Below are 56830 nucleotides of genomic sequence, written 5' to 3'. Positions count from 1 at the left end.
CGGATCGGCACGCCTTTCTGGACCGGATGTTCTGCGGCACCGTCACCCGGCGCGAGGGCCGGGTGGGGCTGGGGTATTTGTTGAACCATCACGGCATGGTCAAGGCCGAGGCGACCGTTGCCAACCTGCCGGCCAGCGATCGGGGGTCCGCCCGTCTGTGGTATGGCTCGGCCGCCGCCAGTGAATTTCACGACATGGATTGGCTGGCCCAGCATGTTCGGGCTAGCGAGGACGTTCAGCTGCGCAGCCTGACCAGCGATCAGACCATTCTGGTGCTAGCTGGCCCGAAAGCCCGCGATGTACTGTCTGCCTGCGCACGTGGCGATTGGTCCGCTTCGGCGTTTCCGTGGCTCAGCGTGCGGGAATGTTTTGTCGGAATCGCCCCGGCGATGGTTATGGGTATCAGTTTCTCGGGCGAGCTAGCTTATGAAATACATGTGCCCAACGCCTCGCTTTATGCAGCCTATCTGGCCTTGCGTCAGGCTGGGGGCGCGTACGGGTTGAAACTGTTCGGCGCGCGGGCAGTGGAATCCATGCGCATGGAGAAGAGCTTTCTACATTGGAAGGCCGATCTGATCACCGAATTTGATCCGTTTGAGACGGGGCTGGATCGCTTTGTGAAGCTGAACAAGGGTGAATTTATCGGGCGCGACGCATTACTGAAACGGCAGGCAGAGGGCGCGCGCAAAAAACTGGTTGCTCTGCAGGTCCACGCAACACAACAGCCTGCGCATCCCGGCGCGTCATTGATGCAAGGTGAGCGTGTTGTGGGCACAATTACCTCGGGCGATTGGGGGCACCGCACCGGGCTCAATCTGGCACATGGGTTTGTCAATCCCGAACTGTCCGATATCGGGGCTGAAATGGAGCTGGATTCCTGCGGTCATCGCGTGCGCGCTACGGTCATACCGCCGTCACCCTACGATCCGGGATTCGAGCGGATGCGAGGGTAATTCAGCCCGTCAGTCGACTTCACCATTGCCGCCAGCGCAAAACTTTGCTTGGGTTCGTTTCGAAGAAATCGAAACAATGGGTGTTCGCGGTGTCGAAATCTCTGAGCCTTCGTTGGCTGGAAGTCTTCCGGCTGGTAGCCAAATCAGGGTCGATCCAACAGGTCGCATCCGAGACGGGGCTGTCGATCAGCACCGTCTCGAACCACCTGCGTAGCCTTGAGGGCGCGCTGGGCGTCGATCTGGTCGATCACGGGCGTCGCCCAATGGGTCTGACCCCTGCGGGTGAGGTTTTTGCGCGATATGTTCGCGATGGGCTGACTGTGCTGAAACGGGGCGAGGCTGAAATCCGGTCCGGCAACTGGCAGCATGCAACAGACCTGCGGCTGGCCCTGATCGACGATTTCGACAATCAGATCGCGCCGGATTTATTCCGCTTTCTGGCTCAGGCCCTGCCGCGGTGCAGTTTCCGCCATTATACGCGCCCTAGTCACGAGATCATCGCCAACCTGCAAGAGCATAAACTGGACGCTGGCGTCGCCACGCGGCCTTCGGAACGGACGGAAGGGCTGATCGAATACCCGCTGATGCGCGATCCGTTTATTGTGATCCTGCCCATTGGATATCAGGGTACACCCGAAGATCTGCTGACGCCTGATGCAGAGTTGCCTCTGCTGCGCTATTCACGCGACCTTATGATCGGCAAACAGATCGAGATTCAGCTGACCCGCAGCAAATACAACCTGCCCAACCGGTTCGAATTGGAATGCAATCACTCGATCATCGGGCTGGTTGCCGAGGGTAGCGGCTGGGCAATTACGACCGCCGCCTGTTTCCATCGCGCTCAGAGGTTCCACGATAGTCTCAGGGCGATCCCGTTTCCGGGGCGGAACTTTGTGCGCACCGTGTCGCTGTTCACAACCGAGGTGTATCCCGAAACAACCTCGAAACTGATCCAAAAGGTAATGGCGACGCTGATACGGCAGCATTTCACCGACCCCATGAGTGCGAGCCATGCCTGGCTAAAAGACGATTTCCGCACCATGGAGGCCGAAGCCGCCTAGCTGTCAGCAGGCGGCCCGAGGGATTGGCCCTCTACGATATGTGTGGCCAGCCGCTTACCGCTGCCACCTGCCTGGTTTTCAAGCATTCCGATCAGCTCTGATGCGGCCCTGCGGCCCATTTCCCGGTGCGGGACGTGTACGGTTGTCAGGCGGGGCGTGACAATCCGGGCCAGCTCGATATCGTCAAATCCGGTGATGGAGACGTCCCCGGGCACACTCAATCCCATTTCCTGCGCCCGATGCAGGGCGCCCACGGCCAAAACATCGTTGCCGCACAGGATCGCGGTAGGCGGCATATCCTGCGCCATCAAGCCCGAGAAGGCCGCGGCCCCGTTTTCAATCTCATAAGGGGTTTCGATGATAGTCAGGTCTGACAAGGTCAGATCATTCTGTCTGACCGCATCCTGTACACCTTCGATCCGCAGGCGGGCGCGATCATTGCCTGCGCTGATGCCTGAAATCACGCCGATCCTTCTGTGGCCCAAACTGATCACACGGTTTGCCAGTTCGGCCATTGCCGCACGGTTGTCAAAGCCGATACAGGGAAGCTGCCCATCGGGCAGGTATGACCAAGCGACCAAAGTTGGAATTTTCCATCGCTCAAGGTTTTCGTAAATCTGCGGTTTGCGGTCATGTCCGATCAACAGCAAGCCGTCCGCGCCACGCGCGACCAGCGTTCGGATCTGCTCTTCCTCGATCTCCGGTTTGTAGGCCGAACTTGAGACCAGCAGCGTATATCCGTGCTGGTGCAATTCTTCCTGAAACGCCTGCAGGCCACGGGCGAAGATGGCGTTCTCCATCGTCGGAATAATCGCACCAATCGTCGAGGACCGCTTGGCTGCCATCACGCGCGCAGCAAAGTTTGGCACGTATCCCAGCGCGTCTACAGCTGACTGAACGCGCTGGCGCGTCGCCTTGACCACCTGATCTGGGTTGTTGAGGCAACGTGATACGGTTGCGGTCGAAACGCCAGCCAGTTTGGCCACATCATCCAATGTTGGCGCCGATCCAAGTTTCGACATTTTCAAATCCGCCATTCACTTTTGCCAATAAGTCTAAACTTAACCGGGTCGCAAGGAAAGCTGTTATGTAAGCGCTTGCATTTTTTATGTAAGCGCTTACAAATGAGATCGGGCCGATTCCAAAGGGAGTCCTGAGAAATGTTTCTGACCGCATCCATCATCGTGTTCGTCATCTATTTTGCGAACGTTGCCATGGGGGCATTTGCGGGCAGCGCGTTTCTTGGGGACGTAGGAGAGATGTTGGTCCTGTTCGCGGCGTCGATCCTGTTCGTTGTCGCAATTCTGAAAAGGGAAGCTGACCGCGACGCAGAAAGCGACGGCTGACTTTTTTGCTTGGGAGGGCAATTAATGAACAACGACAAAAAAGAACTGGCCTCGGCAGAGCGCCGCAATTTCCTGAAGCTCAGCGCTAGCGGTGCATTCACTGCTGCACTCGTGGCCGGAGCAGGCGGCGTGCTGTGGTCATCCGAAGCGGCAGCGCAAACCGCAAAAGAGGAAAAAGAGCGTGAAAACGCTGCGGATCATGTGATGACGATCGCCACGGCCTATGTGCTGGGCGCGTCGCGCAGCTATCCGATCATGCAGCTGGATCTGAAGGAAAACATCCAGAATGCCACCAACGGCAAAGTTTATGTGAAACTGGCGCCGGGTGGTCAGTTGGGTGCAGGCGGTTCGCTGGTGCAGAAAGTGCAAGGTGGCACCATTCAGGCCGCGCAACATTCGCTGTCGAACTTTGCGCCTTTCGCGTCCACCGTTGACCTGATTAACATGCCGTATCTGTGCGGCTCGAACCAGCGTTTCACCAACCTGGTGCATTCCGAAACTTGGAAGAATGAGGTCCATCCCAAGGTCGAGGCCGCCGGGTTCAAGGCGCTGTTCTATGTGGTGATCGACCCGCGTGTCGTTGCGGTGCGTCAGGGCGGGAACCCCATTGTCACACCAGCAGATATGAGCGGCGTGAAGTTCCGCGTGCCGGGCTCAAAAATGCTGCAACAATACTACCGGATGGTTGGCGCGAACCCGACGCCGGTGGCCTGGGGTGAAACACCTTCGGCAATCAAACAAGGCGTGGCCGATGCGCTCGATCCGTCGGTCGGCGCGCTTTATGTCTTTGGGTTTAAAGACATTCTCAGCAACGTGACCTTCACGCAGGCGGTGCCGGACAGTCAGGTTTATTCCTGTAACCTGGAATGGTTCAACTCGATGCCTGCGGATGTGCAGGAAGGCATCATGTGGGGGGCGGAAATGACCAGCCACCAGAACCTGTCCAAAGTACCCTCGGCCCGCGCCTTTGCCATGGCTGAACTGAACAAGGCCGGTGTGCAATTCCAGTCGCTGACAGATGATCAGTTGGCCGAGTGGAAAGATGTCGGTGGCTATCAGCGGTCGGAATGGGATCCGTTCAAGACCGAGTTGGCCGGATCAATGGACAATTTTGAAAAGCTGGTCGAAGCGGCCGGAACGCAGGGCAAATACTACGTCCACGACGCGTAATACCAAGCCGACGGGCGCAGCCAACGTGCCCGCTATCATCCTTAGCAGTCAGGCCGAAACCGGCCCGTAACAGAAGGCCAACGCCTGACTGCTCTTTTGTCGAGGGATACGATGACCGTTCTTCAAAACATAGACCGCAACGCCGAACGCTGGCTGCTGCTGGTGTTCTACGTGATGCTGGTGATTACGATGGCCATCGAGGTTCTGCGACGAGAGATTTTCGCGTTTTCCTCGATCTGGGGTGAGGAAATCGTTCGCTATTCCTTCATTTATCTTGCGTGGATCGGGGCTGCGGCTGCGGTCCGGGAACGCGCCCATATCCGCATCGACGTAATCATGCATTACTTGCCGCAACGACCCAAAGCGCTGTTGTATATATTCGGCGACCTGGTGATGTTCGTCGTGGCGATCATTGCACTTTACTGGTCGTTCGAGGCGGTCCACGTTTCGGCCAAGTTCGGCTCGGTGACGGACGGGCTGCGAGTGTCCAAGGTGTGGTTCCTGATGGCGGTGCCCACCGGATTCGCGCTGATGATCTGGCGTCTGATCCAATCCTTCCTGCGTGATTTGAAATCCCTTCGTGACGGCACGCCCGTTTTCGAAGGCGACAAGCTGTTTGACTGAGGAGAAACAGGATGCTCTGGAATTCCCTCAATCAAACCGTTGAGCTGGGCTGGGATTTTTATCTGCCTGTAATCATGTTCGTGGGCCTGATCGCGCTTGCGGTTCCGGTATGGGCCGCGATTGGTACGGCTGCGATTGTCATGCTGATTATGTCGGGCGACCTGCCGCTCAGCCTTGTTGGCGAAAGCCTGTTCACCGGCATCGACGCTTTTGCGCTGACCGCCGTGCCGCTGTTTATCCTGACCGGCGACGTGCTGGTGCGCACTGGGCTATCGCGCAAGTTTCTGGATGTAGCCGAGGCGCTGACCTGTTTCGCCAAGGGCGGTTTCGGATCCGCCACCGTTTTGGTCTGCGGCATGTTCGCGGCCATTTCCGGCTCGGACGCGGCGGGGGCTGCCGCAGTGGGCCGCATGACCATCAACCGGCTGGTCGAAAGTGGTTATCCGCGCCCCTATGCCTGCGCGCTGGTGGCCGCCGGTGCCTGTACTGGTATCCTGATCCCGCCGTCCATCGCCTATATCATCATCGGTCTTGTGTTGGGTATTTCCGCCTCGACCCTGTTCTTGGCGGCGTTGATCCCCGGTCTGGCCATTCTGGTGTCGATCCTAGTCACCAACATCATCATGAATCGCCTCTATGCCTATGAGGGCGGTGGCATGATGACCATGGGCGAATGGCTGGCCAATCTAGGCAAAGCGCTGAAATCCGGCTGGTACGCCTTTATCGTGCCAGGCATTATCTTTTACGGTATCTTCTCGGGGCGTCTGACTCCGACCGAGGCCGGCGCCACCGCCGTTGTTGTCACTATCATCATGGGCTTTATCCTGCGTACGCTGACGCTGGCCGATTTCCCCTCAATGCTGGTCAGTTCCGCCAAGGTGAACGGCGTTATCCTGCCCATCATCGCTTTCTCTGCCCCCTTAGCCGAGGCGCTGGCGATCATGGGTGTGCCGCAGGGTTTCGTGGCCTCGATCACATCGTTGACCGATGACCCCTATCTGTTGATCCTGCTGATGATCGGCATCCTGATCGCCGCTGGCTGCGTCATGGAAACGACACCGAATATCGTCATCCTTGCCCCCATCCTCAAGCCGTTGGCGGACAATATCGGCATGAACGAAATTCAGTTCTGTATCATGATGATCACCGCGTTGGGTGTGGGTTTCATTACCCCGCCTCTGGGCCTGAACCTGTTTGTCGTATCTGGCATTACAGGCGAGTCCATTCTGAAGATTGCCGCACGTGCTGTGCCTTTCGTATTAACGATGCTGATCGTGGTTTTGCTGATCGCGTATGTCCCGGCGGTGTCGACCACTTTGCTACCTGAAATCTACCAATAGGACTTGCTGACTATGCCTCGTGACTATCTGAAAAAGGCGACGCTGACCCCTGAATCTCATGCGTCCGAAGTGCATGAAACGGTCAAGACCATCCTTGCCGATATCGAGGCAGGTGGCGACGCCAAGGCCATGGAATATGCCGCCAAGTTCGACAAATTCGACGGCAATGTCCTAATGACTCAGGACGAGATTGACGCCGCTATCGCGCTGGTGCCGGAAAAACTGAAAGCTGACATCCGATTTGCTCATGACAACGTGCGCCGCTTTGCGGAAACGCAAAAGGCAACCGTGTCCGATGTTCAGATGGAGATCGTTCCGGGTTTCGTCGCTGGTCAAAAGGCAATCCCGGTGGATGCGGCAGGATGCTATGTGCCTGGTGGTCGTTACAGCCATATCGCAAGCGCGATCATGACGGTTACGACGGCCAAGGTTGCCGGGTGCCGCCATATCACGGCCTGTTCCCCTCCACGCCCTGGTGCAGGGGTGGCCCCGGCGATAGTTTATGCGGCGCATATCTGTGGTGCTGACAGCATTCTGGCCATGGGCGGCGTGCAGGGTGTGGCCGCGATGACCTATGGCCTGTTCGGATTGCCGCGCGCCAATATCCTTGTTGGCCCTGGCAATCAGTTTGTCGCCGAAGCGAAACGTATCCTTTACGGCAAGGTCGGCATCGACATGATCGCAGGGCCTACTGACAGCCTGATCCTTGCCGACAGTTCATCCGATGCGCATGTGGTTGCGACCGATTTGGTCTCTCAGGCTGAACACGGCTACAACTCTCCGGTTTGGCTGGTCACTGATGATCGTGCCCTGGCCGAAAAAGTGATGGAGTTGGTGCCAACGCTTATTGAAGACTTGCCGGAACTGAACCGCGAAAACGCCTCAGCCGCGTGGCGTGACTATGCCGAGGTGATCGTTTGTTCGGATCGTGAAGAAATGGCGGCCTGTTCTGACGAATACGCGCCCGAGCATTTGACCGTTCAGGCCGAAGATCTGGATTGGTGGCTGAATCGGCTGACCTGCTATGGCTCGTTGTTTCTGGGTGAGGAAACGACGGTTTCTTACGGCGATAAGGCGACCGGAACCAACCATGTGCTGCCGACATCGGGTGCCGCCAGTTATACCGGCGGTCTGAGTGTTCACAAGTACATGAAAATCGTCACCTGGCAGAGGGCCACGCGCGAAGGTTCAAAGCCCATTGCTGTGGCAACTGCCCGGATTTCCCGCCTGGAAGGGATGGAGGGGCACGCCCGGGCGGCAGATGTTCGTCTGGCCAAGTATTTTCCTGATGAACAGTTTGACCTGACGTCAGATGGATGACCCCCGATCTCTCTTTGATCTGACGGGGCAGGTGGCCTGCGTGACCGGGGCCAGTTCGGGGCTTGGTCGCCGGGTGGCGGTTGTTCTGGCTGCTGCCGGTGCTCAGGTGGTTGGCGTGGCCCGCCGGGCCGAGGCACTGTCAGATTTGAAACGCGAAATCGGTGAGCGTGCCGAAACCGTGGTTGCCGATGTGGCCGATCGGTCGGTGACAGGGGCGTTGGTGGAACAGATAGGCTCGAAATTCGGATCGCCGGACATTGTTATTCACGCGGCCGGGGTAAACACGCGTGAAGCAGCGGATGATGTCACCGCTGAAGGTTGGGATGCCACGCTCGCGCTGAACCTCAGCGCGCCGTTTTTCCTGAGCCAGGCGATGGTGCCTGCCATGAAGAAACGCGGTTGGGGACGGATTGTGAATTTCGCCTCGCTGCAAACCACACGGGCTTTTCCGGGGGGTATTGCTTATGGTGCAACCAAGGCCGGGATCGGGCAACTAACGCGCGCCATGGCCGAGGCTTGGTCGCCGCACGGGATCACCGCCAACGCCATCGGGCCGGGGTTCTTCCCGACCGAACTGACCCAAGCCGTGTTCGATGATCCCGAACGTGCCGCTCGCAACGCGGCTCAGACTTGTACCCAGCGCAACGGGCGGGTTGAGGATATCGACGGGCCGATCCTGTTTTTGTGCTCGAAAGCCTCGGATTACGTCACCGGGCAGGTGCTGATGGTTGACGGAGGGTTTACGGCGAAATGAAAGCTCTAGTCTATGAAGGTGTAGAACAAGTGGCCTTTCGGGATGTCCCGGATGCTGCGCCGCGGGAAGCCGAACATCTTATCCGGATCGAGGCCGCTGGCATCTGCGGATCGGACATGCACGCCTATCTGGGCCACGATGCACGCCGCCCGGCACCCTTGATCCTTGGGCACGAGGCCGCAGGCACGATTGTAGGCGGCCCACGCGATGGCGCGCGCGTCACCATCAACCCGCTGGTGAGTTGTAGCAAGTGCAGCGCGTGCAAGTCGGGGCGCGAGAACCTGTGCGCCGACCGTCAGATCATTTCAATGCCACCGCGTGAAGGGGCCTTTGCCCAATATGTCGCCATGCCCGCCAGCAATCTGGTCGAAGTACCGGCACATGTGAGCTTTGCAATGGCTGCGCTGGCCGAGCCTCTGGCGGTCAGTTGGCACGCGGTCCGGCTGGGCCTAGAGGCGCTGCATCCCACGATGGATCGCAAAGCGTTGGTGATTGGCGGCGGCGCCATCGGTGTGGCCGCAGCGCTGGCATTGTCTGCGATGGATGTTGATGATGTGGTTATCGTCGAACCCAGCGACGGACGGCGCGCATATTTGCAGAGCACTGGTGCGTTCAACGTGGTCAAAGAGACGATGCAAGACTTCCCCCTTGTGATCGACGCGGTCGGCTTTGCTGCCACTAGGTCCATGGCCTCAACGATGGTTCAGCCGGGCGGGGTAATTGCCCATGTCGGGTTGGGCGAAGACGCCGGTGGGCTGGATATACGCCGCATGACCTTGCAGGAAATCACTTTTATCGGCACCTATACATATACGGCCGAGGATTTCCGGCAAACCGCGCAGGCCATTTTTGATGGCCGATTGGGTGGTTTGGATTGGGTTGAAGAACGGGCCCTGTCTGAAGGCGCCGAGGCGTTTCGTGACTTGCGCAATGGGGTCGTTGCGGCACCGAAAATCATCCTCATGCCGTGGGCATAGGCCCGGAAGAAACGGAGGGATTCATGTACAAGAAAATTCTGGTTCCAATGGCGTTGGATCACGATATTTCGCAACACACGCTAGAGGTCGCCCGCGCGCTGACCGCCGAGGGTGGCGAGATCGTCGCGCTGCACGTCTATGAGATGCCACAGGGTTCGGTCAGTGCCTATCTGGACAAAGAGATGGTCGCGGAAGGCTTTCGGGCCGCTGCCAGAGTATTGAAAGAAAAGACTGAGGATCTTGAGGGCATCCAGCCCGAGATCGTCAAGGGCCACACCGCCCGGAGCATCATTGACTACGCCAACAGCAATAATTTTGACTGCATCGTCATCGGTTCGCACAAGCCGGGCCTCAGCGACTATTTTCTGGGATCGACCGCGTCGCGCGTCGTCCGTCATGCCGGATGTGCGGTGCATGTGCATCGTGGCATCTGAACCATCAATCGCGCCCCGGGCGCCCCAAACAGGACTGACAGACCGGAAATGAACATAGACAAGAAGATCACTGACGATCTGGTGGCGAACGATATTTCGTTTGTAACCACCGTCCCGTGTAAGCAGCTTGCTGGCGTGATCGAGGAGATCGACGCGCGGGAAGAGATTTTCCACATCCCGTCAAACAAGGAAGACGAAGGGATGGGCCTTTGCGCAGGCGCGTGGATGGGCGGTAAGCGCCCGGCCATCATCATGCAGAACACGGCGATTGGAGTGACCATCAACACGCTGGCAACGCTGATCCAGTATTATCGCATGCCGCTGCCTATGCTAATATCGTATCGTGGAGAGCTGCGCGAGCCCGTGGCCTGCCAGGTCGAGATGGCTGTGCACACCAAAGCCTTGCTGGCGCAGATGAACATCCCGACCTACCACTTTCACCATCAGGCGGATGTCGAGGAACTGGATGCAATCCTGAAATACACCTTCATGTGCAACAAGCCGGTCGCAATCCTGACCGATGCCAATTTCTGGGGAGGCTACGGCGACCAATGATCCGTTCTGAGATTCTGAAAGAAATCGCCCCGATCCTGCGTGATCAACTGGTTGTCTGCAACATCGGTATCCCCAGCCAGGAACTGCACGCAATCGATGATCAGCCGACCAATTTTTATATGCTGGGCACGATGGGGCTGGCCTCATCCATCGGTCTTGGGCTGTCGCTGTCGCAGCCGAAGCCGGTGATCGTGATTGACGGGGATGGTTCGATCCTGACCAATCTCGGCACGCTGCCGACCATCGCCAACAACGTGGCCGATAACTATATCCTGCTGATCGTCGATAATGGCTCTTATGGCTCGACCGGGGATCAACCGACCTATGCGGGGCAGAAAACCTCGCTGGCGAAAATGGCCGAGGCTGCCGGGTGCGAACGTGTGATCGAATGCCAGGCCGAAGAGACAGGCCGTGTGCTGCAAGAGGCGCTGGATGCCAAACAGATGACCATCATTGTAAGCAAATGCGAAAGCGGGAATGCCAAGATGCCTGTCATCACAATGGATCCGGTAGTCATCCGTGACCGCTTTATGAAGGCCGTTCAGGCTTGATCCCAAGCAACGCGATCCACAGCGCAGAAGACGCTCGCCGCATTTCGCGGCGGCGTCTGCCGTGGATGGTATTCGACTACATTGACGGCGCGGCGGGGCTTGGAACCGGCGCTGCTCGCAACCGTGCCGCCCTGGACGCTATGACAATACGCCCGCGGGTGTTGCGGGACGTCAGCGAACGGTCTCTGGCGACCGAAGTCTTCGGCCAGCCCACACAACGCCCCTTCGGCATCGCGCCAATGGGCATGTGTAACCTGTCCGCACCCGGGGCTGATCTGATGCTGGCCCGCTTGGCTGCGCAGTATTCGGTGCCGTTGGGCGTGTCTACCGTGGCGTCGACGTCGATGGAGGAGATCATAGTCGAAGCCGAAGGCAACGCCTGGTTCCAGCTTTATTTCAGCGGCGACGGCTCGGGCACGTTCAAGCTGGTCGATCGCGCCCGCGCTGCAGGTTACGAGACGCTGGTGCTGACCGTGGATGTTCCCGAGGTCGGGCGGCGCCCGCGCGAGCTGCGCCATGGGTTCAAGATGCCCTTTCGGATCGGCCCACGCCAATTCGTGGACTTTGCCCTGCATCCGAAGTGGTCCCTTTCAACCCTGATGGCAGGTAAACCTCAGATGGCGAACTTTCTGACTGAGGGTTACGAGTTTGACCGCACCGAAAGCCGCGCAAAGGCAACATGGGAGACGCTGGCCCGTCTGCGCGATCAATGGGAGGGCAAGCTGGTCGTCAAAGGTGTGCTAGACCCCGAGGATGCGCTGGCCGTGAAAGCAGCGGGCGCTGATGCCCTTCAGGTCTCAAGCCATGGCGCGCGGCAGCTGGACAGCGCCCCGGCGGCGATTGAAGCGCTGCGACAGATACGCACCACCGTGGGCGACGAATACCCGTTGTTCTATGACAGCGGGTTGCAGTCCGGTGAGGACGCCATAAAGGCCATATCCGCGGGTGCGAATTATGTGTTCTTTGGCCGCATCCTGCAATTTGCCATGGCCGCCGCAGGCGAGGCGGGCCTGCAGCAGCTTTGGGATGTGTTGAGCGAAGAATTCAGCATTACCATGGCCCAAATCGGAGTGACATCCGTTGGTAAACTGAAGGATTGACCGCTCGGATCACCTTTCGCGTTCCAATAGCTGTCCGTACCCGGGGATGGGTTCATCGATATTCAACAGTTGCAACGCCTGAAACAGCATCGCCTGGTTCGAGCTGATCACCGGTTTCCCAACCACATCTTCCAGCCGGGCTATGACCTCGACGCTGCGCATGTCGGTGCAGGACAGAACCAGCGCGTCGGCCTCGGGGTGATCAGCCCCGCGGCCCAGTTCGAATACGGCATCCGGCTCTAACGCCCCCTGGCCTTCATTGCCAAGCGGTTCAGACACTTCCGAGCGTTGGATCGAGTCCACCCCCAGCTTGCCCAGAAAAGCAATCGCCATGTCGTTGATCGCCGGAACATAGGGCGAGGCGAAACCGATACGCTTGGCCCCCAAGGTGGACAACGCATGCACCAACGCCCCCGCTGCGGTCACCGTCTTGGCCCCGCTATCGGCGCTGATGCGGTTGGCCAGATCTCGGTCGAACTCGGGGCCATGAGTCAGCGTGGCCGAGGTGCATCCGTAAAAGACAACGTCCGGCTTGGTTCCCATCAACAGGCGCAAAGGCTCATCCAAGTCGGCGGCCCCTAGATCGTGCATCTGGGATTCGTCGGGGATTTCGTCCTCGTCATACCCACCCAATCTGGCTACGTGCAGTGAAACGCCTGCCGGGGACATCAGGGCCAGGTCAGGCTCAAAATTGGTGTTGGTGAAGGGCACCAGCAGGCCGAACCGGGCCCGCCCTCTGGAAGCTGTCATATCTGTCCCTCCTGTTTCCATTGCGTCAGGATTTCTATCGCTTTGACCAGCGCCGCCTGCGGACCGACGGTCATGCGCAGGGTATGAGGCAGGCCCGCGCCGCCTTGCGGGCGCAGGAACACGCCCTCGGACCGCAACCTTTGATCCGCGCTTGCTGCGGCTTCGGTGCTGCCCATGTTGAGCAGCACAAAGTTGGTGAAACTGGGATAAGGCGCGAACCCGGCCTGTTTCAACTGGGCCGTTGCCTGATCCCGCAAGCTTGCGGTGATCGCGCAGGTTTCGCGCATATAGGCATCGTCCCGCACGGCTGCCGCTGCAGCGATTTGGGCGCTGGCCGGGACGTTGTTCGGGTTCATCACTTTACGCAACTCTCTGGCGATGGCAGATGGAAACAGACCCCACCCGACGCGAAACCCCGCCATGCCGTATGCTTTTGAAAACGTGCGTAAAACGACCGTATTGCCGCCCTGAACCAGATCGAAAAACCGCTCGCCCAGGTGATCAGAAAATTCGCCATACGCTTCATCGATCACCAACAGGATGTCAGGCCGCAGGCCCTGACGCAGGCGGACAAGTTCGGCTTTCGGAATGCGCGTGCCGGTCGGGTTGCCGGGGTTTGCGACAAAGACGATCCCGGTATCCGGTTGGACCGCGGCAAGCATGGCGTCGACACTGACGACGGCATCTACTTCGGCGGCAGGGTCGAACCGCGCGTTTGTCACCTGCGCCGCCGTTTGAAAGAACGGATAGGCATGGGCGGGCGCCAGTACCGCCCGGTCTGGCCCTGCGAACACGCGCGCCAGGCATCCGATCAGGTCGAGCGATCCGTTGCCGCACAAAATACCATCGGGATCTATTCCGTGCAGTTCGGCCAGTGCGTGCCGCAGGTCCGTCCAGTCCGGATCGGGATAGAGCATCGCGCTGCCCAACGCCTGCGCCGCCGCCTCGGTCGCCTTGGGGCTGGGCGGGCGCAGGCTTTCATTTTGCGACAGCGAGATCAGGGTTTTGCCCTCGGGCGCGTCAAGGTTGGCCAGCGCATAGGGGGACATGCACGCAATATGCGGGTGCGGTTGGGTCATGTTTGCCTCCGATACTGGGTTTGGGCCATCGCCTCGCTGACAAGGCCCGCGCGGACGTCGCTTTGCACCGCCTCCTCCGGGCGTTCCTCGGGCAGGCCAAAGCCACCCCCACCCGGAGTTTCAAAGATCAGCGTTTCACCGGCCTTGATCCGAACCTCACCTTTGCCCGGCAGTTGGCGGTTTTCCGGCATCACGGTGATGCGACCGGACGCGCCGTCCAACCCACCTTCTCGGCCGTTGGCTGGGTTCTTGATCCGCTCGACCGACAGGAACAGCATCAAATCCTGATCCTTGGACGCGCTGAGTTCGATATGCTGCCCCAGACCGCCGCGCAGACGCCCGGCGCCACCGGAATCGGACCGCAGTTCACGACGGTGAAAAAGCACAGGGGCAACCGCCTCGGTGGTTTCGACCTGACTGCCCCAAACGCCGCTGGGAAAGGCCGTGGCCGACAGACCGTCCAGCCCGGGGCGTGCGCCAGTGCCGCCATTGAACACCAATTCCAACGCAAACTGGTCATCGCCCCGATCGGTCGCTTCAGGCGCGTGGCGCAGGGGCAGATCGTACATGCATGATGCCCCCTCGGCCGGAACCTTTTCAGGCAGGGCCTGCGACAAGCAGCCATAGACCAGGTCGGGGGTCATCTGCCCCAACGTATGCCGCATCGCCACCGGTGCCGGAGGTTGCGCGTTCAGGATACAACCCTCGGGGCCCGTCACCCGAAACGGATCGAGCGAACCCGCATTGTTCGGGATATCCGCCCCGATGATGCAACGCAGGGCAAAGACGGTATAGGCGGTTGCATAGTTCAGTGGCACGTTGATCCCTTTACCCACACAGGCCGCTGTGCCGTCGAAGTCCAGCAACAGGTGATCATCGGCGATGGTCAGCGCTGCGTGCAGTTCGATCTCTTCGTCGTAACCATCTACTTTCAGCACGTGTTGCCATGTGCCCTTGGGCAGGCCGGCGATGGCCTCTAACGTGCCGCGGCGTGACGTTTCGATGATGTAATCGGACAGCGCGCTCAGGTCGGTGATGCCAAATTCCTGCATCATCTGAACCAGCCTTGTTGACCCGGCCTCGCAACAGGCGATCAGGGCATAAATGTCGCCCTCGTTGGCTATGGGCTCGCGAGAGTTGGCTTTGACGATCTCAAGCACCAGCGCGTTGACCTCGCCTTGGCTGACCAGTTTGCAGGGGGGGATCAGCAGCCCTTCGTCATAGATATCCGACCCTTCCGGCCCCATGCCCAACCCGCCGAGATCGACCAGATGCGAGGTGCAGGCTGTATAGCCGATAACAGTGTCGCCGAAGAACACGGGCATCATCAGCAAAAAGTCGTTCAGGTGACCCGAGGCAATCCAAGGATCGTTGGTCATATAGATGTCGCCGGGTTTCATATCGGTCTGGGCAAATCTGGCGCGCAGGGTTTTGACCGCCTCGGCCATGGTGTTGATATGTCCGGGCGTGCCGGTGACAGCTTGTGCCAGCATCCGGCCCTGCATGTCGAATATCCCGGCCGAGATATCGCCGCATTCGCGCACAATGGGGCTGAAGGCCGCGCGGATCAGCGCCTGACCCTGTTCCTCGACCACGGCCAGAAGTCGGTTCCACATCACTTGCAGGCGTGTATTTGATTGGATCATCCCTGTGCCTCCTCTTGCCGCGTCAACCAGATATTGCCCTGGCCATCCACGGTTGCGCTGAAATCTGCGCTAACAAATGTGGTCGTTTGTGCCTCGACAATCAGCGCCGGACCGCTGAGCGCGGCTCCGGACGTCAGGTCGGTGCGGTTGTAGACGTCTGCAGAGCGCCATTCTCCGTTGATGTCGCACAGGATCTGGCGCTGTTCGGTGGTTTCAGCCTGTTGATGGACCGGGTTATCGGGATAAGGTTCATGCGCAGGTGCGGGCGATGAAACAGACAGCCCCCAGTTCAGAATCTCGATGGTCATGCCGGGCACGATCCGGCTGAATTGTCGGCTGTATTCCGTCTCAAACGCTTGCCTCAGCGCGTCGAGGTCCGAGGCGGCCATAGCCCGATCCGGCAGGCGGATTTCGATCTCATGCCCTTGCCCGTGATATCGCATATAGGCGATCCGGCGTTGCAGCAATTTGCCGTCGGGCGCACCGGCGCGGACAACCTGTTCCGCTTCGGCCTGCATACTGTCGAAGAACTGGTTCAACCCGTCGATATCCAGACTGTCCAACCGGGCATAGCGTGACCGGATGACCTCGTACGAAACCGGCGCGAACAGAAACCCAACAGCCGAGCCGACGCCGGGATCACGTGGGATCAGAACGCGCCGCATCTGGGCGCGACGGGCCACACGGGTGGCGTGCAGTGGACCGTTGCCGCCAAACGCGATCATAAGCCGATTGCCAAGGTCCTTGCCGGATTCGACCGCGTGCATACGACCTGCGCTGGCCATGCTTTCGTCGACAATCTCACTGACCGCAAAGGCGGCCTGATCGGGGCTCAAACCCAACGGCTCGCCGACATCCTCCGCCATCGCCTGTTGTGCTGCGCTCTGATCGATCTGCAGACGTCCTTCGGCAAAATGCCCAGGCTCGATCAGACCCAGCGTCAGATCAGAATCGGTGACCGTGGGATTTTCCCCGCCCTTTCCAAAGGCTGCCGGGCCGGGGTCTGATCCCGCGCTATGGGGGCCGACCTGAATACGGCCCAGACGGTCGACGCTGGCGATGGAACCGCCCCCAGCGCCGATTTCGATCATCTCGATCACAGGTATCCGAACCGGCATGCCTGAGCCTTTGATAAAGCGTTCGGCCCGCGAGATTTCGAATTTGCGCGCGGTCTGAGGGCGGTATTCGTCGATCAGGCACAGCTTGGCCGTGGTGCCGCCCATGTCAAAGGACAGCACGTCCGCCTCTCCAGTGGCCTCGGCGATGCGGGCGGCGAGAACGGCGCCACCGGCGGGGCCGGATTCGACCAGACGGATCGGTAGCCGGGCAGCGGTGTCGAGCGTGGTCATGCCGCCGCCTGCCGTCATCATCAGGATCGGGCAGGTTAACCCCATCTGCCGAAAGCGCGCCTCAAAATCCTGCAAATATCCGGCCATGAGCGGCTGCACGTAGGCATTGGCAATGGTGGTACACAGCCGGTCGAACTCGCGCGCTTCGGGGCTGACCTCGTGGCTGAGAGAGATGACCAAATCGGGCATATGCAGCGCCAGCAGATCGCGCAGGGCCAGTTCATGTGCAGGGTTGGCATAGGCGTGCAGCAGGCAGATGGCGACGGCCTCGACCTCAAGCGCCGTCAGTTCGTCCACCAAAGGCGCGATGGCCGCCGCGTCCAACGGTTCCAGTTCCTGCCCGTTGACGTCCATGCGCCCACCGATGGTCAGCGAATGGGTGCGTGGCACGATCAGGTCGGGTTTGACCAGATCAATCGCATATTGGCTGTAGCGTCGCTCATAAGCGATTTCGAGGATATCCCGGAACCCACGCGTGGTGATGGTGGCGGTCGCGGCCCCGCGCCGTTCGATCAACGCATTGGTGGCGAGCGTGGTGCCATGAATGAAACCGGTTACCCGATGCCAATCGGCACCAGCGGCTTCAAGCACATGCGTGGCACCCGCAACGGCACCAAGGGCAGGGCGATGTGGAGTGGTGGGAGTTTTGGTGGTTGCCACCACCTGCGATGCGCTGTTCAGCAGGACGGTATCAGTAAACGTACCGCCGATATCGATTGCCATGCGCAATCCATCTGGTTGGATCATTTGGGTATCAGCCTGAAAAGGTGGAACAAACCCGAAGCCGGGTCAGATGATAACGGTCTGTCCCCGCGGGTTAGACGACCAGATCGCACCCGGTGTCGCGACGCATCATCGGTTGTCGAAGGGTGGCTGTCACAGCTTCGGTTCCTTATCCTCTGATGCCTAGAACATTGAGTGAGGAATGCCCCATCCGTCAACAAATCTTTCGGCCCCCATGAATTTGGTTCCATTCCAGTATTGTGATATGACGTCGGGTAAGGTGCATCTTATTCACAAGTATTCCTAAATTTCATCTCAGGGGGGGAAGTTATGAAATTCAGCCATACTACACGTAGTGTTCTGATCGGTGCGGGCCTGATACTGGCAGGTCTGTCGCCCGCATTGTCGCAGGACCGCGAGGAAAGCCAGGGCATGGTGCTGCTGCGCGGGCTGCCGACGCTGGATACGAGTCACAGTATCGCAATCATTGAGCTGGACCCGGAGTCGGATCGGTTCGGAGAAATCCTCAGCGAAGTAGAACAGCCTGAGATGGAGCATCCCTTGCACCATCTGTATTACAGCCCGAATGGCAGGCTCTATGCCACGGGGCTTGATCCCTCGTGCAGCCTGGCCGAGGTCGGGTTGGCCCGCGATGCAGGCGGTGCGCCGGTGATTTCGGGCTTTACCTGTCTGGATACGCAGGGACAGATGGTGGGTGAAGACATCATGTGGGCCAATTCGAACGGTCAGGAATACATGTTCGTGACCTTCATGGGCGGAACCGGCGGCGATGATGGCGGTTCGGTGGGCGTTTTTGATCCACAGACGAATGAGGTCGTAAAAGTGATCGAAGCCCGCAAAAGCCAGGTGGGCGAAGGCGCGCCCTATATCATGTATCCGCATGGTATCTCGGCTTTTGAGGACCGCATGGTCGTGACCTCGACCGTGCATCCGGATCTGGCCACCGGTGTTGGCAACATGCTGACGATCATTGATCTGAACGCGCTGGAGCCCATTGAAAACATCTTGGTTGAGAAAGAAAAGCCGCTGGACTTTCCGTCCTCTCCGGTCGAGGTGCTGTTTGCCCGCCCGGGCATCCATCCAGATATCGAACCGGCCATTCTGGCCAATACAATGTTCGGGTTCGAGACGTGGAAAGTACCTTATGACGCCAGTTCCAAGAGTTTTGGTGAGGCCGAAGTGATCTATAGCGGTGTTGCCAATGAAACGGCTGTACCTCTGGAATTCTACGGCACCGAGGATGAGCTGTTCATCTCGCATGCCCTGCCGGGTGTGGTGAAACGCTATGAATTGGCCGCGTTGCCCGAGCTGGTGCCCAGCGGGCCGGATATCGTCGCCGATCCGGGGGCGCATCATATGATCTTTTTCACCTCGGCTTCGGGGCGCGATTTGATTGCCGTTCAGAACAATCTGCTGAATCTGGGCAACGGGGCTGAAGATGATCCGACCGATGTGGATTTCATCGCCGATCTGGCCAGCCATACGATCTCGGTTCATGATCTGGAGACCGGAGAGCGTCTGGCCACGATTGATTTCAAAGAGCGTTACAACAAGGGGGTGGATAACCTCGAAGGGCTGTTTGGCTCGGGGTTTGTTCACCACCACTAACGTCCGTTGGAGGGGCGGAATGCGTTGGGTTGTGTTGATCCTGGCCGCCGCAGGGATTGCGGTGGCTGGTTGGATGGCTTGGGATCGGATGCGCGGCCCGACGGCAACGCCCATTGCCGATTTCTCAGCCCCTTTTGTGTTCGGGCGGTTTGCCGTTCCGCCCGACAACCCGCTGACGCAAGAGGCGTTCACGTTGGGCCGGCACCTGTTCTATGACCCCATCCTGTCGGGCAACAATGAGGTGTCCTGCGCAACCTGTCACGTGCAGGAATTGGCGTTTACCGATGGGCTGGCAAAGTCGCCGACATTGTCCGGGGGTGAGCTGGACTTTAGTTCGATGAGCCTCGCCAATTTGCTTTGGGGGCAGGAGAGGTTTTTCTGGAACGGCCGTGCGACCTCGTTGGAAGAGCAGGCATTGATGCCGATCCAACATCCGGATGAGATGGGGCAGGATATCGATGCGCTGATGGAGGAGCTTCAGGCCTCAGGGTCTTATCGCAAGATGTTTCGTCAGGCCTATGGTGCGGTAACGCCCGAAAATACAGCCAAGGCGCTGGCGACTTTCATGCGGCTTTTGATCTCGTCAAACTCGAAATACGATCAATACCTACGGGGTGAGGTCCGGCTGACCGCGCAGGAAGAACATGGGCGCAAGCTGTTCATGGCGCATCCCGATACCAAGGTGTCCCTGAGGGGCGGCAATTGCATCGATTGCCACAGTCAGTTCCTGACCTCGGGCTTTCGCGATGCGCTGGACGGGTTTTCCAACAACGGGCTGGATCCGGATGAGACCTTGCCCGACGGTCTGATGGCGGTGACGGGCAACCCGGCGCATAAGGGGTTTTTCAAGGTTCCGACCCTGCGCAACATCGCCGTCACAGCTCCCTACATGCATGACGGTCGGTTCGACACGCTGGAGGATGTAATGGACCATTACAACGATGGTATCGTGGTCAGCGATACACTCAGCCCGTTGATCCTTGAGGCCGACAACGCGCCCGAGGCGGGGCAGGAAACGGTGGGCCTGCGCATGACGCCCGATGAAATCCAGGCCATCATCGCCTTCCTGCACACTCTGACGGATGAGGCGTTTATGACCAACCCGCAGTTTTCCAACCCGTTCGAGGGAGGGTCGTGATGCGTCCGATCATTGTAATTTCAGCCTTGGTGGTCCTGATCGCGGGGTGGTTCGTGCTGAACCCGGGGCAAAACAAAGCCACGCCGATCACGCTGACATTCCACGCCCAGATGGGGGATGAGCCTCTGATCTATGATCAATTCATCTATGAAAATCCGGGCGGGCAGGGTCAGTTCAGGGTTCGCGACTTCAGGTTCTACCTCAGCAACCTGTCTTTCGGGCACGGGGATGAGACCTATGCCGAACCCGAAAGTTATCATTTGCTGCGCTTTGACAATGCGGACAGCGCGCATTCGATCACCTTGCCTGCCGTGCCATTGCCATCGATTGAAACTGTGCGGTTTTTGATCGGTGTCGACCCGGCTGCGAACAGTTCGATTGAGGTGCGCGGGGATCTGGACCCCAACAGTCAGATGGCCTGGAATTGGGAGGTCGGGTACAAATTTGTCGTGTTCGAAGGGGCGCTGCAAGTGGGTGGGGACGTGTCCCCCCTGGTCTATCACGTGGGGTTTTCCGAGAACGCGCGCGAGGTCGAATTTTTAGTTCCGGCGGAGGTTTTGGCAGACGGAAAGCAAGAGGTTCATCTGACCGTCGATCTGGCGAAACTATTCGACAATGCGGCACAGATCGACATGCAGGCGCTGCCCTCGGTCAAGTTCAACCGCGCTGATGCCGAGGTGCTGGCCAACAACTATGCCAACATGATCGCGCCGAGTTTCTGAGGGTGTTCAATCCAACTAAGGGTGGTGTTTCAGGAACATCGGGCCGCCGCGCCAGCGTGGAAAGCCATAACCGTTGACCATGACCACGTCGATATCCTCGGGGCGCCGCGCTATGCCTTCCGTCAAAAGGGCCTGCGCCTCGGTCTGCATAGTGGTCAGAATGCGCTGGACGATCTCGGTGTCGGATATCGGAGTGCGCGCGATCTTTTTGCGCGCGGATTCCGCGAGAACAAGGTTTTCCACCCATTGCGATGGGGTCGCTTTGTCGTCCGCGTAATCGTACCAACCTTGGCTAGCCTTGCGCCCGAAACGTCCCGCCTCACACAGCTTGTCGGCAATGTGAACATAGCGCTGGGCGGGGTCGCGGGTCGCGGCTTGGCTTTTGCGCTTGGCCCATCTGATGTCGAGGCCCGCAAGGTCCTGCATCTCAAACACGCCCATGGGAAAACCAAAATCGCGCATCGCCTGATCAACGTCCCATGGGAGGGCACCGTCTTCGAGCATGTATTCGCATTCACGTCGATAGGCAGACATGATGCGGTTGCCGATAAATCCGTCACATACTCCGGCGGGTACGGCGATCTTTCCAAGCCTGCGGGCCAGCGCAAAGCCAGTGGCCGCAACGGATGAGGCGGCATTGTCTGGGATGATGACCTCAACCAGTTTCATGATGTGGGCGGGTGAGAAAAAGTGCAGGCCGATCACACGTTCGGGGTGTCTGGTTTGGGCGGCCATGGCGCTGATATTCAGATAAGACGTGTTGCTGGCTAGAATGGCGTCGCGCCGGATATGCTTATCAAGCTCCTGAAAGACCTGCGTTTTCAGCTCCATGTCCTCGAATACAGCCTCGATGATCAGATCGGTTTCGGTCAGAGCTTCGAATGTGGTCGTGGTTGATAAAGCGGCGGTCAGAGCCTCCTGCTTGTCTTGGTCAATCAGGCCGCGCTTTCTGCTGTTGTCTAGGATGGCTGCGATGCGACCTTGCCCGGCTGCACGGGTAGCTTCGTCCCGTTCAGCCAAGGTCACTGACAGCCCTGCCAGCAGGCAGGCGGCGGCGATCCCGGCCCCCATGGTGCCCCCACCAATCACGCCGATGCTTGTGAGCGGATGGGGTTCCATGTCCTTCAGTTCGGACAGTTTCGACCCTGATCTTTCAGCAAAGAAGATGTATCGCAAGGCCGCGCTTTGCGGGTCGGATTTCAGGGCCAAAAACGTCTCACGCTCTTGACACAGAGCTTGATCCGCGGGCAGATCGAGCGCGGCTTGCACGGCCCTTGCTGCTGCGGCAGGCGCATGTGCGCCGCGCGCTTTTGTGATGATGCCGGTCTTTGCTGCTTCCCAAGCTGTTGGGTCCATAACTGGTTTGGCGTTCCGGTGCCGCAATGCAGTTCTAGGCCGAGCGTTTGCGGCCGACCGGGCCAGCGCACTGGCACAGGCCATCAGGTCACCGTCGGCGATATCGTCAATCAGACCTAGGTTCAGCGCCGTCGTAGCAGAGATCGGCTTACCGCTGGTCACCATGTTCAGCGCCTCAAGCGGGTCGATCAGGCGCGGTAGTCGAACGGTGCCGCCCGCGCCAGGGATCAGGCCCAGCGTTACCTCGGGCAGGCCAAACCAGGTGCTGCGCAGCGCCACGCGGTGACTGCACCCAAGCGCGATCTCAAGTCCACCGCCAAGGACAGAACCGTGCAGTGCCGCGACCCAGGGCTTTATTGTGTCTTCAATCGCCTGGATGACGTCCGGCAGGTGGGGCTCCATTGGCGGCTTGTCAAACTCGCGTACATCCGCACCAGCAGTGAATGTCCGACCTTCAGCGCACAGTATGACGGCCTTGGCAGAGGTGTTCGCTTCGGTCTCAGCAATGGCTGCCAACAGCCCCGCGCGCACTGCCTGACTGGCCGCGTTCACAGGCGGGTTGTCGATCGTCACAACCGCCAAATCGTCCTTTGTTTCGACACGCACCACCATCCGGCCACCCGACGTTTTGGAGAATAATTGAAAGCGTAACTTCTCGCAAAAAAACTTCAAGCATAAAATATTTTAACTTGAAGGGATCAGCGACTCGGTCTAGCGTTTCAGGTATTCAGACGGATGAGGGGAAGTTTAGCGATGCGCATTGCTTGCCTTGGCGGCGGACCGGCGGGTCTTTATTTCGGGATTTCGATGAAGCTTCGAAATCCGGCGGCCGAGATTGAGGTGATCGAGCGCAACCGACCCGATGACACCTTTGGCTGGGGCGTCGTTCTGTCCGATGAAACGTTGGACAATCTGGCGGTCAACGATCCGATCAGCGCTGAGAGAATTCGGGAACAGTTTGCCTATTGGGACGATGTGGCGCTGGTTCACAAAGGCCAGCGCACTGTGTCTGGCGGGCATGGGTTCTGCGGCATCGGGCGCAAGCAGCTGTTGCTGATCCTGCAGGCCCGCGCCCGCGAATTGGATGTGAAGATGCGGTTCGAAACCGAGGCTGCATCCGCCTTGGACTATATGGCCAACTATGACGTCGTCATTGCGTCGGACGGGCTGAATTCGAAAACCCGCGCCGAGTTTTCAGATGTGTTCAAACCGGATATCGACCAGCGCCTGTGTCAGTTTGTGTGGCTGGGAACGCACCAGAAATTCGACGACGCCTTTACCTTTATCTTCGAGAAGACCGATAAGGGCTGGGTTTGGGCCCATGCCTATCAATTCGATCCAGACACCGCGACTTTCATTGTCGAATGCACACAAGAGACATTCGATGCCTATGGCTTTGACAAGATGAGCCAGCAGGACTCGATTGCCGTTTGCCAAGACATCTTCAAGGATCATCTGGGCGGGCATGCTCTGATGACTAATGCCAACCATATCCGTGGCTCAGCCTGGCTGCGGTTTCCGCGCGTGCTGTGTGAGAAATGGAGCCACGACAACGTCGTTTTGCTGGGGGATGCTGCGGCTACGGCGCATTTCTCGATCGGGTCGGGAACCAAATTGGCGTTGGAAAGCGCGATTGCGCTGGCCGAGTATATCCACAGCGAAGATACGCTTGAGGCTGCCTTTGCCCGTTATGAAGACGAACGGCGGCTCGAAGTACTGCGACTGCAATCGGCGGCGCGGAACTCGGTTGAGTGGTTCGAGGATGTTGAACGCTATCTGGATCTGGATTCCGTGCAGCTGAACTATTCCATGCTGACCCGGTCGCAACGGATCAGCCATGAAAACCTGCGCGAACGCGATGCTGGGTGGCTGGGCCGGGCCGAGGCCTGGTTCATGGCGCAAGCCGGGGTCGGGATCAACGCTCCCGCCCGCGCGCCCATGTTTGCGCCATTCCGTCTGCGTGGGATGGAGTTGAAGAACCGGATCGTGGTCTCACCCATGGCACAGTACAAGGCCGTGGATGGCTGCCCAACCGACTGGCATCTGATCCACTATGGCGAGCGCGCCAAGGGCGGGGCAGGGCTGGTCTATACCGAGATGACTTGTGTAAGTGCCGATGGTCGCATCTCGCCAGGTTGTCCCGGTCTGTATGCGCCCGAGCATGAGGCGGCATGGCGCCGCCTGACCGATTTTGTCCACACCGAGACCGACGCCAAGATTTGCTGCCAGATCGGTCATGCCGGGCGCAAAGGATCGACGCGCATCGGGTGGGAGGGCATGGATCAGCCGTTGGAGGAAGGCAACTGGCCCCTGATCTCCGCCTCGGCCATTGCGTGGTCAGACGACAACGCCATACCCAAAGCGATGGATCGGTGGGATATGGATCGCGTCATGGCTGAGTTCGCAGCAGCCGTCCAAATGGCTGATCGCGCCGGGTTCGACATGATAGAACTGCACGCGGCTCATGGGTATCTGATCTCGTCCTTCATCTCTCCGCTTTCAAACACACGAGACGACGACTATGGCGGCAGCCTGAAAAACCGCATGCGTTACCCGCTTGAGGTGTTCGCGGCCATGCGCGCGGTCTGGCCCGAGGCCAAGCCGATGGCAGTGCGTATATCGGCCAGTGACTGGGCGGGTGAAAACGGCATCACACCGGAAGAGGCCGTTGAGATCGCGGCGATGTTCGATGCGGCGGGGGCGGATATCGTGGATGTGTCCGCAGGCCAGACCTCGACACAGGCGCAGCCGGTTTATGGGCGGATGTTCCAGACCCCATTCTCGGACCGTATCCGCAATGAACGTGGCATCAAGACAATGGCAGTTGGCAATATCTACGAGGCCGACCATGTCAATTCGATCTTGATGGCCGGGCGCGCTGATCTGGTCTGTCTGGCCAGACCGCATCTGAACGACCCCTATTGGACCCTGCACGCAGCCACGGCGCTGGGCGACCGGCAGGAGATCTGGCCAAAACCCTATGAGGCTGGGCGCGATCAGGCCTGGCGTCTGGCCGACCGCGACGCGGAAATGGCAGGTAAGGTATGAGTCATGTGGTCATATCAGGCGGTGGCACCGGGGTCGGTGCAGCGATTGCGAAGACGTTTGCAGAGGATGGCGTGGCGATCACTCTTTTGGGTCGGACCGAGGCCACCTTGCAGCAGCAGAGGCTACCTTTCGAAGTCTGCGATGTGACCGACACGGTGCAAGTACAGGCCGCTTTCGAGTCCGCCCGCGCCCAACGCGGCCCGGTCACGGCGGTCATCGCCAATGCAGGCGCGGCGCATTCGGTGCCGTTTGCCAAAATGACGGCGGATGACCTGCGCGGCATGACCGAGGTCAACTTGATCGGTGTGTTCAACGTCTGGCAGGCCGGGCTGGCAGACATGCAGACGGCGGGCGCCGGGCGTCTGGTCGCCATCGCCTCGACAGCGGGATTGAAAGGCTATCCTTACGTCTCTGGTTATTGCGCCGCGAAACACGGGGTTATCGGCCTTACCCGCGCGCTGGCAGTTGAACTGGCCCCGACCGGGATCACCGTCAACGCCGTGTGCCCCGGTTTTGTAGACACGCCGATGCTGGAACGTTCGATCGAAACCATCGTCGAAAAAACGGGGATGAGCGCAGAGGACGCCGCCGCCTCGCTTCACCGGGGCAACCCCCAACGCCGGTTTATCGAAACGGATGAGGTCGCCAGCGCAGTGAAATGGCTGTGCTCGGACGCTGCGAAATCCGTGAACGGACACACGCTCAGCCTTTCGGGAGGTGAAATATGACCCCGACCCTTGCACACCCCCCGCTTGAGGATGCCTCGAAAGAACGGCTACGTCTGTGGTTGCGTCTGTTGAAAACCACCCGAGGTATCGAGGCCAAACTGCGTGAGAATTTCCGGGCCGAGTTCGACACGACCTTGCCCCGGTTCGACGTGATGGCAGCGCTCTCGCGCTTTGAGGGCGGCCTGAAAATGAGCGAGATTTCGGGCGTGCTGCGCGTCTCCAATGGCAACGTGACCGGGATCGTGGACCGGCTGGCTGACGATGGTCTGCTGGTGCGGGTGCCGGTGCCCGGAGACCGCCGCGCCCATCGCGTGTGTATGACCCAAAAGGGCCGCGCGGAATTCGCCCGCCAGGCCGCTGCGCATGAGGCATGGATCGCCGATATGCTGGGCCAATTCTCGGCCGAGGATGCAAGGACGCTCACCACCGAATTCAGCCTGCCGGAGGAGCCTAATGATCCGTGACGTCAAACATTTCCAGTGTGAGGTGCAGGACCGCGTTGCCACGGTCAGCTTGGACCGGCCTGAGCGGAAAAACCCGCTGACCTTCGACAGCTATGCCGAGCTGCGCGACTGGTTTCGCGATCTGGTCTATGTCGATGATGTGGACGCCGTGGTCTTTGCGTCGAATGGTGGCAATTTTAGCTCAGGTGGCGATGTGCATGACATCATCGGCCCGCTGACCCGCATGAATATGAAAGAGTTGTTGGCCTTTACCCGCATGACCGGCGATCTGGTCAAGGCGATGGTGAATTGCGGTAAGCCGGTGATTGCGGCGGTGGACGGTATCTGCGTTGGGGCTGGAGCAATCATCGCCATGGCATCCGATCTGCGTATCGCCACACCACAGGCGAAATGCGCCTTTCTGTTCACACGGGTTGGGCTGGCTGGTTGTGACATGGGAGCCTGTGCCATCTTGCCCCGTATCATCGGGCAGGGGCGGGCGGCAGAGCTGCTCTATACCGGGCGGTCTATGAGCGCCGAGGAGGGGCTTGGCTGGGGGTTCTACAACAGCGTGGTCGAGGCGGATCAGCTTGAGGGCGCGGCGCAGAACATGGCCCGGCGTATCTCTGCGGGACCGAATTTCGCGCATATGATGACCAAAACCATGTTGGCGCAGGAATGGTCCATGTCGATCGAACAGGCCATCGAAGCCGAGGCACAAGCGCAGGCCATCTGCATGCAGTCCGGCGATTTTGAGCGTGCCTACAACGCCTTTGTCGCCAAAGAAAAACCAGAGTTCGAGGGGGATTGATGGCAGATCGCAGCTTCCTGTCATGGCCATTTTTCGAGCCACGCCACCGCAGCTGGGCCGCGCGAGTCGAAGAGGTCGTGCAGGAGCTAAAGGTCGACCACGCGGACACGGATGCCGCCTGCCGCGCGCTGGTGCGCGACTTGGGTGCGGCGGGGCTGCTGCAGCCAACTGCGGATGAAGACGGCCAGTTGGATGTGCGGACTTTGTGTCTGACCCGGGAAATCCTTGCCCGGTATGATGGGTTAGCCGATTTTTCCTTTGCCATGCAGGGCCTTGGCACCGGTGCGATTTCCCTGTTCGGCTCACCCCAGCAAAAGGCCGAATGGTTGCCAAAAACGCGCAGCGGGCAGGCGATTTCAGCCTTTGCGCTGACCGAGCCACAGTCAGGATCGGATGTGGCGAATTCTACTATGACCGCAATACGAGATGGCGATCACTATGTTCTGAACGGCGAAAAGACTTGGATATCGAACGGGGGCCTTGCCGATGTCTACACACTGTTCGCCCGCTCGGGCGAGGCGCCGGGTGCTAAGGGATTGTCTGCCTTTGTGGTAACACCCGACTTGCCGGGGTTTGAGGTTGCCGAACAGCTGCACACCATCGCTCCGCATCCGCTGGCGACACTGCGGTTTTCTGATACGCGTATCCCAGCGTCGGCGATGATCGGCGCGCCCGGTGCCGGGTTCAAGATCGCCATGTCAGTGCTGGATGTGTTCCGCTCGACCGTGGCGGCAGCGGCCTTGGGGTTCGCCCGGTGCGCGTTGGATGAGGCGTTGACGCGGGTCAGTACCCGGCATGTGCAAGGCGCCCCGCTGTTCGATCTGCAGATGGTGCAAGGTCACATCGCCGATATGGCGCTGGACGTCGATGCGGCGGCGCTGCTGGTCTACCGCGCCGCCTGGACCAAAGACAGTGGGGCACCACGGATCACACGTGAGGCCGCAATGGCCAAGCTTTTTGCCACCGACCACGCGCAGCAGGTCATCGACAAGGCGGTACAGCTGTTCGGCGGTGATGGTGTCCGATCGGGCATGCCGGTCGAGGCGCTGTACCGTGAAATCCGGGCGTTGCGCATCTACGAGGGTGCCTCGGACGTTCAGAAAGTGGTCATCGCCCGTCAGGCAATGGCCGCGCATAGGGAGGGGAAGTGATGTTGGGACCGTCCGCACATATCGATACGTTCAGCCGCGATAGCTTGCCGTCCGAGGAGCAGTGGCCAGATTTTCTGTTGGACGGGTTCGACTATCCCGACCTTCTGAATGCTGCGTATGAGCTGACTGATGCGATGGTGGACAAGGGGTTTGGCGACAACATCGCCCTGATCGGAAATGGGCGGCAGCGGACCTATAAAGAGCTGACCGACTGGACCAACCGTCTGGCGCACGTGCTGGTCGAAGATCTGGGGGTACAGCCCGGTAACCGGGTGTTGATCCGGTCGGCAAATAACCCGGCCATGGTGGCCTGCTGGCTGGCCGCGACCAAAGCTGGGGCCGTAGTCGTCAACACCATGCCCATGCTGCGGGCGGGAGAGTTGACCAAACATGTGGACAAGGCCGAGATCCAGTTCGCCCTCTGCGATACGCGTTTGATGGAGGAAATGGAAACCTGCGCACAGGATAGCCGGTCCCTAGAGCGCGTCGTGGGGTTCGACGGCACCTCAAACCACGATGCCGAACTTGATCGTCTGGCGCTGGAAAAACCGGTTCAGTTCGAATGCGTGCAAACGGGTCGCGATGACGTTGCCCTTCTGGGATTCACCTCAGGTTCGACCGGAGAGCCCAAGGCCACGATGCACTTTCACCGCGATCTGATGATCATCGCCGATGGTTATGCGCGCGAGGTTCTGAACGTGCAGCCTGAGGACGTCTTTGTCGGGTCCCCTCCATTGGCATTCACTTTCGGGCTGGGTGGACTGGCGGTGTTTCCACTGCGATTTGGGGCAACGGCGACCTTGCTGGAACAAGCCTCTCCCTCCGGTATGATCGAGATCATCGAGAAGTATAAAGCCACCGTCTGTTTCACAGCTCCAACCGCCTATCGGGTCATGTTGCAAGCGATGGAGGACGGGGCCGATCTGTCCAGCCTGCGCGCTGCCGTTTCGGCGGGCGAGACGTTGCCCAAACCCGTCTATGACGACTGGATTGCACGTACAGGCAAGCCGATGCTCGATGGCATCGGGGCCACGGAATTGCTGCATATCTTCATCTCAAACCGGTTCGACGATCACCGGCCCGCTTGCACCGGAAGGTCGGTCAAAGGGTACGAAGCGAAGGTTTTGAACCGCGACGGGACCGAGGCCAAAACGGGCGACATTGGCCGATTGGCGGTGCGAGGCCCGACCGGCTGCCGATATCTGAATGATGATCGTCAAAAGGATTATGTTCACGACGGCTGGAACATCACCGGCGACAGTTTCTATCAGGACGAAGGCGGCTATTTCCATTTCGCGGCACGCAATGACGATATGATCGTCTCGGCCGGTTACAACATCGCAGGCCCCGAGGTCGAAGCCGCGCTGCTGGCGCATGAGGCTGTTCTGGAATGCGCCGTGATCGGTGCCCCAGACCCGGATCGGGGCGAAATTGTCGAGGCGCATGTCGTGCTGACCGAAGGTGCTGTGGCAGAGGATAGCCTGCGCGAGGCGCTGCAAACTCATGTTAAATCCGTCATCGCGCCCTACAAATACCCACGCTCGATCCGGTTCTGCGACGCGTTGCCAAAGACCGCGACGGGAAAAATTCAGCGCTTCAGGTTGAAATCCCCCTCGACGAACGGGGCGTGATCGGTGTGAATAGCGGCATAACAAAAAAGAACGCCCTGTCAGGGGCATAGGCTGAACGCGGGGAAGATTGGCAAAAGGCGCGTTCGAAAGACCAACGAAGGGAGATGAAGATGAAAAAGTTTCTAGCGGCCGCTGCGGTTTCCGCGCTGTGCGCCACCGGTGCGGTGGCCGAGGTTAAGGTCGGGATGATCACTACGCTGTCTGGTGGCGGGGCCGGGTTGGGCATCGATGTGCGGGACGGGTTCATGCTGGCCATCGCGCAATCGGGCCGCGACGATATTGAGGTTGTAATCGAAGACGACCAGCGCAAGCCCGACATCGCCGTGCAGTTGTCGGACAAGATGATCCAATCCGAACGGGTCGATGTGATGACCGGTATCATCTGGTCCAACCTTGCCATGGCGGTTGTGCCTGCGGCGGTGAACCAGAACGTATTCTATCTGTCGCCCAATGCGGGCCCGTCTCCCTTGGCCGGGAAAGGTTGCCATCAGAACTATTTCAACGTCGCCTGGCAGAACGACAACCTGCACGAGGCTGCGGGGGCCTATGCCAACGGTGCGGGCTACAAGAACAGCTTTATCTTGGCCCCAAACTATCCGGCTGGTGTGGATGCTCTGACAGGCTACAAACGGTTCTTCGAAGGCGATCTGGCCGGTGAAATTTATACCGAACTGGGACAGACCGACTATGCCGCCGAGATTGCTCAGATCCGGGCCAGCGATGCGGATAGCGTGTTCTTCTTCCTGCCAGGCGGTATGGGGATTTCCTTCCTCAAGCAATATGCCGACAGTGGGATCGACCTGCCCGTGGTCGGTCCGGCCTTCAGCTTTGATCAGGGCATCCTGCAGGCAGTTGGTGATGCGGCGATGGGGGTGGTGAACACCTCGCAGTGGAACAAGGATATCGACAACCCGACCAATGCGGCGTTTGTGGAAAGCTTTCAGGCGGAATACGGACGTCTGCCTTCGCTCTACGCAAGCCAAGGGTTTGACACCGCCAATCTGCTGCTGTCGGCGCTGGACAAGGCCGACCCGTCAGATGCCGATGCTTTCCGTGAGGCGCTGCGAGCGGCCGAGTTCGACAGCACCCGCGGCGAATTCAGCTTTGGCCCAAACCATCACCCGGTTCAGACCATCTATGCGCGTGAAGTGATCAAGGAAGGTGACGTATTCACCAACAAGATCCTCGGCGTTGCGCTGGAAAACCACTCTGACGCTTATGCGGCCGAGTGCAAAATGTAACTGACCCTCTGCCTGCCCCCGATTGCGGGGCGGGCAGACCACCGGAGTTCCCATGTCCTCGATCCTGATTATCGAGCAGATCCTTAACGGGCTGCAGTTCGGTGTGATGCTGTTCCTGATGGCGGCTGGTCTAACGCTGATTTTCGGCGTGATGGGCCTGATCAATCTGGCGCACGGGTCTCTTTACATGGTGGGGGCTTTTGCGGCGGCGGCTGTGGCGGGCGCAACTGGGTCTTTCCTGCTGGCGCTGGTTGCCGCCCTGGCCGCCGCAGCGCTGGCCGGAGCGATTGTCGAGATGGTGGTGATCCGGCGATTGTATAACGCGCCGCATCTGGATCAGGTGCTGGCCACCTTTGCGCTGATCCTGATCTTTTCTGAAGGAACACGCTGGGTCTTTGGCTCTTTTCCGTTGTTTCTGGACATTCCCGACGCGCTGTCCGGACCTGTCACTTTGCCGGGCGGGATCGAATACCCGCTGTATCGTCTGACCCTGATTGGCATCGGGCTAGCCGTGGCTGTGGGTCTTTGGGCGCTGATTGAACGCACCCGTCTAGGCATTCAAATACGAGCGGGAGAGAATGATCGTGAGATGATCGCGGCACTGGGCGTCGATATCTCGAAACTCTACACGCTGGTTTTTGCGTTGGGCGCGGCGCTGGCCGGATTGGCTGGCGCTTTGGTCGGGGCGATTCAATCGGTTCAGGTCGGGATGGGAGAACCGGTGCTGATCCTGGCCTTTGTGGTCATTGTCATCGGCGGGATCGGTTCAGTTCGTGGTGCCTTTATCGGCGCGCTGCTGGTCGGGCTGACCGACACGCTGGGCGGGGTGTTCCTGCCCGAATTGTTCAAGCTGTTCATGGACAATGGCGCGGCACAGAAAAGCGGCTCAGCGCTGGCCTCTATGGGGATTTACGTGCTGATGGGGCTGGTGCTGATCTGGCGACCCACCGGGTTGTTCGGAGCACGCACATGAGGTTGAATGAAAAATACCTCAATGCCGCGATGATCTTGGGCCTGCTGGTGTTGCCGCTTTGGGCCGTTGTGGCTGATCAACCCTTTACGATCACATTGGTGACGCGGGCGGTGATCCTTGCGCTGGCGGCTGTGGGGTTGAACATCATCCTTGGGATCGGCGGCATGGTCAGCTTTGGTCATGCAGTGTTCTTTGGGATCGGAGGGTACGCGATGGGCATCCTTGCCTATCACGCGCAGACCTACACGGCGCTTGATCTGGGACTATTCACCACCGATGGCACCAAAGCTATGCCGGTGATCTGGCTGGTGGCGATGATCCTTTCAGGGATTGTCGCGTTCTTTATCGGGCTGCTGTCGCTGCGCACGTCCGGGGTGTATTTCATCATGATCACGCTCGCCTTTGGGCAGATGTTTTTCTACTTCGCGATCTCCTGGGCGCAGTACGGGGGTGAGGATGGGCTGTCGATCTATGTCCGCAACGACTTTCCTGGTCTGAACACACTAGCACCGATCCAGTTCTATGGCATCTGTTTCACGCTGCTTTGTGTGGTGCTATTTCTGTTCGCCCGCCTTCAGGGCTCACCCTTCGGATTGGCGCTGAACGCGGCGCGTCAGACGCCCACTCGGGTTGAGACCGTGGGCCTGAACCCGATGCGGTTGAAGCTGTTGGCCTTTGTCCTTTCGGGGGCAATCACCGGGTTGGCAGGCGCGCTGTTTGCAGACCTGAACCGCTTTGTCTCCCCCACGATGTTCAGTTGGCAATTGTCGGGTGAATTGATCGTGCTGATCATCATCGGAGGGGTGGGGCGCTTGATGGGGCCGGTCATCGGGGCCTGCGTCTTTGTCGCGTTGGAACATTTTTTGGGCGAGCTAACTGACTTCTGGCACGTCTACCTGGGCGTGGTCCTGCTGTGCATTGTGTTGTTCGGGCGTGGGGGGCTGATCGGTCTGCTGACCGGGAAAGAGGGGGCACATGTCTGATCCCGTCCTTTCCACGCTGAACCTGAACAAAAGCTTTGGCGCACTCAAGGCCACGGACGACGTGTCGATTGACCTGATACCCGGCGAAATCCATGCGATCATCGGCCCAAACGGGGCGGGCAAATCGACGCTGATCCAACAGATTTGCGGTGGGTTGCAGCCAGATTCCGGACGGGTCCAGCTGAATGGTCAAGATGTCTCGGGGCATAGCACGCAGGCGCGGGCGCGGGCCGGGCTGGGGCGCACCTTTCAGATTTCCCAATTGTGCATGGAAGACACCGTTCTGGAAAACGCCGTGCTGGGCGCGATGGGCGCCGAACATATGGCTTGGCGGTTTTGGCGACCTGCCCTGAAACGGCCCGCGCTACGCGAGCGGGCCGAGGCAGCGTTGGAGCGCGTGGGCCTCAGCGATGACCGCGATACGCGCTGTGCCAACCTCAGCCATGGTCAGCGGCGGCAATTGGAGGTTGCAGTTGCTTTGACCTTGTCCCCAAAAGCCTTTGTGATGGACGAGCCAATGGCCGGGCTTGGTGCCGGAGGGTCGAAACGACTGACGGGTTTTCTTGACGGGCTGAGGCAGGAAGCGCCCATTTTGCTGGTCGAGCATGACATGGACGCGGTTTTTGCGTTGGCCGACCGGATCAGCGTGCTGGTCTATGGCAAGGTCATCGCCACGGGCACGGCGGAAGAAATCCGCACCAGCCGCGAGGTGCGCGAAGCCTATCTGGGGGACGAGGCATGAGTCTGCTGCGGATAGAAAACCTCAGCGCCTCTTACGGTGTCAGTCAGGCCCTGTTTGGTGTGAATCTTGAGATTGCGCAGGGTGAGGTCACTGCCCTGATGGGGCGAAACGGGATGGGTAAGACCACCACGGTAAAGGCCATTTGCCGGATGATCCGGTCAGACGGCACGCTGACGCTGGACGGTCAGGACCTGCATGCGCTGCCCAGTCACAAGGTCGCGCGTAAAGGCGTGGGGCTGGTGCCCGAAGGGCGCCGCTGTTTTGCCGACCTGACTGTGCGTGAAAACTTGATTGCGGCGGCACGTCCAGGGGATTGGACCCTGCGTGGTGTGACCGAGTTGTTTCCCCGGTTGGGTGAACGGCAGGGGCAACGGGCGGTTTCCCTTTCGGGAGGAGAGCAGCAGATGCTGGCGATAGGCCGCGCGCTGATGACTAACCCCCGACTGCTGATCCTGGATGAGGCCACCGAGGGGCTTGCCCCGATCGTCCGGCAGGAAATCTGGGCAGCGCTGCACCGCCTGCGGCAAGAGACCAACGTGGCGATCCTGCTGATCGACAAATCTTTGAAGGAGTTGGCGGCTGTGTCTGACAAAGCGGTCATTCTGGAGCGGGGCCGCACCGTCTGGACCGGTGCCATCACTGACCTGACCCCTGAAATTTCCGAAAAATATGTGGGGGTCTGATGGCGTTTGAGTTTCATCAAAAAGTCTTGTTCAAACATTGCGACCCTGCCGGGATCGTGTTCTTTCCGCGTTACTTCGAGATGATCAATGATTGCGTCGAGGCGTTCTTTGATCAGGGTTTGAACGCGCCGTTCCACGATCTGCATCGCGCAGGTGCTGTACCAACTGTTCAGATCCAGACCCAGTTTCCCGCACCCAGCCGCCATGGAGACCAATTGGTTTTCCAACTTGAAATCACACAGATCGGTAACAGCTCGGCGGGGTACACGATGACCGCCCGTTGTGGGGATGAGGTGCGGCTGACAACTTTGGCGACATTGGTCCACGTCAACGCCGATGGCCGCCCCGAGGCGTGGCCAGATACCATCCGCAGCAAGCTGGAAACATTCAGAAAGGACGCGACATGAGCCACAAGATCATTCAGCCCGACGGCTGGCTTCCGGCCAAAGGCTATGCGAACGGCGTTCTGACTAAGGACGGAACCTTGCATATTGGCGGCCAGATCGGATGGGACGCGAACAAGGAATTTGTCAACGGCGGCTTTATTGGCCAGATGAAACAGGCCCTGCAAAATATCGTGGACATTGTCGAAGCCGCAGGTGGTGAGGTAGCCGACGTGACCCGCTTGACCTGGTTTGTCATCGACAAAAGCGAATACCTGGCAAAACAGGCCGAAGTCGGCGCAGCCTATCGTGAGGTGTTTGGCAGACACTTCCCCGCCATGTCGATGATCATCGTTGCCGGTTTGGTCGAAGACGAAGCCATGGTTGAGATTGAGGCCACAGCGCATCTGTCGTAACCCCGGTTGTTAAAGATTGCGCACTCAGAACCGGTAAGTAGCACCTATCAGCGGGCCGGATTGATCGAATTCGTAATCATTGCCGTCAATATCGTGGTCGAAAGATATGTAACGGTATCCACCCCGCAGCATCCACCTGTCGTTGATGATGTAGTCTGCAGTCAGCAGAACCGACCAGGTCTGGCTGCCGCTGCGAAATCCTCCGTAATCCACATAAGCGGTGCTGGTCCATGAATCGGATAGCGTAAACCGTGCCCGGACCCCAACTACCGGGTCGACCCAACTTTCGTCGGCAGTAGAGGTAAAGGCGGGACCTCCCACAGGTGTCAGCGAGAAATCAGTGTCGGTACTGTACCACCTGAAGCCGCCGGCAAGGTCCACCTTGACGGTTGGATCATTGCGCACTCGGTAACCCAGTAAGGCCGTCAGGAACTGTGTCTTGACCGAAGTTTCAAGGTCGCCGCCGCCAGGCCCGGTATCGCCAAAAGACAAGTTGGTATAGTTATAGTCGGCCAGCACGCTCCATTGCCCGTTTGTTGCCGCCAGCGCGCCCATGAACGCAAAGTCGAGGTTTTCCAGCGCGTCTGTAAAGCTAAGTGTCGCGTCAAGCGTACCCCTAGGGGTTTCAATGCTGGTCTCGGTCTCGGGCATGAACAGATAGATAGTGGCCTCGTAAGACCAATCGGACTGCTGCGCCGAGGTGGGTGCTGCCACGGATGTCAGTAAGGCCGCTGCGACGGTGCCGAGCCTTGTTTTTTTGGATTGTACCATTCTGTCCCTCACTATTTCTGTCTTAAATTATGTGTTTCCGAAATGGGTCCTATGCCGCTACGTCCTTAGAGTCCGTTGCGCCCGAGCCGACGCGATTTATGTCAGTGTCCGGGAAAAACTCGGACCAGACGTGCCAGAATACTCCGGCCCGCAGAGTTTCTACCCGTTGCAACTGACCCTGGTCCGACACACCCCAGAAATCGCAATGTGAAACGGGCTGACCACTGTCATTATACCACACGCCCAAGCTTTCGTATTTCGGGTCCAAACTGACTACGACATCGCGGCCACCGACGGTGGCGTTGACGATCCAGTTGTTGTCGGTGACGAAATCATCCGTCCAGCAGGCGGCATCCTTGCCGATTGTGATCCCCCAGACATAGGTCTTGTTGGGCAGCCGGTCATCGGAACGATCCATATTGTCCATTACGGGTGCTTCTTCCTGATGCTGGCGGCCGATGCCCCAGCCAAAGGTGATCTCGGTCACCATGTCCAGCAGCCGCAGCAGAGGATTGGACGAGGGTTTGTTCAGAAAGACTTCGCCGTCGGGAAAGGCCTTTTGGAATCCTCGGAACGTCATCCGGTAGGTCGGCCAGGGCTTCATCTGCGCCTCGGGGCGCAGGGGGCAGGCGAGCCCATCTGCGTTCGGGTCGCGATCGGCTTCGCGGAAGCCATAGATATGCTGGATCGGTTCGCCGGATTCATTGTCGCGCAGGATCAGGTTGTTGCCGTGCTGGGCCAACACCTCAAGGTCCAGCCGCTTGCCCTCGATCCGTGGGGTGTATCCCTGGCCGAGGTTGGCCATTGCACAATAGGTCATCACCACATCTTCACCGCCCAACCCATCGACGTCACCGGCCAGATGAGGCCGCATGATCTGTGCATCCGGGTGCGCGCGGGCATGGCCGTTGTGATCCATCACGATGACCGGCGCGGTTGGGCCGACATATTTGCAGGCCTCGCTGATCGGAAAGAAGGCCGCGTCGTTCAACTGGTTACGTAGGCCCAGATGCACCCAGACAAAAGGGAAGCCGTAAAAGAACAGCACCAGCAACGCAGACAAAGCCCACAACCAGAACGACCCGCCACCCAAAAAGAGAAAGGTCAGCGTGGAGACGGCAAATGCGCTCAACCCGATACCGATCAGGCGGTATTCATGCCGGATGAACCGCACCATATTCTCGCGCTTCACCTTCAACAGCATTTGCGAGATGTCGCCCAGATCGCGGAAATAGACAAAGCCAATGCAAAGCGACACCACTATGCCAAGTGCGAAGATTATGTTTCCAGCCATCGCCTTACCTGCTGTCAGTTGAAAAGGTCGCCCGCGGAAATACTGCGGGCAGTCTAAGCTTATTGTTGTGACGATTGGCGTTTGACCAGGAACGCTTCAACCGCTTGCTGTGTCTCGGGGCGGATGTTGTCGATGCCCTCGTACGGAACACCCGTGGCCGGAGGAGTATCCGGGAACTTTTCCTTTCGCGCATTGTGGCGCCCGAGAATCCGAACGAACTCCTGTCCACCCCAGGCACCAACTTCGGTCGACACCGAATACTCCTCACGCGTGTCGCGATAGAGATCAAAGAACTTGGCAACAATCGGGCTTTCACCAGGCCCCGGTAGCTTGAGCTTGAGCTGATCCTTGACGATGGCTTCGGGCTTGGCGACCGAGTAGATGATCACGTGATCCCGGCGCGCTTTGGATTCATCGGCAAATAGAAGTGCGGCCGACTGGTCCACACCATCGACAAGCCGGTCGCGAGGGATGAACTCTTCCGCACCAGCAAACCGCGCAAACGTTGTGTACATGTCAGAGACATGAACAATGCTGTTCAACAATGCGTCTTCTTCAATCATTCCCGGCCAGCGAATAAAGGCATCAACACGAACACCACCTTCTGTCGTGTCAGCTTTTCCACCGCGGAAGATCATTGGGGTGAACCCTGATTGCGGAGAATACTTGGTGAAATGGCCATTGTCGCCCATTACGACAATGATGGTGTTCTCGGTTAACCCAAGCTCGTCCACTTTGGCGAATAGGTCACCAAGCCATTGATCCAGCAACTGCATTTTGTCGACATACAACCCGCCGTTGGCGCTTTCGGGTCCGTCACGACCAGCACGCGTGTTATCCAGGGGAATCATTGGCCAATATTGGAGAAAGAAAGGTTCTTCATCGCCGGCCAAACGCTCAAGTTCAGATAGGGTTTTGTCCTGAAAGGCTTGGTTCATCTCGTCGTATTTGGCGGCATTCCAACGTTCGCCTGTTTCCATGCGGATTTCGCGGATCGGACCGTCGGCCTCGCCTTCGATTACTGTCATCATCGCGGATGCATCAGGTCTGAACCAATTGTCCAAAGTATATTTGTCGTCATAATCGCGGATCGCGACAGATACCTGTTCCTTTATGGCATCATCGTTGAAAATGGTTAGTTGTCCTTGCTGGTGTACGGCCATTTGGGCGTAGTCAAAGCCTTGGTTCATGGCCCAGCTTTCTGCGATGTCCCCCATGTGCCATTTTCCCACATGGCTTGTGGCATAGCCCGCCTGTTTCAAAACTTCCGGTAGGGTGACCTCATCGCCGGGCAAGCCAAACCCTGCTATATCCACTGCGGTGTCGCCCATCCCCATCCTTACCGGCAAACGCCCAGTCATCTGTGCCACACGGGTCGGCGTGCATGATGGCTCGGTGTACATACGCACCATTCGCATCGCTTGATCCGAGAAATCGTTGATGTTTGGCGTCTCATAGCCCCGCACTGCGTTCAATTCGGGGATGCCCATGTCGCCAAAGCCCAAATCATCGATCAACACGCTGATGATGTTCGGAGGATTGCCACCGTTGCCGTCCCTAAACGCGGCCAATGCTTCGTTTACAGCAGCATCATCCTGTGCCCATTGGTCGGCGTGCTGGGCCTGCAGAACGTAAAATTCGGCGTCGTGCTGAATGGGGTTTTCCTGCGCCAATGCCGATGTGGCCACAAGACCTGATGATAAGGTGATTAACCATCCCAGTTTCATTCCGTACTCCCCTTGTATGCAAGATGTTCTCTTGGCCTATGGCTGCCGAGGTATTCTCACATTGAAACATTATGATGTTTATTTCTAAAATTCTACGGTTTACCTCATTGCCAGCTCATGAAGGTTTCGCGCGCCAGTTCCGATTCCGGACGCAGGTTTTCGATCCCTTCATAGGGCAGGCCAGTGCCAATCTCAGAATGCGGGTATTTGGCGATCATTTTCTGATGGCGTTTGACCATGTCCTGAAACGAGGCCCCGGCCCAAAGGGAATACCCCACCAGCGGGTGTTCTTCGCGCGGGTCGCGATAGATGTTGTAGGTCGGTGCGCCAGCGCCGGGTTGTCCGGGGGCGGGCAGGTGCATCTTGAACTCTTGCTTGACCACAGACCGGAGGACCGGCCCCTCGTAAACATAGACATAATCGCGCCGTCCGTGGCCTTCGCCGTTCAGCAAAAGGGCGGTCTGGTCGATGCCGTCAATTACGCGGTCGCGCGGTATATAGTCAGTCGCCCCCGCGATCCGGGCCATTGTGGTGTAGATATCAGAGACGTGAAAGATATCGCCCGCCGCACTATTGGCTTCGATCACATTGGGCCAGCGGATAAAGGCATCGGTGCGTACGCCGCCCTCAAGATGCTGGGTCTTGCCGCCGCGATAGATCAGTTGGTTCAGGCCTGAGGTGCCCTCGTAGTGATACATCAGGCCATTGTCGGCCATCAGGACGACGATTGTGTTGTCGGCTTCGCCGGTTTCTTCCAGCGCGGCCAGCAGATCACCGATCCAGCTGTCCAGCAATTGTAGCTTGTCCGCGTGAAAGCCCCCGTTGCGTGAAATCGCTTGATCGGGATAGACGAAATTCAGCGGGTATAGCGGCCAGTATTGCAGGAAGAATGGCGCATCTTCAGCCGCAACGCGCTGAAGTTGTTCCAGAGCTTGCTGCTGATAGCGCAGGTTCATGTCTTCGTATTTCACCTGCGTCCAAACCTCGCCCGCCGCCATGTCGACTTCGCGGGCCACGCCCCCCGCCTCGGCCTCGACACCTGTGACCAGACCGTAGGGTTTGAACCGCGCGTCCAGAAGGAACTGATTGTTCTGTCCTTCGGGTACATAGCCGAGCATGGCATTGGACCGCATCGCCTCGGGGGTCATGAGGCTCAGCTGTACTTGTTGGTGCAGGGGGAAGGCGGCCCAGTCGAACCCCTGATTGTGGGGGTAGGATTGTTCGATATCGCCCTGATGCCATTTGCCGACATGGGCGGTGTTATAGCCCGCTTGTTTCAGGATTTCAGGGAGAGTGACTTCTGAGGCCGGAAGACCCTCGCCCACCAGCGCCACCTTGACCTCTTCCACCCCGGCTCGCACCGGATGGCGGCCCGTTAGCATTGCCGTGCGTGTGGGTGTGCAGGAGGGTTCTGTATACATTCGCATCAGCGACAGACCCTCGGTTGCCAGCTGGTTGATGTTCGGTGTCTCGATCCCCATGACGTAGTTCATCTTGCGGTCGCCCATCTGACCAAAGCTCACGTCATCAATCAGGATGTAAAGGAAATTGGGTGGTTGGCCGCCATTCGCATCGCGGATTTCGGCAAGCTTGGCGTCAATTTCAACATCCTGTGCGTCCCAGGCCGTGCCGAACTGCGCGCGCAGGTATTCGAACTCACCATCGTGAATGATTGGGGTGTCCTGAGCAATGGCCGGGCTGGCGGTCAGGATCAGCAGGGGCAGAAGGGTACAGAGTTTCATAGTCAACCTTTCACTCATTTGTGCGGTCAGGGGCGTGCAGCCGTTTTTCAATACTGCTTCGCAGGTCCGAGACACTTTCGGCCAGATCCGCGAGGTAACGGGTCTGCGTTCCACCTGCGGATCGCGGGGCAAGCGCCAACTCGCGGAGTACCTCGTGGTAATCGGCGCAGATTTGGTCAAACTCCTTGTCCCGCGCGCGCAATGCCTGCAATTGATGTGCCGCGCCGGGAAACTGTGCTGCAAAGAAGTCATCATCTGTCATTGTAACGGCATCCGCTGGATTCGCCATTCAAACATGCCTGTCCAAGAATATGTCTTGTACGTATTAAACCGCATGCTACCGTAGCAGCATGCCGCCAAGTCCTTACCTTGAAAGGATAGTTCTTGACTGCCGCAACCGACGATACCACGCAGAGGGATGCAGGATCGTTCCCAAAGGAACAGATCCAGTCGGCGCTTGATCGGGTTCTTGCGTCGAAGGATTTCAAGGGTTCGGCGCGGATGCAGTCCTTTCTGACCTATGTCGTGACCGAGGCGCTTGCCGGACGCACGGATGAAATCCGCGCCAAGACGATTGCCATGGATGTCTACGGTTACAGCACCGATGACCTGTCCCGGCGTGAGGGGGTGGTGCGTGTCGACGCGGGTCGCGTTCGGCGCAAACTTAAGGCGTATTACGGGGGGCAAGGCGCGTCGGACCCGGTGGTCATCACCTTGCCCGTCGGCAGCTACGCGCCAGAGTTTCAGTCGGGTGCGGCCGAGGTTGGAGGTAAGCGCAACCTGCTGCTGGTCGGAGCGATGACTGGAGCGGTTCTGCTGGGCCTTGGCGGTTATGTGGCAACCACGCATCTGAGCGGCCGCAATGGGCCACCGATCACCGGCGATCAATCCACGATCTACGATGTTTCTCCGACACGGGTCGAGGCGATGAACCTGTGTAGCGCTGGTCAGGACCTGATTTTTCCGGTTGTGGATTTACAACGACTCCGCCCGGCTCTGATGGTGTTTGAAACGGCTATACAGCGAGACCCGCTGTATTACTGCGGCTATGCAGGGGCTGCGCAGGTGGAAACCATGCTTGCCATTTTGCAGTTCTACGATCCTGTCGCAGAGGAGTTGCTTGCAGCCGCCGATAAGAACAGCGCCCATGCACTTGAACTGGCCCCGGATGCGCCCTGGGCTTTGTCTGCCAGAGCATGGTCTGAGTTCGCTGCTGGCAATTTCGATCAGGCCGTCAGTCTGACTCACAGGGCAACCAAGCTGGCCCCCAATGATCCACATATTGCGGAATTTGACGCCCTGATATCGCTTTATACTTCTGACTTTGAACGCGTACTTTCACAGGCACAGCATTATCAGGCGCTGGCTGAAGATGGTGGTGGGTCGGTGGCCGGAAACGCGCTGGGTGCGGCGCAGTTTCACACCGGCGACTATGCGGGCTCAATCCGAACCTATGAGAATACGATCGCGCGCGGCGGCCCATTCGGGCCAATTTCAACTGCCTATCTGATGGCCGCGCATTGGAGAAACGGTGATCGGGGTGAGGCACGCAGACTGGCCGAATTATACGCCAGGACCTGGCCAAACTTTCCGTTGGGGGCGTTGAAAACCAGGGTATTTGCCGATCCAGGTCCTGTACGGGATTTGACTTCGGCAATGCGCGCCGCCGGGTGGGGTAGTGCAGACCCCACAACCGCCGAGTAAAACCTGACGGTTGTGGGGGGGTCAGGGCCGCTTAGGCGGCGACTTGCTCCATCGGCAGTTTGCGGGGATAGGGATCGCCTTGCTTGTACGATCCTGCCGCGGTGAACAGCACATCGGTGGACGAGTTCAGACCGGTTTCCGCCGAGTCCTGAAGAACACCGATAATGAACCCGATGCTGACCACCTGCATGGCCGTTGCGTTGTCGATACCGAACAGGCTGGCGGCCATTGGGATCAGCAACAGGGACCCGCCCGCGACGCCCGACGCGCCGGTGGCTGCAACCGAAGCGATAATGCTTAGGAACAGAGCCGAGAAGAAATCGACCTGAATTCCCATGGTGTGCACGGTCGCCAGTGTCATCACCGTGATGGTGATGGCGGCACCGGCCATGTTAATTGTGGCGCCGATGGGGATGGTGACCGAATAGGTCTCTTCATCCAGATTCATGCGGCGGCACAGCTCCATGTTGACCGGAATATTGGCGGCCGAGCTGCGCATGAAGAACGCGGTGATCCCGGATTCCTTCAAGCAGGTGAAGACCAGCGGATAGGGGTTCTTACGAATGCGCAGGAACACGATTAGCGGGTTCACAACCAGCGCCATAAACGCCATGCAGCCAATCAGCAGCAACAGCAGCTGGCCGTAGCTGGCAACCGTTTCAAAGCCGGTTTCAGCAATGGTCGAGGCCACGATGCCAAAGATACCAATGGGTGCAACCCGGATGATGGCAGCCACGATCTTGGTGATCGCGCCATCCAGATCAGACATCAGGGTCTTGGTCGAGTCGCTGGCGTGGCGGAAAACCAGCCCAAGGCCGATGGCCCAGGCGAGAATGCCGATATAGTTGGCCTGCGCCAGCGCGTTCACCGGATTGTCCACGATCTTCAGCAGGATGTTCTTGACCACCTCTGCCAGCCCGTCCGGGGCGTCCAAAAGCTCGGGCGTGCCAGTCAGGTGCAAAGAGACGGGGAACAGGAAACTGGCGCCCACTGCAACCAGTGCAGCGGCAAACGTGCCGAGAATGTATAACATCACCACCGGCCCCATGCGGGCCTGGCTGTCTTTCTTGTGGTTGGTGATTGCGGCGCAGACAAGGATCAGCACCAGAACGGGGGCGACGGCTTTTAGCGCGTCGACAAAGAAATCACCCAGCAGACCGACGGCTGAACCAGCAGCGGGCCAGAGGGTGGCGAGAAGGGCACCGGCTACCAGACCGATGATGATTTGCGTAACCAGGCTACCGCGTAGAATAAAATTCATCGGGACCATCCAGTTTGATTGGGGGCCTGACAGGGGAATTGTCGCTGTTCAAGCACGGTTAATTTATAAGATTGCGGCTATATGGGTCTTTTGGATCCAATTTAAACATCTGGACTTAAGAAATAGGTCCAGATTGAAAATTTCCTTATTGAGCCGCCGTCTCGCACGGCCTGACTGTGGGTGTTTCCGTGGACACGCGCTGCAGGCTCCAGGTGCAGGTTTGAACAGTTAGACCTGGCAGGTTTGGCACCTGATCCGAAGCCCAAACACTGGTCACCGAAAAACTGAATGGCGTGTTTGCAGCAGCGGGAAAAAACCGCGCAAGTTCTTTCGACGGGAAAGTGCCGCCGCAGGCTTCGAAATAGCCGCTGACCAAGGTGCCCTCGGGGTTCAGAACAACTGATCCGGTATAAAGCGAGTATTCAGCCCCAAGCTCTTGTTTGTCCGTGTATCGCAGGTCGATGGATATGCGGTCTCCGTCCTGAACGATCCCGGCGCTCATGGGGTCGGACCAGCTTGAGGGCACGCCACCCGTGGTGCTGTCACAGGCATAGCGCCCTTCGTATTGGCCGGTCAGTGAAAAGCCTTCTGCATATGCTGCACAAGGGATGGCCACAAAAATGGCAAAGGCTGTTTTTCTTAAAATGGGGTTCGAGGTCACAATAGCTCTCCTCTCAGATGCGGACAGAGATTGCGACGTCACAAAATATCCGAGTGCTTATCAATCACCTGGCCAAAATGATGCTGCCACAGGTCCACGCCCAGCTTACCGCTGCGATCAAGCGAAGACCCAACAACCGTATCGGCAATTATGGTCGGTTGCAGGCCCGCGTCAAATAGGGCGAACCCTGCGGCAAGAACGCAGGTGTCGGCCTGGATGCCACAGACCAGCACACGGTCGACTTTCCAGCTTTGAAATTGTGCGATGACTTCCGGGGGCGGGCTGTAGCCGTATTTCAGGACAATATGATCTGCCTGAACAAGGCTTTCGTCGACAGAACGTGGCTTCCACCCAATTTGCTGAAAAAAGGGAACTTTTTCCTCGTCATGGCGTTCAACGGTAGCGACCGAGGGGAATTTGGTCGCCAACAGACGGCTGCGTTCGACCAGCCAATCAGGCGGGTCAAAGCTGGGTTGGACGTCGACAACCAATACGGCCTGTTTCAATCAATGCCTCCGATGCTGGCTAAACCGCTTGATGAACCTCGATGATATTGCCCTCGGGGTCGTAGAAGAACAGTTGGTGCCACTCTTTCGCGAATGCGGTGCCATAGTCCGAATACGGAATGCCGTTGTCGTCGAGCAGCTTTTTGAACGCCTCGATATCATCGGTGCGAAACGCGATGTGGCCGCGTTCGACAGGGTTGATAGTCTCACCATGTTTGAACGCGACGTCGAGGTTCTTTTCGGCCAGATGCATCTGCATGGCCCCGTCGGTGGCAAAGCGGATCTTGCCGCTATAGCCCTTGTCGTCGGTCTCATCGGGCCGAGGGAAATTCTCGATCGGGATATCGGCCAACCCCAGAACCTGAGTGTAGAAACGGTGCAACCGCTCAACATCGTCCGAGACAAAGTTGATGTGATGGAATTCAAGTTTCATGAAGGCCCGGCCTTTTAATTGGTGGTTGGCGTCAGAAAATCCCAAGAACCAGCGACAGGCAAGCCCTGTATCAAAGGGATTGATATAGCAGGGAAATGCGTACGCCGTGACAGTCAGAAAACCGTTGCACCGTTTGGGGGATGCAGGGATAGTGAAGGGATCACAAACTACCGGGGATCCTTGATGAACCCTACCAAGCTGTTTGTTTGCGCATTGATCCCCCTGTTTCTGCCGGGCCCGGCAGCGGCCCAGTCCGACGCGCCGCCGCCAAGTGTGACCGTCGCGCCGGTGACGTTGGAGGATTTGCAGAAAAAGACCCAGTTTGTTGGCCGGGTCGTGGCGGATCAAAGCGTCGATCTGCAGGCCCGTGTCGAAGGGTTTCTGGAAGAAGTCAATTTTATCGAAGGCGGGACAGTCGCCAAAGGGGATGTACTTTTTCGCATCGAAAAGAAGAAATACGCGGCCAGTGTGGACAGCGCACAGGCGGCGCTGAAAAGCGCGCTGGCCAGCGCGCAGACCGACAAGGCGGCGCTGGATCGTCAGCAGGCTCTGTTCGACAAGGGAGATGTCCCACAGGCTGTTTTGGACACGGCATTGGCAACCTATGCCGCAGGGCAGGCTGCGGTGGATGAGGCGAGGGCCGATCTGAAAATCGCGCAGATTGATTTGGATTACACGGAAATCCTCAGTCCCATTGATGGGCGCATCGGGTTGTCAGCGGTGGATGCGGGCAATTTGGTAAGCTCCGATACCGGGGTTTTGGCAACGGTTAACAGCGTTGATCCGATGCTAGTGAGTTTTTACATCAGCGAGCCGGTCTTGCTGCAAGAACGCCGCAAAGGGCGCATCACGCCGGGCAACATCAAACTGACCACAAGCATCAAACTGGCGGATGGGGAAACCTATGCCTCCACGGGCAAAGTCATATTCGTGGGCGACAGCGTCAGCCAGAACACCGACACGATTGAGCTACGCGCCAGTTTCGCCAACCCTGACGGCGTGCTGATCCCCGGTCAATTCGTGACCGTGGGTTTGGCCGGTTCAGAGGAGCCCAAAGTGCTGACCGTTCCGCGCAACGCTGTGCAGTTCGACAAGCAGGGTTATTTTGTGTTTTCGGTCGACAGTGACGGCAAAACCCACCGGCAGAATATCGAGATCGGCACTCAGACAGCGACCCGCACTCAGGTGGTATCCGGGCTGAGCGAAGGCGACCGTGTGGTGGTACAGGGACTTCAGAAGATACATGACGGGCTGGTCGTGAAAGCAGTAGACAGTCAGGGTTAGGGGCCGGTTTGATCGCACGCTACTTCATCGACAGGCCGCATTTTGCAGCCGTGATTGCGATCCTGATGGTTCTGTTCGGCGCGGTCTGTGTGCGCCTGATCCCGATTACCGAATACCCGCATATCACGCCGCCGCAGATCTATGTGGATACGTCTTACCCGGGGGCGGACGCGCAGGTCATTCTTGAATCCGTCGCCACTCCCATCGAAGAGCGTGTGAACGGCATTCCGGGCATGTTATCGCTGTCGTCCAAAAGCTCGAATGACGGCACCTATATGCTGAACGTGTCCTTTGAGCTAGGCACTGACCCCGACGTGGCGGCTGTTGAGGTGCAAAACCGCGTGGCGCTGGCCAGTTCCGAACTGCCCTCGGCCGTATTGCAGCAAGGGGTCGAGGTTACCAAGCGGTCAGGCAACATGATTGTGGTGATCAACCTGACCTCGCCCGATGGATCGCGGGATGAGCTGTTTCTCAGCAATTTCGGTGCTGATTTCCTGCACGACCCGTTGCAGCGATTGCCGGGGGTAGGGACGGTGTCGCAATTCGGTCAGCTGGAATACAGCATGCGGGTCTGGATCAATCCGGTGCGTATGGCCGCGTTGAATATCACCGCGTCCGAGGTTGCCGACGCCATCGAGGATCAGAACGTCATCGCCGCCGCCGGACAGGTCGGGGCTCCGCCATTTGCCGAGGGACGAACCGATTTCCAGTTTAAGCTGCGGGCTGATGGGCTGCTGCGAGATGCCGAGGAATTTGGGCGGATCATTGTCGCCTCGAACCCCGACGGGTCAGTCACGCGGCTTGAGGACATCGCTCGGATCGAGCTGGGCGCGGCCACATATTCCGGGTCGACCAAGCTGAACGGCAAGGACTCGGCCACTATCGCCGTCTATCAGGAAAGCGCCGCCAACGCGCTTGAGATTTCAGACTCGCTGCGCGCCTTGATGAAGGATCTGTCGGCGAAATTTCCCAAGGGCGTGTCGTATGAGATCACCTATGACGTTACTGACGCGGTGCGTGTTTCGATCCGCGATATCATGACGACGCTGGCCCTGACGGCGGGGCTGGTGATTGCGGTGACCTTTCTGTTTCTGGCCAGCCTGCGTGCAACCATCGTACCGGCCATCGCCATCCCGGTGTCGCTGCTGGGTGCTGTGGCGCTGATTTATGCCATCGGGTTCAGCGCCAACATGATCACGCTGTTCGCTTTGGTTCTGGCCATTACCCTAGTGGTGGATGACGCGATCATCATCATCGAGAACGCCGAACGTATCCTACGGGATGAGGGGTTGGACCCGCGTGCGGCGACCCTGAAGGCGATGTCTCAGGTCAACCGGCCGATCGTGGCGACGACCTTTGTTCTGGCGGCCGTGTTCGTGCCGGTGTGCTTCTTTCCCGGCGTGACGGGGACGATCTATTTCCAGTTCGCGCTGACGATCATCTTTGCCTTTGTCCTTTCTGCGGTGAACGCCCTGACGTTGGCACCGGTCTTGTGCGCGATGATGTTGAAAACTGACAGCAAGCCCATCGGTCCGCTGGCGATTGTTCCGGCAGTGATAGTCTGGCTACGGCGCCAATACCTGCGCCTTGTGGCGCTGATGCTGCGTTATATGGCGGTGTCGCTGCTGGTGTTTGCCGGGGCCGTCGGCGTGACGGTATATCTGTTCAAAACTGTGCCCACCGGCCTGATTCCGCAGGAAGACAACGGCGTTCTGATGGCGTCGATGGAACTGCCGGACGGGGCCTCGCTGCAGCGTACGCAGGCCTTCATGGCGCAGGTGGGTAAGCTGATCGAACAGACGCCAGGGGTTGCAGCGGTCACAACGGTCTCGGGTCATTCCATGCTGGCCGGGGGGCGTTCGAATGTGGGCATGGCCATTGTTACGCTCACCCCATGGGATCAACGCACCAGTCCGGATTTGCAGTGGTACGCCATCATGCATGGGCTTGAACGACAGCTGGCGACATTGTCAGAGGGGGTCTCATACGTGTTTCCCTTTCCAACCATTCACGGGTTGGGCTCGACAGGGGGTATCTCGGTCCAACTGCTGGATCTGGGCAAAGGCGACGGGGCACAATTGGATGCGGTAATGAACGGCTTTGTAACCGCCCTGAATGCCGCGCCAGAGTTTTCGCGTGCACATGGCGATTTCTCGGCCCAAAGCCCGCAATACAAGCTGTCCATCGACCGAGACCGTGCCGAGACGCTGGGCGTCAGCGTGGCGGATATCTTTACCGCGTTGCAGGCCAATCTTAGCTCGTACTTCGTGGACAACTTCATACTGGACGAGCGCGTCTATTGGGTGGTGATTTCAGCCGATGCCGAATTCCGTCAGACGCTGGATGACGTGGATAACATCTATGTCAAAAACAGCGCCGGAGACTCGCTGCCCGTGCGCAATTTCGTCAGCAGCGAACCGGTCCTCGCACCGGACACGATCCCGCGCTACAACCTGTTCACGGCCGCCTCGGTCAGTGCGCAATTGGCTGAAGGGGTCAGTTCGGGCGACGGTATCATCGCGATGCAAGCGATTGCCGACAAGACGCTGCCTGATGGGTTTCGGATCGACTGGTCGGGTGTCACCCAGCAAGAGGTGAAGGCACAGGGGCTTGTGCCCTTCATCATGCTGTCGGCGCTGGTCTTGGCTTATCTGTTTCTTGTGGTGCTGTATGAAAGCTGGATTCTGCCGCTGTCGATCATCACGTCGGCGGTCTTTGCCCTGTTGGGCGCGTTGATCCCGCTGGCGGTATTACCGTTCCTGACCAGCAATATCTTTGCGCAGGTGGGGATGGTGCTGCTAATCGGGTTGGCCGCGAAAAAGGCGATCATGGTGGTCGAATTTGCCAATCAGCAACGTGAAAGCGGGGCCAGCATTAAAGACGCGGCCCTGAAGGCGGCTGAAATCCGGTTCCGGCCGGTGACGATGACGGGCCTGTGTTTCATCGTGGGGGTTATGCCTCTGGTTCTGTCCAGCGGGGCAGGGGCGGCGGCGCGGGTCTCGGTGGGGTATCCGGTACTGTTTGGCATGATCCTGGACAGCACGCTGGGTCTGCTTATGATCCCGGTGCTGTATGCGGCATTTCAGACCGTTCGGGAATGGCTGTCTGGGTTGCGAACTGCCAACGAGTAGTTCCCGCAAGACCTGAAAATTGTTGCAGTCTTCCGGGGTTTCTCGGATGCTGAACGGCACGGAAACCGAGGTGGGCCCACGCAAAATGTCGCTGCAAGACCCCTTTACGGATCTTAAAATCGAACGGCAGGACAGCGGGTTTTACAAGGGCTACAACCTGCCGATTGCGCTGGTCAGCAAGATCGCTGTCTCGTTGCTGGTGCTATGGGCGTTGGTCTGGCCGCTGAATGCGAATGAAACGCTGAGGTCGTGGAAATCCGGGCTGCTGAGCGAGTTCAACGTCTTCTACAACCTCTCGGTCGCGTTGTTTGCCTTCTTTCTGTTTGTGGTTGCTCTCCTTCCTGCCACCGGGCGTATGCGGTTGGGGGGTGATGATGAGCGGCCCGTATTTACCAATTTCTCTTGGTTTTCGATGATGTTCGGGGCCGGGCTGGGCGTAGGGCTGATGGTATATGCCACGGCGGAACCGCTGGGCCTGTGGGAATCAAATCCGCTTACCATGTCTGGTGAGGTCGCCCCGAAAAGCGCCGAGGCGATTCAGGGTGCCTATCGCTATACCTTTCTGCATACAGGGTTCCACGCTTGGGCCATCTACGTGGTGACAGGGTTGAGCTTAGCCTATTACGCCTATACCCGTGACATGCCTCTGACGATCAGAACGGCGCTGACGCCGCTGCTGGGCGAGTATTCCAACGGGGTTGCGGGCCACGTGATCGACATTTTGGGGGTGGTGGCGACCATCCTCGGGGTGGCGGTGACCATCGGGTACGGAGTGTCGCAGCTTGTCGACGGCGCCTTCCTGATCACCAGTGCGCAATGGTTGATGGAAGGGGGCATGAAACCCTCGACCGCTGGTCTGATTGCGGCGCTGGCGTTGGTCATGATGATGTCGACCCTTTCGGCAGTGTCCGGCGTGGGGCGAGGGGTGAAATACCTTTCGAACCTCAATCTGATCCTGTCATTGATTCTTCTGGCGGTGTTCATTTTCTTTGGCTCGTTTTCTTTTGCGATCAGGATCTATGGGCAGGCATTGGTGGACTATATCGTCAATTTTTTATCGCTCAGCCTGCAGGCCCATTCCCCGATGTCCCAATCCGAGTATGCCGCAGCCCTGCCACCTGATGCCGCCCCCTTCGTGGCCGAGCTGTTTCCCGGCGCAACTTATGCCTGGGACACGCGTGACAGCTTTTTGGCAGGGTTAAGCGGGGACGTGGCCGACCTGCCTGACACGACAAAGCAGGCCGCCTATGAAGCAGGTACACCGGGGCGGCTATTCAGCTGGCAATCGGGCTGGACGACCTTCTATTGGGCGTGGTGGATTGCCTTTTCCCCTTTTGTCGGTCTGTTTCTGGCCCGCATCTCGCGTGGGCGCACAGTGCGCGAATTCATCCTTGGTGCAGTGGTTGCACCGTCTTTGGTTTGTTTTGCCTGGATGACCATTCTGGGCGGCTCGGCCATTGATCTGGAACTGAACGGAGACGCCGATGGCGCCATTCTCGCGGCCTCGACCACGGCGACGCTGTTTGTGACGCTCAGCGAGATGATCTCGGGACATCTGCTGGTAATCATCAGTTTTATGTGCGTGGTGCTGACCATGACCTTTCTGGTCACGTCAGCGGATTCCGGCATTCTGGTGATGAACACGATTATGTCCGGCGGGGCCGAAAAAACCGGGGTCATGCACCGTGTTTTGTGGGGCGGATTGCTGACGCTGGTGATTGGAACCCTGCTGATGGCCGGGGGCGGCGGGCTTGAGGCATTGACCAATTCCATGATCATTGGTGCGCTGCCTTTTAGCGTGGTCTTGTTGCTGATGTGTGTCTCGCTGGCCAAGGCGATGATCAATGATCTGCGGCGTGCGCGCCACGAAGAAAACGAGACTGAAACCTAATCTTGTCTGAGCGTGACCTTCAGGGGCGCATTAGATTGGATCGACTAGCACCGTCGAGAACACTGACTGATCCTGGGAATGATCTGCGCCTATTTGGTCGAGAAACAGATCGAAAAAGCAGCGCCGTCATGTGTCGGTAGTAACGAGATATCCGCACCATGTGCCCGCAGTGTATTGCGCACGATGGACAGCCCCATACCAGTCCCGCCCTGATCGCGTTTAGTGGTAAAGAACGGATCAAATACCCGCGCTTTATTGCCGGAGGAAATTCCTGGCCCATCATCGCCAAGCCGCAGGATCACTTCGGTATCGTCTTCTGTTGCCGACAGGGTCACAACCTGCGCGCCATGTTCTTGCGCGTTGCCGAGCAATTGGCGCAACACGACCAGCAAGCCATTGGAACCAATCGGGATAATTAGATCGCCGCCGTCAAAACGCATTTCGAGAGTGGGAAAATCGCGGCACAATGCGTCTTGCACCGCGTTCAGACAGGTCACCCCCTCATGACGCGACTCGCGCGCGCGGGCTACCTGACGCATGGCGTCGATCTGCTGTTCCATCTGCACGCCCGCGCCGGCAATCTGGTCCACCAGCCTCAGATTTTCAGCCGATAGCGTGTCATCATCGCGCAGTAATTCCGTCGCTACCCTAAGTGTTGCAACAGGCGTCTTCAACTCATGCGTGACATGGTCCGAGAAACTGCGGATAGTGGTTTCACGGTTGCGCAGGGTTTCGGCCATGTCGATGACGCGCTGGGCGGTGGTGCCAAGCTCCTGAGTGCCAAAACGTGAGGGCGGCGAGAGGGGATCGGCGGGGTGCCGAACAACCTGCGTGGCAAAACGTTCCAGCGCAAAGATCGGTCGCAGCAATAGCCGCACCAACAACCAGCCTAGAACAGCCGTGGCCGCCGTGATGATCACCGCCAGCAAAACGGCGGCATTGCGATAGCCCAGTTCCGGTCCCAGATACCGAAACGCAACCAGCCCGGTCAGGGACAACAGCAATGTGCCGCATAGGGCGCCGCCCAGCACGAAGGCAAGGCTGGGGCGCCACTTGCGCCTCATGCCGCGGTGTCCTGAATGCGGATGCCGACACCATGCACAGTTTCGATCACCCCAGTGCAACCGGCCTGCGCCAGCTTACCTCGCAAGTTGCGTAGATGGCTGTCCAGAGTACGGTCCGAGACTTGCGACAACGCCCCCCAGACCGCCTGTATCAGCTGCGCGCGGGTGTGTACCTGACTGGGACGTTCGACCAGCGTGGCCAGCAAAGTGAACTCGGTCGCGGTCAGCGATATGGCGTTTCCGTCCAACCTGCAGACATGCGCGCCTGGGTCCAGCGTGATCCGTCCATGGGTCAAGGTCGGGCTGGATCGCGACCCGGATGCACGTTTCAGGATCGCGCGCACCCGCGCCACCAGCTCACGCGGGCTGAAGGGTTTGGTGACATAGTCATCTGCGCCCATTTCCAGGCCCAGTATCCGGTCAATCTCATCATCGCGCGCGGTCAGGAACAGGATCGGAACCTCGGATCGGGCGCGGATGCGACGGCAGACCTCGAACCCGTCCATCTCGGGCAGGCCAATATCCAGGACGATCAGATCCGGTGCTTCGCGGGCGGCGTGGGTCACGGCCATCTGGCCATCGCTGGCGGTGATCACCTGAAAGCCGGCGCGTTCCAACGCCAGACCAGCCAGATCGCGCAGGCGGGGATCATCATCAACCAACAGGATTTTCATCGCGCCTCGCCTTTGGGGTTCGCCGTAAGATAGCCATTCACACGTGCGGTGCGAAAGTCCCATTCGCGCCAGTTCGGATGGGTTGGGGCAGGATGCACACAGCTTTGGGCCCAGTCGGGAATGTGCATGATCGGCTGTTTGGCAATCTGGGTAGAAATTGCCTTGGAGGCCGAGTGCCCCAAACCACACAGATAGGTCCAGTCGGTCCGGGTCGCAGTATCCGAATCTGCAGCACGCGACAATGTATCCGCCGCAATCAGCGCAGCGAAATTTATGAACGCACAGATATAGAGGGTTCCCACGCTCAACATAGTGACCCGCAGGATCAACCAGACAGACGAACGCCCCCTTTGCACCTGCCAGGCCACCATGGCCAACCCAATTGCCACCAATCCCATCCAGATCAGCGCGTAGATCCGTAGGTAAGTCAGGCCAAACGCGTCGATATACAAGTCCAACCGGAACGCTGCGGACAAGGTCAGCAAAACGTTCTGTGCCAGCCATACAAGCAACAAGGGTTTCAACGCTGGGCTTTGCCCAAGAAAGGGGCGCGCCGCCAGTGCGAAGGCCCCGGCCAGCAAGGCCGTCATCAGCAGGGGGTAAGCGCCGCGATGGGCATATGTGGCGTGGCTCATACCTTCGGGCAGGGCGGCGGCGCCGAACAGGATCGAGATGTCCATGACGCTCTGCGCCGCCAGCATGAGGTTGAACAGAACCAATGCCCTGAAAACCGATCCGGCGTTCAACAGGCGTGACATGTTCCAGCTTAGGGTGGGGGCTGCCATAGGCACATCCGGCGCGGGGGCTGTCAGGAACGGCCAGATCAACAAGGCCAGTCCGCCCCAGAACGCGATCCGGCGGATCAGCACAAACAGGTCGAAATCGACCTTAAGCACTCGGACCAAAGCATGTTCCAACACCGGATTAGCACTGATCAGCAACGCCCCAAGCACGAAGAAGCCACCCAACGGAAAGGCCCAGTTGTGGATGAATACATGAACTATTGAACGGCCGGTTTCGCCATGTGCTACCGGTTTACGGCGCCATCCCCGAACGTGCGCTGCGCATTCCTTGAGCCCTGCAGTCGGAACCCTTTTGATCAGGCGCAAGACTCCACCGGCCAGCCAGGGAAAGAGCTTGCGGTATTTGACCTCTGGTGGGATTTGCAACAACACGATCGCGCTGAGCAGCCCCGCGATCAGGAAGGTCACCGACAAAAGCTGGACATGTTCTATCAAGGGCAGGGTGCCCAGCATCAACACAACTGCGGGCACCAGTAGTTTTGAGCGGGCGTGCTTGTTCACCCAGATGGCAGCAAAGATGCACCAAGCGAAAAGGGCCAGTGAGAGCCCGGGTTTGTGGCCCCAGAACAGTAGATCGCCCAGCAGAACAAGCAGGATCAGTGCAGTAATCCGCGGAAACCTTCGGACGCCGTCCAGCACGTTTCCCGGGGTCGCAGGCGGGGGCGTTGGGTCAACCGACGTGCCACTTTCACTGGCCAGCCACCAGCCATCATGGGCAAGTGAGCGGGGCACCCCCCGGATTATAAGTTCATTGGGCATATCAGCCTCCTGCTTGAGTTTCCTCAAGATTGCAGGGGCAGATCGCAGAACCTTTGCAGCAGTTGTGCAGAATTCGTGCAGATTGGCCCGGACCTACGGGCCCGGCAAGGGGTGTTTGGCAGGTTAGTGCAGCGCGCCGTGATCCCTAAGTTCTCCGGCAAATCGGCAGCTGCGAACGGCCTCGGGCGTGGTGGAATACTGCGCCCTGAAAGCCCGCCCCAGGGCAGAAGCTGATGAAAACCCGGTTGCTGTTGAAATCTCAAGCTGTGGCATGTCGGTATAGCGCAGCAAGCTGTAGGCGCGCTCAAGCCGCAGCTCGCGATAGGTGGTCAGCAATTTGACACCGGTCTTGTTCAGAAACCGCCGCTGCAATTGACGGGTCGAGGCCCCAAGCGCCTGCGACAGGTCCGAAATTTTCAGCGGGTCTTCGACATTGTTTAGCATCTTTTCGATCACCTGCCGGACCATCGGATCAGCCCCGGACCGTTGGATCAGGCGATTGGCCAACTGGCTTGCACAGCCGCGTTTTGGTTCGGTCAGGCCAATGTAGCCTCGTAGACTTTCGGCTAGATGTTCACCGTGGTCCAATGCTACGAATTCCGCCAGCAGGCGCAGGGCGCTCAGTTTGGTCGCGGCACTGTGTACCCGCCCATCGGGTGATTTGTGCGTGGGTTTGCGACAGTCGGCAAGCCCGATCTCCTGCGCTGCGGCCGAGAAATTCGGATGGATGGCGGCGAGGGGCTCATCAGTCTTCGCGCTGTGCGCCAGCAGCAGAGCAGCCCCCCCGACCAGAATGGAGCGTGACGCCAGATTCAGTATCTGCGCAACGCGGGTCTTGTCCTGTCTGGCGCAGTGCCAGGGTTTGTGAATGTCGCCCCAAAAAATCGCAGTGCGACCCGCCCAATACAGGGGGTCGCCAGTAAAGGCATCGGATGTATTCCGAATGGTGACGGCGTAGGTGTGATCTTCGACAAGATCATTCAGAGCATGAAAAAACTCGGTAACCATTTCGGCCGAACCTTCGGCCTCGGGATCGCTTAGAAAAACGTCGATACTTCGCAGCCGTTCAGAGGCCGTTCGGGCCAACTGTACGTGGTTGTTGCCGAGGACATAGTGTTTCATTTCTCCTCCCCCTGCCTGATTTGGCTGCGTTGTTTTGGTCGGTGGACCCCCCGCCTTTTGGCGGGGGGTGTGATTTACTCAGCTGCGTCGAGGTATGCGTCCATTGGTGGGCATGTGCAGACGAGGTTTCGGTCGCCATATGCGTTGTCGACGCGGTTGACGGGGGACCAGTATTTGTCGACGCCCATGGAGC

Annotated in this window: 52 protein-coding genes (1 of these 52 cut by a window edge); 33 read left to right on the top strand and 19 right to left on the bottom strand. The window is 58.6% G+C overall.

Going from position 1 to position 56830, the window contains the following annotated elements:
- Positions 1–953: the final stretch of a GcvT family protein gene (locus ACR0AJ_RS17115; RefSeq protein ID WP_480741434.1), read on the top strand. Its footprint begins 1483 nt before the window's first position; only the last 953 of its 2436 coding nucleotides appear in the window; its start codon lies beyond the left edge, outside the window; its stop codon occupies positions 951–953.
- Between the two features lie 89 nt (positions 954–1042).
- The gene (locus tag ACR0AJ_RS17110) at positions 1043–2014 is read left to right on the top strand and encodes a LysR family transcriptional regulator (RefSeq protein WP_170350904.1); all 972 of its coding nucleotides are present in this window, start codon (positions 1043–1045) and stop codon (positions 2012–2014) included.
- Here ACR0AJ_RS17110 and ACR0AJ_RS17105 read toward each other — a convergent pair.
- Positions 2011–3036 (bottom strand): LacI family DNA-binding transcriptional regulator, encoded by a 1026-nt coding sequence (locus ACR0AJ_RS17105; RefSeq protein ID WP_480741433.1) that lies wholly within the window; start codon positions 3034–3036, stop codon positions 2011–2013. The two genes, ACR0AJ_RS17110 and ACR0AJ_RS17105, sit on opposite strands and share 4 nt — an antisense overlap.
- A gap of 138 nt (positions 3037–3174) precedes the next feature.
- Between ACR0AJ_RS17105 and ACR0AJ_RS17100 the strand changes: the two genes are divergently transcribed.
- The 11 genes from ACR0AJ_RS17100 to ACR0AJ_RS17050 all read left to right on the top strand — a co-directional run bounded on the left by ACR0AJ_RS17100 (position 3175) and on the right by ACR0AJ_RS17050 (position 12185).
- Positions 3175–3360, top strand: coding sequence for a hypothetical protein (locus tag ACR0AJ_RS17100; protein WP_170350906.1), 186 nt, complete (start codon positions 3175–3177; stop codon positions 3358–3360).
- Positions 3361–3384: 24 nt separating this feature from the next.
- Entirely contained in the window at positions 3385–4530 is a 1146-nt protein-coding gene (locus tag ACR0AJ_RS17095; RefSeq protein WP_170350907.1) for a TRAP transporter substrate-binding protein, read from the top strand.
- Between the two features lie 111 nt (positions 4531–4641).
- Positions 4642–5154, top strand: coding sequence for a TRAP transporter small permease (locus tag ACR0AJ_RS17090; RefSeq protein WP_170350908.1), 513 nt, complete (start codon positions 4642–4644; stop codon positions 5152–5154).
- Positions 5155–5165: 11 nt separating this feature from the next.
- Positions 5166–6494 carry a TRAP transporter large permease gene (locus tag ACR0AJ_RS17085; protein WP_058282850.1) on the top strand — a complete coding sequence of 443 codons (1329 nt, stop codon included), beginning with the start codon at positions 5166–5168 and terminating at the stop codon, positions 6492–6494.
- Positions 6495–6506: 12 nt separating this feature from the next.
- Positions 6507–7814, top strand: coding sequence for a histidinol dehydrogenase (gene hisD, locus ACR0AJ_RS17080; protein WP_170350910.1), 1308 nt, complete (start codon positions 6507–6509; stop codon positions 7812–7814).
- Positions 7807–8568, top strand: coding sequence for an SDR family NAD(P)-dependent oxidoreductase (locus ACR0AJ_RS17075; RefSeq protein WP_170350911.1), 762 nt, complete (start codon positions 7807–7809; stop codon positions 8566–8568). The genes hisD and ACR0AJ_RS17075 overlap by 8 nt, the downstream gene beginning before the upstream one ends.
- The gene (locus ACR0AJ_RS17070; protein ID WP_170350912.1) at positions 8565–9545 is read left to right on the top strand and encodes an alcohol dehydrogenase catalytic domain-containing protein; all 981 of its coding nucleotides are present in this window, start codon (positions 8565–8567) and stop codon (positions 9543–9545) included. Before ACR0AJ_RS17075 ends, ACR0AJ_RS17070 begins: the two co-directional genes overlap by 4 nt.
- A gap of 23 nt (positions 9546–9568) precedes the next feature.
- The gene (locus ACR0AJ_RS17065) at positions 9569–9979 is read left to right on the top strand and encodes a universal stress protein (protein ID WP_170350913.1); all 411 of its coding nucleotides are present in this window, start codon (positions 9569–9571) and stop codon (positions 9977–9979) included.
- A gap of 48 nt (positions 9980–10027) precedes the next feature.
- Positions 10028–10534 carry a sulfopyruvate decarboxylase subunit alpha gene (gene comD, locus ACR0AJ_RS17060; RefSeq protein WP_170350914.1) on the top strand — a complete coding sequence of 169 codons (507 nt, stop codon included), beginning with the start codon at positions 10028–10030 and terminating at the stop codon, positions 10532–10534.
- Entirely contained in the window at positions 10531–11085 is a 555-nt protein-coding gene (gene comE / locus ACR0AJ_RS17055; protein ID WP_170507212.1) for a sulfopyruvate decarboxylase subunit beta, read from the top strand. Before comD ends, comE begins: the two co-directional genes overlap by 4 nt.
- Entirely contained in the window at positions 11085–12185 is a 1101-nt protein-coding gene (locus ACR0AJ_RS17050) for an alpha-hydroxy acid oxidase (RefSeq protein WP_480741505.1), read from the top strand. The genes comE and ACR0AJ_RS17050 overlap by 1 nt, the downstream gene beginning before the upstream one ends.
- 9 nt (positions 12186–12194) lie before the next feature.
- On the opposite strand, the gene ACR0AJ_RS17045 is transcribed toward ACR0AJ_RS17050, so the two are convergent.
- From ACR0AJ_RS17045 to ACR0AJ_RS17030, 4 genes are read right to left on the bottom strand one after another with little or no spacing between them, the layout of a single operon-like run.
- On the bottom strand, positions 12195–12935 hold the full coding sequence (locus tag ACR0AJ_RS17045) for a maleate cis-trans isomerase family protein (RefSeq protein WP_480663683.1): 741 nt from the start codon (positions 12933–12935) through the stop codon (positions 12195–12197).
- A complete protein-coding gene (locus ACR0AJ_RS17040; protein WP_480663681.1) occupies positions 12932–14014 on the bottom strand; it encodes a pyridoxal phosphate-dependent aminotransferase in 1083 nt (360 codons plus the stop codon). Before ACR0AJ_RS17040 ends, ACR0AJ_RS17045 begins: the two co-directional genes overlap by 4 nt.
- Positions 14011–15660: a hydantoinase B/oxoprolinase family protein gene (locus ACR0AJ_RS17035; protein WP_480741429.1), complete on the bottom strand. Its 1650-nt coding sequence runs from the start codon at positions 15658–15660 to the stop codon at positions 14011–14013. The genes ACR0AJ_RS17040 and ACR0AJ_RS17035 overlap by 4 nt, the downstream gene beginning before the upstream one ends.
- Positions 15657–17756, bottom strand: coding sequence for a hydantoinase/oxoprolinase family protein (locus tag ACR0AJ_RS17030; protein ID WP_480741427.1), 2100 nt, complete (start codon positions 17754–17756; stop codon positions 15657–15659). The genes ACR0AJ_RS17035 and ACR0AJ_RS17030 overlap by 4 nt, the downstream gene beginning before the upstream one ends.
- Positions 17757–18062: 306 nt before the next feature.
- Between ACR0AJ_RS17030 and ACR0AJ_RS17025 the strand changes: the two genes are divergently transcribed.
- The 3 genes from ACR0AJ_RS17025 to ACR0AJ_RS17015 are packed head-to-tail and all read left to right on the top strand — an operon-like array spanning position 18063 to position 21221.
- The gene (locus ACR0AJ_RS17025) at positions 18063–19361 is read left to right on the top strand and encodes a hypothetical protein (protein WP_170377969.1); all 1299 of its coding nucleotides are present in this window, start codon (positions 18063–18065) and stop codon (positions 19359–19361) included.
- Between the two features lie 19 nt (positions 19362–19380).
- A complete protein-coding gene (locus ACR0AJ_RS17020; RefSeq protein ID WP_480741426.1) occupies positions 19381–20499 on the top strand; it encodes a cytochrome-c peroxidase in 1119 nt (372 codons plus the stop codon).
- On the top strand, positions 20499–21221 hold the full coding sequence (locus tag ACR0AJ_RS17015) for an MbnP family protein (RefSeq protein ID WP_480648484.1): 723 nt from the start codon (positions 20499–20501) through the stop codon (positions 21219–21221). Before ACR0AJ_RS17020 ends, ACR0AJ_RS17015 begins: the two co-directional genes overlap by 1 nt.
- 15 nt (positions 21222–21236) lie before the next feature.
- Here ACR0AJ_RS17015 and ACR0AJ_RS17010 read toward each other — a convergent pair whose 3' ends face one another.
- Positions 21237–23189 carry a 3-hydroxyacyl-CoA dehydrogenase NAD-binding domain-containing protein gene (locus tag ACR0AJ_RS17010; RefSeq protein WP_480741425.1) on the bottom strand — a complete coding sequence of 651 codons (1953 nt, stop codon included), beginning with the start codon at positions 23187–23189 and terminating at the stop codon, positions 21237–21239.
- Between the two features lie 141 nt (positions 23190–23330).
- Here ACR0AJ_RS17010 and ACR0AJ_RS17005 point away from each other — a divergent pair, with 141 nt between their 5' ends.
- The 13 genes from ACR0AJ_RS17005 (at position 23331) to ACR0AJ_RS16945 (ending at position 35810) form a co-directional block, all read left to right on the top strand.
- Complete coding sequence (locus ACR0AJ_RS17005; protein WP_480741424.1) at positions 23331–25625, top strand: bifunctional salicylyl-CoA 5-hydroxylase/oxidoreductase; 2295 nt, start codon at positions 23331–23333, stop codon at positions 25623–25625.
- Positions 25622–26353, top strand: coding sequence for an SDR family NAD(P)-dependent oxidoreductase (locus ACR0AJ_RS17000; protein WP_480663671.1), 732 nt, complete (start codon positions 25622–25624; stop codon positions 26351–26353). The genes ACR0AJ_RS17005 and ACR0AJ_RS17000 overlap by 4 nt, the downstream gene beginning before the upstream one ends.
- Positions 26350–26817, top strand: a complete 468-nt coding sequence (locus ACR0AJ_RS16995) for a MarR family winged helix-turn-helix transcriptional regulator (protein WP_170350925.1) — start codon at positions 26350–26352, stop codon at positions 26815–26817. The genes ACR0AJ_RS17000 and ACR0AJ_RS16995 overlap by 4 nt, the downstream gene beginning before the upstream one ends.
- The gene (locus ACR0AJ_RS16990; RefSeq protein ID WP_170362121.1) at positions 26807–27607 is read left to right on the top strand and encodes an enoyl-CoA hydratase family protein; all 801 of its coding nucleotides are present in this window, start codon (positions 26807–26809) and stop codon (positions 27605–27607) included. The genes ACR0AJ_RS16995 and ACR0AJ_RS16990 overlap by 11 nt, the downstream gene beginning before the upstream one ends.
- Positions 27607–28758, top strand: a complete 1152-nt coding sequence (locus tag ACR0AJ_RS16985; RefSeq protein WP_480648476.1) for an acyl-CoA dehydrogenase family protein — start codon at positions 27607–27609, stop codon at positions 28756–28758. Before ACR0AJ_RS16990 ends, ACR0AJ_RS16985 begins: the two co-directional genes overlap by 1 nt.
- Positions 28758–30389, top strand: a complete 1632-nt coding sequence (locus ACR0AJ_RS16980) for an AMP-binding protein (RefSeq protein ID WP_480648474.1) — start codon at positions 28758–28760, stop codon at positions 30387–30389. The genes ACR0AJ_RS16985 and ACR0AJ_RS16980 overlap by 1 nt, the downstream gene beginning before the upstream one ends.
- Positions 30390–30499: 110 nt before the next feature.
- On the top strand, positions 30500–31630 hold the full coding sequence (locus ACR0AJ_RS16975; protein WP_480741423.1) for an ABC transporter substrate-binding protein: 1131 nt from the start codon (positions 30500–30502) through the stop codon (positions 31628–31630).
- A 52-nt stretch (positions 31631–31682) separates the two neighbouring features.
- A complete protein-coding gene (locus ACR0AJ_RS16970; RefSeq protein ID WP_170552664.1) occupies positions 31683–32603 on the top strand; it encodes a branched-chain amino acid ABC transporter permease in 921 nt (306 codons plus the stop codon).
- On the top strand, positions 32600–33586 hold the full coding sequence (locus ACR0AJ_RS16965; protein WP_170350931.1) for a branched-chain amino acid ABC transporter permease: 987 nt from the start codon (positions 32600–32602) through the stop codon (positions 33584–33586). The genes ACR0AJ_RS16970 and ACR0AJ_RS16965 overlap by 4 nt, the downstream gene beginning before the upstream one ends.
- On the top strand, positions 33579–34328 hold the full coding sequence (locus ACR0AJ_RS16960; protein WP_480741421.1) for an ABC transporter ATP-binding protein: 750 nt from the start codon (positions 33579–33581) through the stop codon (positions 34326–34328). The genes ACR0AJ_RS16965 and ACR0AJ_RS16960 overlap by 8 nt, the downstream gene beginning before the upstream one ends.
- A complete protein-coding gene (locus tag ACR0AJ_RS16955; RefSeq protein WP_480741420.1) occupies positions 34325–35011 on the top strand; it encodes an ABC transporter ATP-binding protein in 687 nt (228 codons plus the stop codon). The genes ACR0AJ_RS16960 and ACR0AJ_RS16955 overlap by 4 nt, the downstream gene beginning before the upstream one ends.
- Complete coding sequence (locus ACR0AJ_RS16950; RefSeq protein ID WP_170397804.1) at positions 35011–35418, top strand: acyl-CoA thioesterase; 408 nt, start codon at positions 35011–35013, stop codon at positions 35416–35418. Before ACR0AJ_RS16955 ends, ACR0AJ_RS16950 begins: the two co-directional genes overlap by 1 nt.
- Positions 35415–35810, top strand: a complete 396-nt coding sequence (locus ACR0AJ_RS16945; RefSeq protein WP_170413395.1) for a RidA family protein — start codon at positions 35415–35417, stop codon at positions 35808–35810. The genes ACR0AJ_RS16950 and ACR0AJ_RS16945 overlap by 4 nt, the downstream gene beginning before the upstream one ends.
- A 24-nt stretch (positions 35811–35834) precedes the next feature.
- Here the strand turns inward: ACR0AJ_RS16945 and ACR0AJ_RS16940 are convergent, their stop codons facing one another.
- The 5 genes from ACR0AJ_RS16940 to ACR0AJ_RS16920 all read right to left on the bottom strand — a co-directional run bounded on the left by ACR0AJ_RS16940 (position 35835) and on the right by ACR0AJ_RS16920 (position 41606).
- Positions 35835–36581, bottom strand: coding sequence for an outer membrane beta-barrel protein (locus tag ACR0AJ_RS16940; RefSeq protein WP_480663653.1), 747 nt, complete (start codon positions 36579–36581; stop codon positions 35835–35837).
- A 49-nt stretch (positions 36582–36630) separates the two neighbouring features.
- On the bottom strand, positions 36631–37875 hold the full coding sequence (locus ACR0AJ_RS16935) for a DUF3179 domain-containing (seleno)protein (RefSeq protein ID WP_480741418.1): 1245 nt from the start codon (positions 37873–37875) through the stop codon (positions 36631–36633).
- A gap of 59 nt (positions 37876–37934) precedes the next feature.
- Positions 37935–39602 carry a sulfatase-like hydrolase/transferase gene (locus ACR0AJ_RS16930; RefSeq protein ID WP_170350937.1) on the bottom strand — a complete coding sequence of 556 codons (1668 nt, stop codon included), beginning with the start codon at positions 39600–39602 and terminating at the stop codon, positions 37935–37937.
- A gap of 104 nt (positions 39603–39706) precedes the next feature.
- Complete coding sequence (locus ACR0AJ_RS16925; RefSeq protein WP_170350938.1) at positions 39707–41344, bottom strand: sulfatase-like hydrolase/transferase; 1638 nt, start codon at positions 41342–41344, stop codon at positions 39707–39709.
- A 10-nt stretch (positions 41345–41354) separates the two neighbouring features.
- Positions 41355–41606, bottom strand: coding sequence for a hypothetical protein (locus ACR0AJ_RS16920; protein ID WP_170362133.1), 252 nt, complete (start codon positions 41604–41606; stop codon positions 41355–41357).
- Positions 41607–41728: 122 nt separating this feature from the next.
- Here ACR0AJ_RS16920 and ACR0AJ_RS16915 point away from each other — a divergent pair, with 122 nt between their 5' ends.
- Positions 41729–43048 (top strand): tetratricopeptide repeat protein, encoded by a 1320-nt coding sequence (locus ACR0AJ_RS16915; RefSeq protein WP_170350940.1) that lies wholly within the window; start codon positions 41729–41731, stop codon positions 43046–43048.
- Between the two features lie 31 nt (positions 43049–43079).
- Here ACR0AJ_RS16915 and sstT read toward each other — a convergent pair whose 3' ends face one another.
- The 4 genes from sstT to ACR0AJ_RS16895 all read right to left on the bottom strand — a co-directional run bounded on the left by sstT (position 43080) and on the right by ACR0AJ_RS16895 (position 45909).
- Positions 43080–44309, bottom strand: coding sequence for a serine/threonine transporter SstT (sstT, locus tag ACR0AJ_RS16910; protein WP_170350941.1), 1230 nt, complete (start codon positions 44307–44309; stop codon positions 43080–43082).
- 145 nt (positions 44310–44454) lie between these two features.
- A complete protein-coding gene (locus ACR0AJ_RS16905) occupies positions 44455–44970 on the bottom strand; it encodes a hypothetical protein (protein WP_170350942.1) in 516 nt (171 codons plus the stop codon).
- A 38-nt stretch (positions 44971–45008) separates the two neighbouring features.
- On the bottom strand, positions 45009–45476 hold the full coding sequence (locus ACR0AJ_RS16900; RefSeq protein ID WP_480741417.1) for a cysteine hydrolase family protein: 468 nt from the start codon (positions 45474–45476) through the stop codon (positions 45009–45011).
- A gap of 19 nt (positions 45477–45495) precedes the next feature.
- A complete protein-coding gene (locus ACR0AJ_RS16895) occupies positions 45496–45909 on the bottom strand; it encodes a VOC family protein (RefSeq protein ID WP_170350944.1) in 414 nt (137 codons plus the stop codon).
- Between the two features lie 183 nt (positions 45910–46092).
- On the opposite strand from ACR0AJ_RS16895, the gene ACR0AJ_RS16890 reads away from it, so the two are divergent.
- From ACR0AJ_RS16890 to ACR0AJ_RS16880, 3 genes are all read left to right on the top strand, one after another.
- Positions 46093–47193, top strand: coding sequence for an efflux RND transporter periplasmic adaptor subunit (locus ACR0AJ_RS16890; RefSeq protein ID WP_480741416.1), 1101 nt, complete (start codon positions 46093–46095; stop codon positions 47191–47193).
- An 8-nt stretch (positions 47194–47201) separates the two neighbouring features.
- On the top strand, positions 47202–50324 hold the full coding sequence (locus ACR0AJ_RS16885; protein ID WP_480741414.1) for an efflux RND transporter permease subunit: 3123 nt from the start codon (positions 47202–47204) through the stop codon (positions 50322–50324).
- Positions 50325–50409: 85 nt separating this feature from the next.
- A complete protein-coding gene (locus ACR0AJ_RS16880; RefSeq protein ID WP_480741504.1) occupies positions 50410–52215 on the top strand; it encodes a BCCT family transporter in 1806 nt (601 codons plus the stop codon).
- An 89-nt stretch (positions 52216–52304) separates the two neighbouring features.
- On the opposite strand, the gene ACR0AJ_RS16875 is transcribed toward ACR0AJ_RS16880, so the two are convergent.
- The 4 genes from ACR0AJ_RS16875 to ACR0AJ_RS16860 form a co-directional block, all read right to left on the bottom strand.
- Complete coding sequence (locus ACR0AJ_RS16875) at positions 52305–53279, bottom strand: sensor histidine kinase (protein ID WP_170350947.1); 975 nt, start codon at positions 53277–53279, stop codon at positions 52305–52307.
- On the bottom strand, positions 53276–53953 hold the full coding sequence (locus ACR0AJ_RS16870) for a response regulator transcription factor (protein WP_480648450.1): 678 nt from the start codon (positions 53951–53953) through the stop codon (positions 53276–53278). The genes ACR0AJ_RS16875 and ACR0AJ_RS16870 overlap by 4 nt, the downstream gene beginning before the upstream one ends.
- The gene (locus tag ACR0AJ_RS16865; protein ID WP_480741413.1) at positions 53950–55515 is read right to left on the bottom strand and encodes a DUF4153 domain-containing protein; all 1566 of its coding nucleotides are present in this window, start codon (positions 55513–55515) and stop codon (positions 53950–53952) included. Before ACR0AJ_RS16865 ends, ACR0AJ_RS16870 begins: the two co-directional genes overlap by 4 nt.
- A 123-nt stretch (positions 55516–55638) precedes the next feature.
- Positions 55639–56637 carry a helix-turn-helix domain-containing protein gene (locus ACR0AJ_RS16860; RefSeq protein WP_170362142.1) on the bottom strand — a complete coding sequence of 333 codons (999 nt, stop codon included), beginning with the start codon at positions 56635–56637 and terminating at the stop codon, positions 55639–55641.
- Between the last annotated feature and the right edge of the window lie 193 nt (positions 56638–56830).

The organism is Ruegeria sp. CJ9 (assembly GCF_056536625.1).
The sequence above is the reverse complement of the archived record's forward strand: the minus strand, read 5'-3'. Positions and strand labels throughout refer to the sequence as shown.

What these genes read in the sequence shown, in the direction of transcription:
- ACR0AJ_RS17105 (WP_480741433.1), bottom strand. Translation starts at nt 3,036, where the DNA reads ATGTCGAAACTTGGATCGGCGCCAACATTGGATGATGTGGCCAAACTG.
- ACR0AJ_RS17100 (WP_170350906.1), top strand. Translation starts at nt 3,175, where the DNA reads ATGTTTCTGACCGCATCCATCATCGTGTTCGTCATCTATTTTGCGAAC.
- ACR0AJ_RS17095 (WP_170350907.1), top strand. Translation starts at nt 3,385, where the DNA reads ATGAACAACGACAAAAAAGAACTGGCCTCGGCAGAGCGCCGCAATTTC.
- ACR0AJ_RS17090 (WP_170350908.1), top strand. Translation starts at nt 4,642, where the DNA reads ATGACCGTTCTTCAAAACATAGACCGCAACGCCGAACGCTGGCTGCTG.
- ACR0AJ_RS17085 (WP_058282850.1), top strand. Translation starts at nt 5,166, where the DNA reads ATGCTCTGGAATTCCCTCAATCAAACCGTTGAGCTGGGCTGGGATTTT.
- hisD (WP_170350910.1), top strand. Translation starts at nt 6,507, where the DNA reads ATGCCTCGTGACTATCTGAAAAAGGCGACGCTGACCCCTGAATCTCAT.
- ACR0AJ_RS17075 (WP_170350911.1), top strand. Translation starts at nt 7,807, where the DNA reads ATGGATGACCCCCGATCTCTCTTTGATCTGACGGGGCAGGTGGCCTGC.
- ACR0AJ_RS17070 (WP_170350912.1), top strand. Translation starts at nt 8,565, where the DNA reads ATGAAAGCTCTAGTCTATGAAGGTGTAGAACAAGTGGCCTTTCGGGAT.
- ACR0AJ_RS17065 (WP_170350913.1), top strand. Translation starts at nt 9,569, where the DNA reads ATGTACAAGAAAATTCTGGTTCCAATGGCGTTGGATCACGATATTTCG.
- comD (WP_170350914.1), top strand. Translation starts at nt 10,028, where the DNA reads ATGAACATAGACAAGAAGATCACTGACGATCTGGTGGCGAACGATATT.
- comE (WP_170507212.1), top strand. Translation starts at nt 10,531, where the DNA reads ATGATCCGTTCTGAGATTCTGAAAGAAATCGCCCCGATCCTGCGTGAT.
- ACR0AJ_RS17045 (WP_480663683.1), bottom strand. Translation starts at nt 12,935, where the DNA reads ATGACAGCTTCCAGAGGGCGGGCCCGGTTCGGCCTGCTGGTGCCCTTC.
- ACR0AJ_RS17040 (WP_480663681.1), bottom strand. Translation starts at nt 14,014, where the DNA reads ATGACCCAACCGCACCCGCATATTGCGTGCATGTCCCCCTATGCGCTG.
- ACR0AJ_RS17035 (WP_480741429.1), bottom strand. Translation starts at nt 15,660, where the DNA reads ATGATCCAATCAAATACACGCCTGCAAGTGATGTGGAACCGACTTCTG.
- ACR0AJ_RS17030 (WP_480741427.1), bottom strand. Translation starts at nt 17,756, where the DNA reads ATGATCCAACCAGATGGATTGCGCATGGCAATCGATATCGGCGGTACG.
- ACR0AJ_RS17025 (WP_170377969.1), top strand. Translation starts at nt 18,063, where the DNA reads ATGAAATTCAGCCATACTACACGTAGTGTTCTGATCGGTGCGGGCCTG.
- ACR0AJ_RS17020 (WP_480741426.1), top strand. Translation starts at nt 19,381, where the DNA reads ATGCGTTGGGTTGTGTTGATCCTGGCCGCCGCAGGGATTGCGGTGGCT.
- ACR0AJ_RS17015 (WP_480648484.1), top strand. Translation starts at nt 20,499, where the DNA reads ATGCGTCCGATCATTGTAATTTCAGCCTTGGTGGTCCTGATCGCGGGG.
- ACR0AJ_RS17010 (WP_480741425.1), bottom strand. Translation starts at nt 23,189, where the DNA reads ATGGTGGTGCGTGTCGAAACAAAGGACGATTTGGCGGTTGTGACGATC.
- ACR0AJ_RS17005 (WP_480741424.1), top strand. Translation starts at nt 23,331, where the DNA reads ATGCGCATTGCTTGCCTTGGCGGCGGACCGGCGGGTCTTTATTTCGGG.
- ACR0AJ_RS17000 (WP_480663671.1), top strand. Translation starts at nt 25,622, where the DNA reads ATGAGTCATGTGGTCATATCAGGCGGTGGCACCGGGGTCGGTGCAGCG.
- ACR0AJ_RS16995 (WP_170350925.1), top strand. Translation starts at nt 26,350, where the DNA reads ATGACCCCGACCCTTGCACACCCCCCGCTTGAGGATGCCTCGAAAGAA.
- ACR0AJ_RS16990 (WP_170362121.1), top strand. Translation starts at nt 26,807, where the DNA reads ATGATCCGTGACGTCAAACATTTCCAGTGTGAGGTGCAGGACCGCGTT.
- ACR0AJ_RS16985 (WP_480648476.1), top strand. Translation starts at nt 27,607, where the DNA reads ATGGCAGATCGCAGCTTCCTGTCATGGCCATTTTTCGAGCCACGCCAC.
- ACR0AJ_RS16980 (WP_480648474.1), top strand. Translation starts at nt 28,758, where the DNA reads ATGTTGGGACCGTCCGCACATATCGATACGTTCAGCCGCGATAGCTTG.
- ACR0AJ_RS16975 (WP_480741423.1), top strand. Translation starts at nt 30,500, where the DNA reads ATGAAAAAGTTTCTAGCGGCCGCTGCGGTTTCCGCGCTGTGCGCCACC.
- ACR0AJ_RS16970 (WP_170552664.1), top strand. Translation starts at nt 31,683, where the DNA reads ATGTCCTCGATCCTGATTATCGAGCAGATCCTTAACGGGCTGCAGTTC.
- ACR0AJ_RS16965 (WP_170350931.1), top strand. Translation starts at nt 32,600, where the DNA reads ATGAGGTTGAATGAAAAATACCTCAATGCCGCGATGATCTTGGGCCTG.
- ACR0AJ_RS16960 (WP_480741421.1), top strand. Translation starts at nt 33,579, where the DNA reads ATGTCTGATCCCGTCCTTTCCACGCTGAACCTGAACAAAAGCTTTGGC.
- ACR0AJ_RS16955 (WP_480741420.1), top strand. Translation starts at nt 34,325, where the DNA reads ATGAGTCTGCTGCGGATAGAAAACCTCAGCGCCTCTTACGGTGTCAGT.
- ACR0AJ_RS16950 (WP_170397804.1), top strand. Translation starts at nt 35,011, where the DNA reads ATGGCGTTTGAGTTTCATCAAAAAGTCTTGTTCAAACATTGCGACCCT.
- ACR0AJ_RS16945 (WP_170413395.1), top strand. Translation starts at nt 35,415, where the DNA reads ATGAGCCACAAGATCATTCAGCCCGACGGCTGGCTTCCGGCCAAAGGC.
- ACR0AJ_RS16940 (WP_480663653.1), bottom strand. Translation starts at nt 36,581, where the DNA reads ATGGTACAATCCAAAAAAACAAGGCTCGGCACCGTCGCAGCGGCCTTA.
- ACR0AJ_RS16935 (WP_480741418.1), bottom strand. Translation starts at nt 37,875, where the DNA reads ATGGCTGGAAACATAATCTTCGCACTTGGCATAGTGGTGTCGCTTTGC.
- ACR0AJ_RS16930 (WP_170350937.1), bottom strand. Translation starts at nt 39,602, where the DNA reads ATGAAACTGGGATGGTTAATCACCTTATCATCAGGTCTTGTGGCCACA.
- ACR0AJ_RS16925 (WP_170350938.1), bottom strand. Translation starts at nt 41,344, where the DNA reads ATGAAACTCTGTACCCTTCTGCCCCTGCTGATCCTGACCGCCAGCCCG.
- ACR0AJ_RS16920 (WP_170362133.1), bottom strand. Translation starts at nt 41,606, where the DNA reads ATGACAGATGATGACTTCTTTGCAGCACAGTTTCCCGGCGCGGCACAT.
- sstT (WP_170350941.1), bottom strand. Translation starts at nt 44,309, where the DNA reads ATGAATTTTATTCTACGCGGTAGCCTGGTTACGCAAATCATCATCGGT.
- ACR0AJ_RS16895 (WP_170350944.1), bottom strand. Translation starts at nt 45,909, where the DNA reads ATGAAACTTGAATTCCATCACATCAACTTTGTCTCGGACGATGTTGAG.
- ACR0AJ_RS16890 (WP_480741416.1), top strand. Translation starts at nt 46,093, where the DNA reads ATGAACCCTACCAAGCTGTTTGTTTGCGCATTGATCCCCCTGTTTCTG.
- ACR0AJ_RS16880 (WP_480741504.1), top strand. Translation starts at nt 50,410, where the DNA reads ATGTCGCTGCAAGACCCCTTTACGGATCTTAAAATCGAACGGCAGGAC.
- ACR0AJ_RS16875 (WP_170350947.1), bottom strand. Translation starts at nt 53,279, where the DNA reads ATGAGGCGCAAGTGGCGCCCCAGCCTTGCCTTCGTGCTGGGCGGCGCC.
- ACR0AJ_RS16870 (WP_480648450.1), bottom strand. Translation starts at nt 53,953, where the DNA reads ATGAAAATCCTGTTGGTTGATGATGATCCCCGCCTGCGCGATCTGGCT.
- ACR0AJ_RS16865 (WP_480741413.1), bottom strand. Translation starts at nt 55,515, where the DNA reads ATGCCCAATGAACTTATAATCCGGGGGGTGCCCCGCTCACTTGCCCAT.
- ACR0AJ_RS16860 (WP_170362142.1), bottom strand. Translation starts at nt 56,637, where the DNA reads ATGAAACACTATGTCCTCGGCAACAACCACGTACAGTTGGCCCGAACG.